The 57,671-nt window shown below is 59.1% G+C and carries 40 protein-coding genes (1 of these 40 only partly in view); 8 read left to right on the top strand and 32 right to left on the bottom strand.

Going from position 1 to position 57,671, the window contains the following annotated elements; all coding sequences use genetic code 11:
• The 7 genes from AC30D7_RS18475 to msbA all read right to left on the bottom strand — a co-directional run.
• On the bottom strand, positions 1-381 hold the 5' end (the start) of the coding sequence (locus tag AC30D7_RS18475) for a hypothetical protein (protein WP_490135022.1). Its footprint begins 426 nt before the window's first position; only the first 381 of its 807 coding nucleotides appear in the window; its start codon is at positions 379-381; its stop codon lies off the left edge, out of view.
• Between the two features lie 71 nt (positions 382-452).
• Positions 453-1,157 carry a hypothetical protein gene (locus tag AC30D7_RS18470; protein WP_490135021.1) on the bottom strand — a complete coding sequence of 235 codons (705 nt, stop codon included), beginning with the start codon at positions 1,155-1,157 and terminating at the stop codon, positions 453-455.
• A gap of 3 nt (positions 1,158-1,160) precedes the next feature.
• Entirely contained in the window at positions 1,161-2,135 is a 975-nt protein-coding gene (locus tag AC30D7_RS18465; protein WP_258613007.1) for a glycosyltransferase family protein, read from the bottom strand.
• A 122-nt stretch (positions 2,136-2,257) separates the two neighbouring features.
• Positions 2,258-3,679, bottom strand: a complete 1,422-nt coding sequence (gene hldE, locus AC30D7_RS18460) for a bifunctional D-glycero-beta-D-manno-heptose-7-phosphate kinase/D-glycero-beta-D-manno-heptose 1-phosphate adenylyltransferase HldE (RefSeq protein ID WP_490135020.1) — start codon at positions 3,677-3,679, stop codon at positions 2,258-2,260.
• A 102-nt stretch (positions 3,680-3,781) separates the two neighbouring features.
• Positions 3,782-4,387, bottom strand: a complete 606-nt coding sequence (gene cysC, locus AC30D7_RS18455) for an adenylyl-sulfate kinase (protein WP_490135019.1) — start codon at positions 4,385-4,387, stop codon at positions 3,782-3,784.
• Positions 4,380-5,084: a sulfotransferase family 2 domain-containing protein gene (locus AC30D7_RS18450; RefSeq protein ID WP_490135018.1), complete on the bottom strand. Its 705-nt coding sequence runs from the start codon at positions 5,082-5,084 to the stop codon at positions 4,380-4,382. The genes cysC and AC30D7_RS18450 overlap by 8 nt, the downstream gene beginning before the upstream one ends.
• Positions 5,085-5,269: 185 nt before the next feature.
• Positions 5,270-7,072, bottom strand: a complete 1,803-nt coding sequence (msbA, locus tag AC30D7_RS18445; RefSeq protein ID WP_490135017.1) for a lipid A export permease/ATP-binding protein MsbA — start codon at positions 7,070-7,072, stop codon at positions 5,270-5,272.
• A 155-nt stretch (positions 7,073-7,227) separates the two neighbouring features.
• On the opposite strand from msbA, the gene AC30D7_RS18440 reads away from it, so the two are divergent.
• Positions 7,228-9,093, top strand: coding sequence for an O-antigen ligase family protein (locus AC30D7_RS18440; RefSeq protein WP_490135016.1), 1,866 nt, complete (start codon positions 7,228-7,230; stop codon positions 9,091-9,093).
• A gap of 103 nt (positions 9,094-9,196) precedes the next feature.
• Here AC30D7_RS18440 and AC30D7_RS18435 read toward each other — a convergent pair whose 3' ends face one another.
• The 16 genes from AC30D7_RS18435 to glnE all read right to left on the bottom strand — a co-directional run bounded on the left by AC30D7_RS18435 (position 9,197) and on the right by glnE (position 28,145).
• Positions 9,197-10,081: a glycosyltransferase gene (locus tag AC30D7_RS18435; protein ID WP_490135015.1), complete on the bottom strand. Its 885-nt coding sequence runs from the start codon at positions 10,079-10,081 to the stop codon at positions 9,197-9,199.
• Entirely contained in the window at positions 10,078-11,232 is a 1,155-nt protein-coding gene (locus AC30D7_RS18430; protein ID WP_490135014.1) for a glycosyltransferase family 4 protein, read from the bottom strand. Before AC30D7_RS18430 ends, AC30D7_RS18435 begins: the two co-directional genes overlap by 4 nt.
• Positions 11,229-12,113, bottom strand: coding sequence for a DUF6625 family protein (locus tag AC30D7_RS18425; RefSeq protein WP_490135013.1), 885 nt, complete (start codon positions 12,111-12,113; stop codon positions 11,229-11,231). Before AC30D7_RS18425 ends, AC30D7_RS18430 begins: the two co-directional genes overlap by 4 nt.
• Before the next feature lie 52 nt (positions 12,114-12,165).
• Positions 12,166-13,599: a PIG-L deacetylase family protein gene (locus AC30D7_RS18420; RefSeq protein ID WP_490135012.1), complete on the bottom strand. Its 1,434-nt coding sequence runs from the start codon at positions 13,597-13,599 to the stop codon at positions 12,166-12,168.
• Positions 13,600-13,607: 8 nt separating this feature from the next.
• Positions 13,608-14,504 (bottom strand): antimicrobial resistance protein Mig-14, encoded by an 897-nt coding sequence (locus AC30D7_RS18415; RefSeq protein ID WP_490135011.1) that lies wholly within the window; start codon positions 14,502-14,504, stop codon positions 13,608-13,610.
• The gene (locus AC30D7_RS18410) at positions 14,504-15,634 is read right to left on the bottom strand and encodes a glycosyltransferase (protein ID WP_490135010.1); all 1,131 of its coding nucleotides are present in this window, start codon (positions 15,632-15,634) and stop codon (positions 14,504-14,506) included. The genes AC30D7_RS18415 and AC30D7_RS18410 overlap by 1 nt, the downstream gene beginning before the upstream one ends.
• Complete coding sequence (locus AC30D7_RS18405) at positions 15,618-17,375, bottom strand: carbamoyltransferase family protein (protein WP_018928552.1); 1,758 nt, start codon at positions 17,373-17,375, stop codon at positions 15,618-15,620. Before AC30D7_RS18405 ends, AC30D7_RS18410 begins: the two co-directional genes overlap by 17 nt.
• A gap of 174 nt (positions 17,376-17,549) precedes the next feature.
• Positions 17,550-17,885, bottom strand: coding sequence for a YceK/YidQ family lipoprotein (locus tag AC30D7_RS18400; protein ID WP_490135036.1), 336 nt, complete (start codon positions 17,883-17,885; stop codon positions 17,550-17,552).
• A gap of 168 nt (positions 17,886-18,053) precedes the next feature.
• The gene (locus tag AC30D7_RS18395) at positions 18,054-19,505 is read right to left on the bottom strand and encodes a lipopolysaccharide kinase InaA family protein (RefSeq protein ID WP_490135009.1); all 1,452 of its coding nucleotides are present in this window, start codon (positions 19,503-19,505) and stop codon (positions 18,054-18,056) included.
• Positions 19,505-20,257 (bottom strand): lipopolysaccharide kinase InaA family protein, encoded by a 753-nt coding sequence (locus AC30D7_RS18390; RefSeq protein ID WP_490135008.1) that lies wholly within the window; start codon positions 20,255-20,257, stop codon positions 19,505-19,507. The genes AC30D7_RS18395 and AC30D7_RS18390 overlap by 1 nt, the downstream gene beginning before the upstream one ends.
• Positions 20,254-20,988: a lipopolysaccharide kinase InaA family protein gene (locus AC30D7_RS18385; RefSeq protein WP_490135007.1), complete on the bottom strand. Its 735-nt coding sequence runs from the start codon at positions 20,986-20,988 to the stop codon at positions 20,254-20,256. The genes AC30D7_RS18390 and AC30D7_RS18385 overlap by 4 nt, the downstream gene beginning before the upstream one ends.
• Positions 20,988-21,794: a lipopolysaccharide core heptose(I) kinase RfaP gene (gene rfaP, locus AC30D7_RS18380; protein ID WP_490135006.1), complete on the bottom strand. Its 807-nt coding sequence runs from the start codon at positions 21,792-21,794 to the stop codon at positions 20,988-20,990. Before rfaP ends, AC30D7_RS18385 begins: the two co-directional genes overlap by 1 nt.
• Complete coding sequence (locus AC30D7_RS18375; RefSeq protein ID WP_490135005.1) at positions 21,794-22,915, bottom strand: glycosyltransferase family 4 protein; 1,122 nt, start codon at positions 22,913-22,915, stop codon at positions 21,794-21,796. The genes rfaP and AC30D7_RS18375 overlap by 1 nt, the downstream gene beginning before the upstream one ends.
• The gene (waaC, locus tag AC30D7_RS18370) at positions 22,915-23,976 is read right to left on the bottom strand and encodes a lipopolysaccharide heptosyltransferase I (protein ID WP_018928559.1); all 1,062 of its coding nucleotides are present in this window, start codon (positions 23,974-23,976) and stop codon (positions 22,915-22,917) included. The genes AC30D7_RS18375 and waaC overlap by 1 nt, the downstream gene beginning before the upstream one ends.
• 1 nt (position 23,977) lies before the next feature.
• Positions 23,978-25,012 carry a lipopolysaccharide heptosyltransferase II gene (gene waaF / locus AC30D7_RS18365; RefSeq protein ID WP_018928560.1) on the bottom strand — a complete coding sequence of 345 codons (1,035 nt, stop codon included), beginning with the start codon at positions 25,010-25,012 and terminating at the stop codon, positions 23,978-23,980.
• Positions 25,013-25,205: 193 nt separating this feature from the next.
• Positions 25,206-28,145: a bifunctional [glutamate--ammonia ligase]-adenylyl-L-tyrosine phosphorylase/[glutamate--ammonia-ligase] adenylyltransferase gene (glnE, locus tag AC30D7_RS18360; RefSeq protein ID WP_490135004.1), complete on the bottom strand. Its 2,940-nt coding sequence runs from the start codon at positions 28,143-28,145 to the stop codon at positions 25,206-25,208.
• A gap of 383 nt (positions 28,146-28,528) precedes the next feature.
• On the opposite strand from glnE, the gene aceE reads away from it, so the two are divergent.
• The 5 genes from aceE to msrA all read left to right on the top strand — a co-directional run bounded on the left by aceE (position 28,529) and on the right by msrA (position 38,537).
• Positions 28,529-31,174 carry a pyruvate dehydrogenase (acetyl-transferring), homodimeric type gene (aceE, locus tag AC30D7_RS18355; RefSeq protein WP_490135003.1) on the top strand — a complete coding sequence of 882 codons (2,646 nt, stop codon included), beginning with the start codon at positions 28,529-28,531 and terminating at the stop codon, positions 31,172-31,174.
• Between the two features lie 11 nt (positions 31,175-31,185).
• Positions 31,186-33,144 carry a dihydrolipoyllysine-residue acetyltransferase gene (gene aceF / locus AC30D7_RS18350; RefSeq protein WP_490135002.1) on the top strand — a complete coding sequence of 653 codons (1,959 nt, stop codon included), beginning with the start codon at positions 31,186-31,188 and terminating at the stop codon, positions 33,142-33,144.
• 281 nt (positions 33,145-33,425) lie between these two features.
• The gene (locus AC30D7_RS18345) at positions 33,426-34,820 is read left to right on the top strand and encodes an alkaline phosphatase D family protein (RefSeq protein ID WP_490135001.1); all 1,395 of its coding nucleotides are present in this window, start codon (positions 33,426-33,428) and stop codon (positions 34,818-34,820) included.
• A gap of 234 nt (positions 34,821-35,054) precedes the next feature.
• The gene (locus AC30D7_RS18340; protein WP_490135000.1) at positions 35,055-37,748 is read left to right on the top strand and encodes a putative bifunctional diguanylate cyclase/phosphodiesterase; all 2,694 of its coding nucleotides are present in this window, start codon (positions 35,055-35,057) and stop codon (positions 37,746-37,748) included.
• 141 nt (positions 37,749-37,889) lie between these two features.
• On the top strand, positions 37,890-38,537 hold the full coding sequence (gene msrA / locus AC30D7_RS18335; protein ID WP_465803070.1) for a peptide-methionine (S)-S-oxide reductase MsrA: 648 nt from the start codon (positions 37,890-37,892) through the stop codon (positions 38,535-38,537).
• Between the two features lie 141 nt (positions 38,538-38,678).
• On the opposite strand, the gene AC30D7_RS18330 is transcribed toward msrA, so the two are convergent.
• From AC30D7_RS18330 to putP, 9 genes are all read right to left on the bottom strand, one after another.
• The gene (locus tag AC30D7_RS18330) at positions 38,679-39,518 is read right to left on the bottom strand and encodes a 23S rRNA (adenine(2030)-N(6))-methyltransferase RlmJ (RefSeq protein WP_490134999.1); all 840 of its coding nucleotides are present in this window, start codon (positions 39,516-39,518) and stop codon (positions 38,679-38,681) included.
• A 323-nt stretch (positions 39,519-39,841) separates the two neighbouring features.
• Entirely contained in the window at positions 39,842-40,165 is a 324-nt protein-coding gene (locus AC30D7_RS18325; protein WP_258614406.1) for a hypothetical protein, read from the bottom strand.
• Between the two features lie 370 nt (positions 40,166-40,535).
• The gene (locus AC30D7_RS18320; RefSeq protein ID WP_490134998.1) at positions 40,536-40,952 is read right to left on the bottom strand and encodes a hypothetical protein; all 417 of its coding nucleotides are present in this window, start codon (positions 40,950-40,952) and stop codon (positions 40,536-40,538) included.
• A 68-nt stretch (positions 40,953-41,020) separates the two neighbouring features.
• Entirely contained in the window at positions 41,021-41,503 is a 483-nt protein-coding gene (locus tag AC30D7_RS18315; protein ID WP_490134997.1) for a hypothetical protein, read from the bottom strand.
• A 6-nt stretch (positions 41,504-41,509) separates the two neighbouring features.
• Complete coding sequence (locus tag AC30D7_RS18310; protein WP_490134996.1) at positions 41,510-41,926, bottom strand: hypothetical protein; 417 nt, start codon at positions 41,924-41,926, stop codon at positions 41,510-41,512.
• Positions 41,927-41,935: 9 nt separating this feature from the next.
• The gene (locus AC30D7_RS18305) at positions 41,936-46,726 is read right to left on the bottom strand and encodes an RHS repeat-associated core domain-containing protein (RefSeq protein ID WP_490134995.1); all 4,791 of its coding nucleotides are present in this window, start codon (positions 46,724-46,726) and stop codon (positions 41,936-41,938) included.
• Positions 46,726-47,463, bottom strand: coding sequence for a DUF4123 domain-containing protein (locus AC30D7_RS18300; protein WP_230174585.1), 738 nt, complete (start codon positions 47,461-47,463; stop codon positions 46,726-46,728). Before AC30D7_RS18300 ends, AC30D7_RS18305 begins: the two co-directional genes overlap by 1 nt.
• The gene (locus AC30D7_RS18295) at positions 47,453-49,471 is read right to left on the bottom strand and encodes a type VI secretion system Vgr family protein (RefSeq protein WP_490134994.1); all 2,019 of its coding nucleotides are present in this window, start codon (positions 49,469-49,471) and stop codon (positions 47,453-47,455) included. Before AC30D7_RS18295 ends, AC30D7_RS18300 begins: the two co-directional genes overlap by 11 nt.
• A gap of 255 nt (positions 49,472-49,726) precedes the next feature.
• Entirely contained in the window at positions 49,727-51,211 is a 1,485-nt protein-coding gene (putP, locus tag AC30D7_RS18290; RefSeq protein WP_019581897.1) for a sodium/proline symporter PutP, read from the bottom strand.
• A gap of 460 nt (positions 51,212-51,671) precedes the next feature.
• On the opposite strand from putP, the gene putA reads away from it, so the two are divergent.
• Both putA and AC30D7_RS18280 read left to right on the top strand, forming a co-directional pair.
• On the top strand, positions 51,672-55,625 hold the full coding sequence (putA, locus tag AC30D7_RS18285) for a trifunctional transcriptional regulator/proline dehydrogenase/L-glutamate gamma-semialdehyde dehydrogenase (RefSeq protein WP_490134993.1): 3,954 nt from the start codon (positions 51,672-51,674) through the stop codon (positions 55,623-55,625).
• Between the two features lie 143 nt (positions 55,626-55,768).
• Positions 55,769-57,571 carry an acyl-CoA dehydrogenase gene (locus AC30D7_RS18280; RefSeq protein WP_490134992.1) on the top strand — a complete coding sequence of 601 codons (1,803 nt, stop codon included), beginning with the start codon at positions 55,769-55,771 and terminating at the stop codon, positions 57,569-57,571.
• The last annotated feature ends 100 nt before the right edge of the window (positions 57,572-57,671 follow it).

The following is a 57,671-nucleotide window of genomic DNA, read 5'->3' as shown; positions in this document are numbered from 1 at the left end:
GAAATCAGGATTGAAGGACTCCATCATGGCGGTGACTGTGTGCAGCGAATTCAGCTGATAGATCAGGTTCCGAAGTGATGCGTACTCGTCAGCCCAGGTATCGCCGAGTGCCTTGACTTGTTCAAAGTTCCAACGCTCAAGAACACCTTCCGTTGAAGTGAGCTGGCCCGTCATAACCTCGAAGGCCTTATAGTTATCCGCCTTCAGCGCCCCCCTTTCGCCTGAGCGCGCGTTCTGGACTTCGTCGACTTTATACAGATGATAAAAGCATTTTACGTTGCTGTTCGGGGGCAACTGCGCAAGAACGTTTTCTTGAATGGAGGGAAAGCAGATTTCCGAATTTCTTGGGATACCAAAAAAAGCCACCGCAACATTTAACACTCGACAACACCCCTGAAAGAAAACGAGCCCGCTTTTCGGCGCCCTGCTGGTGACCGGTTACCAACAATCATTCATTTGCGACGAAGCAATGTTTGCCACCAACTACGACGCTGCAGAGGCACGACGATGACGTCCGACTTCTGCAACCAGTCTCGCTCATAGTCCCAGGCATGCCCGCCCCAGAGCTTTCCTGCCTCGTTGGAAAAACCCAATGTCATCAGTTGGTAGGTATAACCAGTGTGACTGCGCAGCCAATCGAACAACACCAGTGCATTAAAGCCGGTGGAAGGTCCAACATACCGCTTGCCTCCTGGTCGGTCGACCGGATAGTTCCACAGTGCCGGTAACGGAATGCGCTCCCAAAAAAGCGCCACTCGCGGCAAAGCGCACATTGGCTCCGTACATCCCACCAGCATTGTGAAACAACGCTCGCCAGCGTGTTCGAAAAGTCGCCGCACTTCAGATCCATAAGGAAGGCCGAAAAAGTAAGCGTCCGGCGCGTTGTAGCCATGAACGAATACATTGACGCTCTGCGGGCGAAGCAATGCTGATTTAACACAGGTGTTGAAGCTGACCACGACGTCATCAATGCCAATATTCAGTGCCTGGAAATCGGCCGACGTAATAGCCGGATTATTAGCTATAAGCACAACGCGAGCGGCCGAGCGCAGACAGTCTTTCAGCTCCTGCGGCAGTCCATCCATAACGGACTGGTGCCCACCAGGCATTGCATCCAGCGCCAATTGTTCACAGGTTTGAGGCTTCTGACATTCCATGAGCTACTCCGGAACCTTCATCCCATGACGTAACTTGACCCACAGACGAGTGAATGCCGATGGCGGTCGCCAAGGACGCATTTCACGCTGGATTTCAACAGCGAGGGTACGTCCTACGCGTGCAAAGGAATACTGGCTCTCAGCGAACGCCTGCCCGTTACTGGCGATACGAGACGCTAACGCAGGGTCACTCTCCAACAGCTTGAGTTTTTCCACTGCCTCCTCTTCGGAGCGATAGAACACGGTGTTGTGCATATCCTGAAAGCCCAACAACTCATCTTCTTCACCTTGACTCCAGGCCAGCAGTACACAGCCACAGGCCATGGCTTCAAAGTTTTTGATCATGAATTCGCCCATGCCGATATCGGCACTGACAAAGATCTTGATGCGATTGAGTGTTTCAAGATATTCGGCGCCAGACTGGGTCCGGGTTACCAACATGCCGGTACGCCGAGCCAGCGATTCAAGGACGGCCTTGCGCTGCGCATATTCGGTACTTTTCAAACTGCCCAGAAACCCGATCGGAATGTCTCGAACACCGTCCATGTTATGCAGCATCTGTTCGTCATATCCTTTTGAAACGAACACTGCATCAATATTTTCAGCTTGCATCCTACGCGCAACAACAGCACCAGACACCAGCACGCGAGAGCTTGGGAGACGGCGATACAGACGCGAATAAACCCTCCGGTACTTACTGTCGGGCATGTAGTTCTGATAGGCGTCATGTTCGAGAAAAATCAACCCGGGAATACATTTTAGAACACTGACCTGCGGCGCGAGGCGTTTGACTCTGGAGAAAATCACGACCCGGTCAAAGTTCTGATAATTGACCGAAGCGAGAAACGGGCCGAGCTTCATCTGTTGCAGTTTGCTCAGGCGATAGACAACGCAATCGGCGCAGTTCTGCTGCACGATTTCATACAGACGGTCCAATATGACACGCTGCTCGTCCATCACCAGGAGCATGACTTTCATAAAATAACTACCACAAGACAACAGCAGGTAAGCGCGGATTTGTACCGGCCAACGTCAACGGGAACGGTTATACCTCCAAGGTAAGACCGTTCACGTACATTACAAAACGAGAGACGCCCACCTCAACGGCTGCGTATCTTCTCGACGATTGCAGTGGTCGAGCTGTTTTCCACCAACCCCAGTACTTTCACCGTCCCGCCGTAAGCGTTGACGATGTCCGCGCCAACCACTTGGTCGACCCCGTAATCACCGCCCTTGACCAGTACATCCGGTTTGACCGCACGCAGCAAGTTTTCCGGGGTGCCTTCAGAGAAACTGATCACCCAATCCACGGCGCCTAAACCCGCCAGTACCGCCATGCGACGGTCGACGCTGTTGATCGGCCGACCCGGCCCTTTCAAGCGGCTCACCGACGCATCGTCATTGACCGCCACGATCAGCCGATCGCCCTGGGCCCGTGCCTGTTCAAGGTACGTCACATGGCCGGCATGCAGGATGTCGAAGCAGCCATTGGTAAACACGATCTTCTCTTTATGTGCACGCGCGTCGTCAACGGCCAGCAGCAACTGCTCCAGACCCAGCACACCGCGCTCGGAGCCCTCTTCACGCTGAATCGCGCGACGCAGTTCCGGTGCGCTGATGGCAGCAGTACCGAGCTTGCCGACCACGATGCCCGCCGCCAGGTTGGCCAGGGCCACCGCATGAGGCAGCTCTTCGCCAGCGGCGATCGCCGCCGCCAGGGTAGAAATCACCGTATCACCGGCACCGGTCACGTCGAACACTTCACGGGCACGGGCCGGCAAGTGCAGAGGTGGATGATCCGGGCGCAGCAAGGTCATGCCGTGCTCGCCACGGGTTACCAGCAACGCACCGAGGTCGAGGTCGTGCATCAGTTGCGCGCCCTTGCTCACCAGATCGTGCTCATCGGCACAACCGCCGACAATGGTTTCGAACTCGCTGAGGTTCGGGGTGATCAGGCTCGCGCCACGGTAGATCGAGAAATCCTTGCCCTTGGGATCGGCCAGTACCGGAATGCCCCGGGCACGGGCGGCCTGGATCAGCACCTGATGGTTTTTCAGCGCACCTTTGCCGTAGTCGGACAGCACCAGCACCTTGATGCCTTCGAGCAATTCGTCGACTTGCTCGCCCAGCGCCAGGGCGTCGGTTGCGAAGGACTCTTCGAAGTCGATACGCAGCAATTGCTGGTGACGACTCATGACCCGCAGCTTGACGATGGTCGGCTGGTGCGCAATGCGCTGGAACAACGCCCGCACACCGGCGCCCTTGAGGCTATTGACCAGGCTGTCGGCGGCTTCGTCGTCACCGGTCACACCGACCAGCGAGGCCGGCGCACCGAGCGCGGCAATGTTCAAGGCAACGTTGGCGGCACCGCCCGGGCGGTCCTCGATGTGATCGACCTTGACGACCGGTACCGGCGCCTCGGGGGAGATCCGTGAGGTACCACCATGCCAGTAACGGTCGAGCATGACATCGCCGACCACCAAGACAGGGGCTTGATTGAATCGCGGCATGGACAACTTCATGGAGCAACCCACATACAAAATGAACAGGGGCGCGATATTAACACAGGGTTGGCGCTGGCTTGCGGGACGGCTGCAACCTGATGAATCAGCAGGGGTTTCTGATCATTTATTGAGCAGAAACTGTGATAAACGACGGCAAGCGTCCTCAAGTTGCAGCACCTGGGTATCGATCTCGCACTCCGCCGTCAGCGGCGCCTCATAAGGGCTGTCGATACCCGTGAAGTCCTTGATCAGCCCTTGCCGGGCCGCTTGATACAAACCTTTGGGATCGCGTTGCGCGCACAACGCGAACGGCGTGCTCACATACACCTCAATGAAATCACCCTTGGCAAACAACCGACGGGCAGCGTCTCGCTCGGCGCGAAACGGCGAGATCGCCGCGACAATCACAATCAAACCCGCGTCAACCATCAGCCGCGCCACCTCGGCCATGCGTCGAATGTTTTCCCGGCGACACTTGGCACTCATCCCAAGATCACGGCACAGGCCATTGCGCAAGTTGTCACCATCAAGCAGAAACGTGTGCAGCCCATGCCGATTCAATCGCAGCTCCAGCGCATTGGCCAGGGTCGACTTGCCCGCGCCTGACAGGCCCGTCAGCCACAGGCAGCGCGGGCGCTGGGATTTGATAACCGCGCGGTCGTGGTTCGACAGCGATAAATCGTAAGGCCTGATCTCTGGAACAGGTATCGACAGGGTCTCATTCATAACCGAGCATTTCGTAATCGCGCTGGTACACCCGTCGCACCAGCCGACGGGTACGCACCGAGCAGAAATCGCGGGCAAACATCGGACGCCGCTGTTGCGAGCCATTGATATGGGGCAACACTGCCGAGTGGCCTACCTGTTCGCAGACCAGGCGAAAATCACGCTCCAGATGCTCCTGGTAGCCGATGAAATCCGGGGCCAGACGCCCCAGAGAATCGGTCAGAAAATCCGTTTGCGCGGCAAAATGCATTTGTCGGCTGATCGTCTCCGAATGCAGCCAGCGAGCGACGAAATCATCGAAGTCGCGGTACTGGCTGACCAGCTGCTGCGCCGCCTGGTCGCGCCGACCCAACTCATTGCCGCGCAAAAAGGCATAAGCCGAGTAAGCCCTTTCCAGCGGATCACGAACGAAGGCGAACTTGAAACTGGCGGCAAACTGCTCGGGAAATTGCTGCTCGTACCAATACAATGGCAAGTGCCCAGGACTCCAGCCATCGAACAGCGCTGCACACACACTGCTCCCGGCACATTTGGGGACATGAATGAATAGACAGGAATGCTGTTTGAAGGCTTGGGGAAACCCCAGATTGGCCGACATGGACTTGTTGACCACCTGACGGTCCACCACCGACAGGCGCCCCAGCAGAAAAGCCCGCTGCGGCTTGGGCAAGAGCTTCCAGAGATATCGTTGCAGCATGGCAGTACCCGCGCAAAAGGGTTGCCCCCTCGATTGAAGTCAAAGTTCGTTCAGGAACCTTAACAAGCGCGTTGCCGAGATTTATTCCGGTTTGGTCAACAAGCGTAGAAGTCTGGATACAATCCACCGGACGCGTTGCACGCCGGTGAATGCGAAGGTGAGCCAGGCCCACCTTCGCATCGAAATCAGGCGATATCTTCGGCCGGGGCGTCGAGGCCCATGGCGTTCAGGCGGGCGTAGTAGCCGTTCTGTGCCAGAAGCTCGGCATGGGTGCCGCGCTCGACAATTCGTCCCTGATCCATGACCAGGATCAGGTCAGCCTTCTCGATGGTCGACAACCGGTGAGCAATCACCAGGGTGGTCCGGCCTTTCATGACCTGATCCAGCGCGGCCTGAATATGCCGCTCGGATTCGGTATCGAGGGCCGAAGTGGCTTCGTCGAGGATCAGCAACGGTGCGTTCTTCAGCAGGGCCCGGGCAATTGCCAGGCGCTGGCGTTGACCGCCGGACAGCAACACGCCATTTTCGCCGACCTGGGTGTCCAGACCTTCGGGCAACTGCGCAATGAAGTCCATCGCGTAAGCGTCTCTTGCCGCTTTTTCAATGTCTTCGTGAGGTGCCCCAGCCAAATCGCCATACGCAATGTTGTTGGCCACAGTGTCGCTGAACAGCGTCACATGCTGGGTCACCTGGGCGATGTGCTTGCGCAGGTTCAGCAGCTTGTATTGTTCCACTTCGACGCCATCGATCAGGATCTCGCCCTTGTCGTGGTGATAGAAACGCGGAATCAGGTTGGCCAGGGTCGACTTGCCACTGCCCGAACGCCCCACCAACGCCACCATTTGCCCCGGCTCTACCGAGAAACTGATGTCATTGAGCACCTGACGCTCGGTGCCCGGGTAGGTGAAGCTCAAGTGACGCACGTCCAGCCGACCACTGACAACATCGCGCTCGATGGTACCGGTGTCGACTTCGGGTTCGACGTCCAGTTGCTCGAAGATGCTCTCGGCGCCGGCCACACCCTTCTGAATGGTCGAGCTGACTTCGGACAATTGGCGGATCGGCTTGGGCAGAAGGCCCGCCAGGGTGATGTAGGCCACCATGTCACCCGCAGACGCATCGCCGCGCAGGAACAGCACCAGGAACATCAGCACCGCCATGGCGGTGTAGATCACCAGTTGCAGCAGCGGCGTATAGATGGCGCCAGTGCGAGTCATGCGCAGTTGCTTGTCGGTGTTGCCCTGGCTGGCGTCAAGGAAGCGTTTCTCTTCATAAGCTTCGCCGCCGAAACTGCGCACCACGCGATAGCCCTGAATGGTTTCCGAAGCCACGTGAGTCACGTCGCCCATGGCGGCCTGAATTTTCTTGCTCTGTTTGCGGAATTTCTTGCTGGCGGTGCGCACCATCAACGCGATCAACGGCAGGATCGCAACCATGACCAGCGTCAGGCGCCAGTTCATGAATAACAGCGATGCGAACAGGAACACCACCGTCATGCCTTCACGGATTACGACCTTGATCGCATCTGTGGCCGCCCCCGTGACCATGGTCACGTTGAAGGTGATGCGCGAAATCAGATGACCCGAGTTATGCTTGTCGAAGTAACGGTTGGGCAAGACCAGCAGGTTGTTGAACAGCTGCACACGCAAGTCGTGGACCAGCCCGAGGGAAACCTTGGCCAGGAAGTAGTTGCCCAGATAAGATCCCAACCCCTGCCACGCCGCAATCAGGATGATCAGCAGAGGCACTGCCTGCAGCAGCTGCAGGTCACGTAGATATGGCACGGTTGGGAACAGCACCGCTTCAGGATTGGAGAGGCCATCGACGAAATACTTGAGGATGTAGCCGAGCATTGGCTGAGTCGAAGCGAAAATCAGAAAACCGACAATGCTGATCAGAAACAGACTGATGTACGGCCGGACATAGCCGAGCAGTCGGAAGTAGATTTTCAAGCTCGATGGGCTTGCGGCGGGACTTGAGTCGGTCATATCACGCGAATGTCGATAAAAAGGACGCTGACTTTAGCACAGCTTCTTCAGGGTTCTGGCAATCGCATAAAGGCTGTTATTGTTAAGCGTCACATTCAGCATCAAATAGCCATCACCTCGAATGACCGATTATTTTCAGGATTGAATTTTTCAGCATGCAACTCAGTGGTTTCAACAGCGCGTCCAATCGAGTCTTCGATTTCATTTGCCTCTGGATTCTTCCACTCGGCTACTTCCTGCTTCTGTGCGCGCTGTTCTTTCTGCCGGGCCGCAGTCTGCATCACAAGCTTTTTTATGGGCTTTTCAGCATCCCTTCGTTCATTGCCCTATGCCTGCGTCCCCGAGAACTCAAAGAATTGCTGCACGAACCGATCTTCGTCGCGGCGCTGCTGTTCGCCGCCTGGGCCCTGCTCAGTTTGAGCTGGGGACCGCCGATGGAGCGAAGCGTCGTTGGTCAGCTCAAACCCGCCTTGCATACATTGTTGCTGTTCGTCGGCTGCTACCTGTTGGTGCGCTACCGAAGCGAGATCATCCAGCCCTTATTGTTCAGTGCAGCGATGGTCGGGCTGATTGCTTCGGTCTATAACCTGTTCATGTTTTCCCGCATTTACGAGCCGGGCATGCGCCTGATCGGGGGCGGGGCATTCGACAACCCTCTGCTCAGTTCCCATATATTCGGTTTTTTTTGTACCTATTGGCTAAGCCTGAGTATGACCTGCAAGCGTCGCCAGATGCTCTGGCTGAGCATCCCGGCGATGGTGGTCATGTTCGCCGCGGTGATCGCCACCGGCTCCAGAACCCCGCTTGTTGCTTTGACACTGGCAGCGCTCTGGCTGAGTTTCATCATCTGGAGCCGCCGCTCTTTCGTACTGCTGGGTGCGCTGTTGATCGGCGGCACAGCGGTTTCCGTACTATTTTCGCAGACCATCGTCGAGCGCGGTGATTCCTATCGCTTTGAAATCTGGCAGCTGGCCCTGCAAAAAATAGCCGATCACCCGTGGATCGGTCATGGCTACAATGCCACCCTGGCCCTTGACCCCGGTGTTGGTTACACGTTGCAGGAGCCTCATAGCTTTGCCTTGGGCGTGCTCTACTACATCGGCATCTTCGGCCTGCTGCCATGGTTGTTTTTCCAGGCCTGGGGTTTGCTGAGCAGTTGGCGCAATCGCCTGCAACCGCTGTTCATCATCGCCTCGACCTGGCTGGTATTTGGCATCGGGGCAGGCCTGACAGAAGGTGGCGGGATCATCTCTCGGCCCAAGGAACACTGGTTCCTGCTATGGATTCCACTCGCGTTGATCACCGCGCTGAGCATCAACCATCGCGCCAGACGACTGTTGGCGATGCCGATTAAAACGTTGACGCCAATGGCCCGGCAACAGCTGACCGCCAATGCCCAAGTGATTGAGGAAGACGGGCTGGGGCCCAAAGTCTTGCGCCTGATCGATGGCAGCTTCCTCAAGCTGTTCCGTGGTCGTCGCTGGTACACCTCGGGCAGCTTCAACCCCTATTCCGAACGGTTTGCCGCCAACAGTCAGCAATTGCGCAACATGGGTATCCCGACCCCGCAAACTCTGGACCTGTACCGACTCGAGGACGGCAGCAGCGCCGTGCATTATTCGCCACTACCGGGCAGTACGCTGCGCCAGGTTCTTCAAGGCATTACCGCACCCGCGGTGCGTCAGGCGCTGGTTGAGCGTTTCGGCAAGTTCATGGCGCAGTTGCATGAACAAGGTGTCTATTTCCGTTCCCTGCACCTGGGCAACGTGCTGGTATTGGATGACGGTGAGTTCGGCCTGATCGATCTGGCGGATATGCGCATCTATCCGTCATCGCTGAGCCTGTCCCTGCGTCAGCGCAATCTGCGCCATATGCAGCGCTACACCGTGGATCGACGCTGGCTGTTCGAAGACCACTTTGATGCGCTTCTCCAGGGGTACGCCGTGGTGGCGTCGAAATCTGCCGTGGCTAATCTGCACAGGCAAGTGCTGGCGGGGAGTCATCCCGTCCGGGCTCATTAATGGTTGAAGTCGATCAGCTCATGCGCTGGCGGCCATCATGACCGCTAAAGCCCTTGTAGCAGCTGGTAATGCCTGCTGCTACAAGGAACGCGCCGGGGCGGGCTCAGTCTTTTTCCAGCGGCGAGAAATACAACCGCCCCAGACCGCGCCAGGTCTTCTTGTTCCAGGCCTTGAACGGTATCTGCGCCAGCAGTTCACGCGCCAGTTTGCGGTCACGATTTGAGGTTTTCAGGAACATCGAGCTGAGGAATTTGTAGCGCACCTCATCGTACAGCGGATGATCGCTGAACAGCGCGTAGGAGCGCAGGATGTTGTCGATCATGAAGCGGTTATTCTTGTAGGAGTTGGTGGCGTGCTTGCGATAACGCGCCATCAGCACATTCAGGCCATCGATGAAGTAACCGGCGCGGGTCACCTTCAACTCGATCAGCAAGTCCTCCAGGCGAATATTCGGATCGAAGCCGCCCACCTTGTCCAGCGCTTCGCGGCGGATCATCAGGGTGGGTGCCGGCGGATAGGGCTTGCGCTCCAGAAACATGTCATCGAAATCCAGACGACGGAACGGCACATCGCGGCGCTGACGTTTCTCCGGATAGAGATTGCCGTCGGCATCGATCAGTTCGATGTTGCCGGCGCAGATCCCGACCTCGGGCTTGCCGTCCATATACGCCACCTGAGTGGCGATGCGCTCCGGCAGCATGATGTCATCGGACCCGAACGGCACGATCAAACTGCCCTTTGAGCGCGCAATGGCGCCGTTTAGGGTATTGGTCAGCCCCTGGTTCTGCTGGACCCGAAAATCGAAGCCGTGCAGCGCCTGCAAGGCATTGATCCGCTCGACGCTGTCATCGCTGGAGCCATCATCGATGACCAGCAACTCGATATTTTTGTAGGTCTGATTGAGGACGCTGAGAATGCTTTCCTCGATATAACGACCGTGGTTGTACGACGCGATGATGACCGTGACGAGAGGTTGCACGTCGCTCATGGTTGTTCCTTGCGGGCTTGACTCAAGCCTGAATCGATCAGGTCCAGGTACTCCTGACGGAACACCTCGATGTCATGTTGCTCCTGGAGATAGCAGTAGGCTTGTTCGCCCTTGGCCTTGAGCTCGTCGTCCGATAGCCCCAGGTAATTGTCCAGTGCTGCGACCAGCGTCGGCACGTCCGCCGGGGTAATTGCCAGACCGCCCGCACCCTGAATCAGCGGCAACATGGCCGGCACATTCGAGGCGATCACCGGCAGGTGCCCGCTCATGCCCTCGAGCAATGCCAGTCCCAGCCCTTCGGCCAGGGATGGCATGGTCCAGATGTCGAACGCACGAACATACTGCAAGGCGTTTTCCTTGAACCCCAGCAAATGCGCACGGCCGGTCAGCCCCAGGCGTTCGATCTCGGCGGCCAGGCGCGATTCTTCACGCCCCGCGCCGATGATTGCCAGTTGGGTGTTCGGGTATTTGTCCTTGAGGGCGGCAAAGGCCTGCAGCAGATAGGTGTGGCCCTTGACCGGCACCAGTCGGCCCAATGCGCCGATCAAGCGCACCGACGGATCGATGCCCAACAACTCGCGGGCACGCTCGCGGCTGTGCTGCAAACCTTCAGCCTGTTCGATGTCGATGGCATTGGTGATCGCGTAGGTATTCTGGTCATTAAAGCCGCAGTCACAATCGAGCAGGTACTGTTTGACCGCTGGCGACACGCCGACAAAGCGCCAGTGGCGATCGATCAGGCGTTGAGTCTGCCGGCGCCGGTAAAATCGATCGTACTCGCCAAAACCGTGGGAGATACCGATGCATAGCGGTACCTTCAACCAGCGGTTGAGCGCCAGCATCATGTTCACCGGTTTGAAGCGGTTGCAAATCACCACATCGAATTTTTCTGCGCGGCAGAACTTGTATAGCTGCCACATGGCGCGCAGGCGCATGCCCTTGAGCGACTTGTCGGAAAACTCGAAATACACCGAACGGTCGGCGCGACTCACCGCCTCGCCAGGCCCGGGCTTGCCACGCAGGAACGCCGCGGTCACTTCATAGCGATCGCTCGGCAGCGCCTTGACGATCTGCTCCGCAAGGTCGGCAAAATCATGGGCTTTGACGTTGTAGTCGGGCTGCAACTGCAGAACCTTTGACCGTTGACTCATAACTCTCCCCGGTGAAAACCAGTCGCATCGATGACCCAGGCCGGCTCGGCGGCAAGGCGCCTGATCTCGGCCGGATCGGGTGGGGACAACCGTGACCACTCGTTGCGTTTCCAGCAGACAAAGTGGAAGTACGGAAACCGACGATCGCCATCACGATCGTTACTCAAACAGCCATTGCGCCAATACCATTGGTGTGGAAAATCATCCGTGCCGTCGTGCCACTTGATGCAACCGCCCGGGGTGCTGAAAGCCTCGGTGAATTCGCTGCGGCGACGCCACGGATTGAGCTTGCCCACCAGGGAGAACAGTGGCTCGGGGAAATTCTTGCGCCAGAGGAAGATCCGACTGAATGCGCCTTCGTCCAGGGCGTGATGCGCCTGATCGGTAAAACGCGTTTGCCAGTCTTTGATCTGCATGAACAACTCACGCTTGCGGGCGGTGTTGCGCATCAGACAGAGATGGCCTGCTACCCGCCGTTCGTGGGTGGAGAACAGGTCATAACTGGCCAACCGATCAGCGGTGAAATAACTTCGCAGGTCACCAAATACCAGATCAATATCGCCAAAAGCCCAGAAATCATAGCCTTGCAGGCGGTCGACATGGATATGCCCCAGGGCTGGCTTGATGTCGCAGAGCTTGTAAGGCGCATCCGGCACAAAGTTGATGTTCAACCGCCGAGACACTAACGCGCAGTACTCGCTGAAACTCATGGCTTCAACAGTCACGTTGGGCGGCAGGTTCTCGGGAGTGCCGCAATCACTGAACAGCAGCCAGTCGATATCGGCGTTGCGTCGGCAACTCTCGAGGAAAAACGGCATCCAGAACGGCCAATGACCGAAATACGGAATCAGGAACAGAATACGCGGGCATGGATTGATCACAGAAATACTCACTACTGCTTGGATACGCCGCCATGCTAGGGGCCGCGATACTTCATTTCTGCCTCACAGATGTTTCACCATGCTTCAGAACCCAGAACAACTCATGCCGCCTGACCGCCTTGCGAAAGAACTCGTTCTCGCCATAGACGGGTGGCACTCTACTGGCCAGCAGCCACTGTATCAACCGCCGCAAACGTCGCTTGAACGGCATGGGCGGTTGCAGGTCGTGCATCATGCCCAACGCCATCGCTTTATCACGCTGACGCGCCAAAGGCATCGGCAGGCAACAGGGCTGCATCGCCGTTGCCGAATCGAACGTCGGCGGCAGGGCGATGCCATGACCGGCATCACCCATCGGCCAACGATCATTGTCATGCAGATGGTTGGCATAGCCAAGCACGGTGGTCGGCTGCCACTCCAGCCCGCTCAACGCTTCGAGAACCGCCGCCTGGGCACAGATGTGATCCGGGTGCGGGTCGAGGGTCGGGTGCGGCAATACGATCACTTGCGGACGCGCCCTCAGCAACAGTTCACGCAGATCGGCCAGCAAATTGTTCCAGGTCGGCGCGCCGTCGACATCGCCCGGCAGGGCAAATGGATTCAACTGACGAAACAACCGGGTGTCACTCAAATCCGCTTCGCGCGAACCCACCGGCGTGGCCGGCGCCGCCTGCATCGCCGCCAGTTGCAGGCAAAAATACCCCAACTGCATGCAATGGGCTTCAGGCACCCCGGCCCAGCGCGGTACGGCGATGCTATCCCAGGCCCGCAAACGGCCTTTGAGGCGAGCCGCCTCGACCGTGTTCAGGCCCATCTGTTGATAATGTTCGGCTTCGATTTCACCGGCAGTCAGGGTGACGATCCAGGCTTCGTCGGCCTGACTGTACAAACCGTAGGCGGCCAGTTCGGCGTCGTCGGCGTGGGGCGCAATGACCATCACTCGCTGATGACGGTAGTCCGGTTGCTCGAACGCCCAGAGCACAGGCTCGCCGAGCAATCGACAGAAACGCCCGCGTAGACGTAACTCACCTTGCGACAACACGTGCGCCTGATCACTGAGATTGAGGTAACGCAAGCCGTTTACGCCGCGTTCGAAGGTTTGCCGGTCGGGGTTATCGCCCCCCAGCAACTCGACCACCGGATCGATAAAGCGCCCCAGCCAAGTACTTTTCACCCGCAGAGCCAGTATCAGCGTCGCGTCATCGACCAGCATGACGCCCTCATCCAGCCGTAGCCGTTCACCGTCCAGGTGAATCTTGGGTTGCGGGGTATACGGCGGGAAGCTGTATTGGTAATCGTCTTGGGGGGAGTAAAACAGATGGTCCGCAAACCACGCCTCGTGGGCGATCCAGCCCAGCACCGCAAGCACCAGCGGCAGCCACCAGGCTACCAGCACGCCGATCGCGATCAGCAACATCAATGCAACCAACAGGCCGATGCGCTTGTTGCGTCGATGGCGCTTGAGCAGTTGTTGCTTGCGGCTCATGGGTTGGCTCATACAGTGAAAACCGGCACAGAATTGCACCAGCGGTCCTTGTACTCACGGTCGGTCCGACCAAAGGAAAACCGCAGGGGTTTATCCAACGCGCGTGCATGTTCCCAGGCGCTTTGGGTGTTGAGGAAACTCAGCACGCTGCCAGGGCTGAATTCGCGAGTCTCGGGATCGACACCGCCGTTGACGTATTCGACGCTGATCCATTGCGGCGCTTCGACGCGGTACACCAGTTGAGTCGCAATCGGTGCGTCATTGAGGAAAATCACCGAGCCGATCAGCAACTCGCGCAACAACTCGACCACCTCGCCCATGCGCTCGGCACCGGTGGCCGGAAAGCCCCAGCGACGCTGGAACAGGTCGCAATAGATCGCCGCCAGTTCACCGCTGGAAAACTCGGCAACCGGCCGCACCACGCCGCCCGCCTCTTCCAGCAAACGCAACTCGCGGCGCTGGTTGTAGCGAAACTTCTTCGACAGCTCTTCAGGTGTGCGGGCCAGCGCCAGTTGTTCGGTCTGCAGCTTGATACCGGTAAAACGACCTTCACTCAGTGCCGACAGGTAACGCCCGCGATGGCGCAGCGGTGCCTGGGCATCGGCGGCGGCCGGCAGGATCACTTCGGCATTGCCAAGGTCGAACAGACCCTTTTTACCCGTACGCTTGAGCACGTCCTTGGACAATGCCAGATCGCGTCCCCAGGTCGGGATGGCGGCTTTCACTTCGCCGCCCTGCTCCCAGGCAAGATAACGCACCGGGATATCGGCCAGTTGTGCCAGACGCTCGATCACCAAGGGATGAGTTGCGACGCTGCCGCCAAAACGTTGCCAGGCCTGTGCATAAGTCGAGGCATCGACTTGCGCCCAGCCACGTTCGCGCCAGCCTTGAAATCGGTTGAGCATCAGCCCCTCGGTGCCAGTTCGGTAACGTTCGGTAAATGCCAGAAAGCATCACGCACCGCGCGATCGGAGAAGCGCTCACGCAAGCGGTCGAACATTAGCTCGGCGCACTGGCGGCGTTGCTGCTCATCCATCGCGGCCAGATGTTGCAGCCCCTGAGCCAGGTGTCCGGCATCCCCCAGCGGAAACAGAATGCCCACGCCTTCGACCACTTCCCGGGCACCGCCGCTCGCGGTGGCGAGCAGCGGCACACCGGCGGCCATGGCCTCCAGCAATACCATGCCGAACGGTTCGTGATCGGAACTCAAGGCAAACACATCGAAAGCGCGGAAGTAGCGACGCGCCTCGGGCACCTGGCCGAGGAACAGCACGCGATCGCCGATACCCAGTTCACGCGCCAGCGCCTTGAGGTCCTGCTCCAGCCGACCGCTGCCCAGAATCACCAGCTGACTGTTGGCCGGCAACCCCGGCAATGCGGTGGCAAAACCATGCAACAACGTAGTCTGATCCTTGTCCGGATGCAGGCGCCCGACGTTGCCGACAATCCAGGCATCCATCGACAGACCGAGGGTTTCCCGAGCTTCGCGAACCGATACCTGGCTGGCTTGCAACGCCTGCACATCAATACGGTTATAGAGCGTCTGAATCCGCTCGACCGGCCATTTCGGCAAGCAACGGCGCATGTCGTCACGCACCGCATCGGAGACGCCGAGCAGGCTCAGACGTTTGCGGAAAATATGCGCGAACAGTTTGCGGGTACGACGCTGGTAATCACCAAACGCGTGATGCACGCCAATGACCGGCAACGAAGTACCAAGCAGGGCGATGTAGATCGGTTTGAAACGGTGAGCGATGCAGAAACTGAAGTTGCGCGATGCGGCGATCTTGCGCAGATCGCCGATGGCGCCCAGCTTCAGGCCACGAATGGCCTTGGAGCTGTACTCCATGAACAACACTTCGTCAGACACACAATTAGCGGCGACTTCAGCATCGGCAGCCCCGGTCAGAAACACCGTGGTCACGCGATAACCGGTCCCCGCGAACAAGCTGGCGTATTGCCGGGCGCAGTCCAGAAACGGCCCGTCATAGCCGTGACAGAACTGCAGCACATGGCGTTCAGCCGAGCGAGTCATAAGCGTCCGCGCCTTCTTTGACCACCAGAATGTCTTCCATGATCAGGTACTGCAGGTCGGAACCGAAGAACATGTTCAAGGCGTCAGTCGGCGAGCAGATCATCGGCTCGCCACGACGGTTGAGCGAAGTGTTCAGCGACACACCGTTGCCGGTCAGTACTTCCAACGCCTTCATCATGTCGTAGTAGCGCGGGTTGTATTCGCGCTTGAGCACCTGGGCCCGGGACGTGCCGTCTTCATGGACGACTTCCGGCACGCGGGTTTTCCACTCTTCAGCCACTTCGAAGGTGAAGGTCATGAACGGTGCCGGGTGATCGATCTTGATCATTTGCGGCGCAACGGTGTCGAGCATCGACGGGCAGAAAGGCCTCCAGCGCTCGCGGAACTTGATCTGATGGTTGATACGGTCCGCCACGCCGGCCACGCTCGGGCAGCCAATGATCGAACGACCGCCCAAGGCACGCGGACCGAACTCCATGCGGCCCTGGAACCAGGCCACCGGGTTGCCATCGACCATGATTTTGGCGATCTGCTCCGGCATGTTGTCGAGCTTGCGCCACTTTGGCTTGTCGGCGTGACGGGCGCAGGCCGCGATCACGTCTTCATTGCTGTAGGACGGGCCGAGGTAGACGTGCTCCATCTTCTCGACCGGTACACCACGAGCATGAGACACGTAAGCGGCCGCACCCACCGCGGTACCGGCATCGCCGGACGCAGGCTGGACGAACAATTCTTTGATGTCGTCGCGGGCGATGATTTTCTGGTTCAGCTTGACGTTCAACGCACAACCACCGGCGAAGGCCAGCTTGCCGGTTTCCTTGAGCACATCGCCCAGGTAATGGTCGATCATCTGCAACGCCAGTTTCTCGAACAGCGCTTGCATGCTGGCGGCGTAGTGAATGTACGGCTCGTCGGCGATGTCGCCTTCACGTTTCGGACCCAGCCACTCGATCAGCTTCGGCGAGAAGTAGAAACCCTTGCCCTTCTCTTTATAACGACGCAGGCCGATGACGTTGGCGTAGTCGGTGTTGATCACCAGCTCGCCGTTCTCGAACGAGGCCAGACGGGAAAAATCGTATTTGCTGGCGTCGCCGTACGGCGCCATGCCCATGACCTTGAACTCACCGTCGAGCATTTCGAAGCCGAGGAACTCGGTGATCGCGCCGTACAGGCCGCCGAGGGAGTCCGGATCGAAGAATTCCTTGATCTTGTGGATCTTGCCGTTTTCGCCATAACCGAAGAAAGTCGTGGCGTACTCGCCCTTGCCGTCGATCCCCAGGATCGCGGTTTTCTCTTTGAAACCGGAGCAGTGGTAGGCGCTGGAGGCGTGGGCCAAGTGGTGCTCGACCGGCTCGATCTTGATCTTTTTCGGATCGAAACCCAATTGCTCGAGGCACCAGACAATCTTGTTGCGATAGCGCTTGTAGCGACGGTTACCCATCAGGATCGCATCGAGGGCGCGGTCCGGGGCGTACCAGTAGCGCTTGGCGTAGTGCCAGCGAGCCTTGCCGAACAGGCTGATCGGTGCGAATGGAATCGCCACCACGTCAACGTCGGATGGCTTGATGCCAGCCTGCTCGAGGCAGAATTTCGCCGACTCGTAAGGCATGCGGTTCTTTGCATGTTTATCACGCACGAAACGCTCTTCTTCAGCCGCCGCGACCAGCTTGCCGTCGATGTACAAGGCTGCGGAAGGATCATGGCTAAGGGCGCCGGACAGGCCAAGAATCGTCAATGCCACAGGGGTCTAGCCTCTTTAGTCTGCATGCAGGCGCAACGCGCCTCAAAAATTAATGTGCCCTCGCAAGGGGCGAGAGACAGCTAAAGGGCGGGATTATAGCGTAAACGTGGCGGGAATGACCCTGCCCTTATCGGTGCCGTGAAGATGACGTCGAGCCCAAGCGTTCGCCTTTGCTCATCCGCGACCCGGCCGCCAGTAAATCCTGATATTTCCGTCGGCAGCCTGCCGGTAAATCGTATAGGGCAAGAAAACCGTGTCGAATACACCCGAAAGGGTCAAATCCAGCAATACGAACGGCACCAGAATACCCGTGGGATCGGGCGGCGCGTGCAAGAGGCAGAAGTCGTGAGCCAGACCGCTGTAGATGCGAGGAATGGACTGACAGTAGGTCTTTTGCTTTCTGAGGCCACGGGCGACCTCTTCGTCATCCTGCAGCACCGTGACAGCGGTCCCGCAGCCAGACAGCGCCAGTGAAAAAGAGCTCAACATCACAGCCATTTTTATCGTCAAAATCTGCCCTCCGAGAACGTCAGGCAAACTAGCATCGTGGCTATTCAGGGCACAGTTCATGGGCTCTGCAGATCATGTAGGACGATTCACAAGAACTTGTCCGCCAGTTCTCGGGAGACTGATCTGGCGCCATCGCGGGCAAGCCCGCGATGGGGTCGAAGACCCGCTTCAAGCAGCGCCAGAAATATCTTTGGGCAGACGCTGGTCAATCACTTGGTACAGCGCACTGCTCTCGGGCCAGTTGCGCATGAATCGCGCCCGATCCCGCGCATACGCTGGAGCAAAGCTGCTGAGCGAAGCATGCTGACACATCGAATCCAGATCGATCAGTGCCCAGCGATCCTGCTGCCAGAACAGGTTATGGCCCTTGAAATCGCCATGGCTGATCCGCTCGCCAATCAGCTCGGCGAACAGGTGATCCAGAGCCCGCAGCTCAGCCTCTGGCGCATCCCCGCTCTCAACGTACGGCGCGAAGCGCTCGATGATGTCCGGCCCCGGCAAATACTCGGTCACCAGGTACGCCCGGCTGCGCAGCCAGAGAAAACGCTTCTCCAGCAACGCCAATGGTTTGGGCGTGGCAATGCCGAGGAACGCCAGGCGATTGCCTTCGCGCCATGAGTGCCAGGCGCGGCTCGGGCGCCAGAAGCGCTTGAGCCAGTGGGCAAAGCCTTTGATGTTGTAACGCTTGACCACCAACGTGCGCCCGGCCACCTCGACCTTGCCGACGCTCGCCGCGCCGCCGGTCTTATACAGATGACCCTGATCGAGCAAGGCATCGGCCTGCGCCAGCACCGGCAGCATCGCGGCCTCTTCCTCACGGCGAATCGCCCGCAAGCCAAACGCTCCGCGCTGGACGCTGAACAGCGTGCACTCGCGGCCGACCTTGATCAGGAAGTCCTTCAAACGCCAGCGACGGACCTTGTCGATCTGTTTTTGCAACGCCTCCATCGGCAACGCGTGTTCGCCGTTACTCAGCAGGTAATACACCAGCAACTCTTCGGTGAAGGGTTCCAACGCTTTGGGCAACTGGGCGAAAAACACCCCGAGGTTTTCCAGGACTTTCTGTTGCGACAGCGGCTTGCCCGCCGTTTCGACGCAGATCCCGGCGCCATCGATCAAATACAACTGACCGCCATGGCGCAGCAGGTTGTCCAGGTGCAGGTCCTCCTGCCACAGGCCTTTGCTGTGCAGTTGGCCGATGGCGCCCAACGCCTCAGCCAGCACCGCGGATTGTTCATCCGCCAATGCGGGCAAGTGTTCGACCTGCTTCCAGGCATCCCCCAGGCTCTCGGCACCCTCAAGGAAATCGAACAATAGCCAACCGCCCTCGCCGTCCTTGAGGCCATCGGCCAATAACAACGGCGTGGTCAGCCCCTGAGCGGCCAGCAAACGCACACCGTCCAGTTCGCGTTGAAAATGCCGCGCCGCTTTGCCACCGACCAACAACTTGGCCAGCACCGGCCGGCCGCGCCAGACGCCAGCCCCAACATAACGCTGTCCCGGCAACACCCGCAGCAGACTCAGCAACTGCAAATCGGCAGGCCCCGCGGCATCGGCCAGTGGAATGCTCAGCGGCAGGCTCGGGCTGCGGCCGGCGTTTTTCAGTTCGGACAAACGCATCAACGCGTCTCCTTGTTACTGCGCCGCGCACTCAGGCGCGATACCCAGCGGTCCACCCGCGAACTGTTCAGCGACTGATCCAGATAAACCGCCAACAATTCGCGCAGCTGGCTGTCGCTCCATTCCGGCGCCCGACGCAGCAACGGCTCCAGATCCTTGATCCGATCACGCCGGCCGAAAAACAGCGGCCGGGTTTTTTCCAGGTCGATCAGTTGCGCCTGATAGCCGTCGCCGGTGGCCTGAAGAAAAATGTGTTTGGGGTAGAAGCAACCGTGGATCTGGCGCCTGCCGTGCAGGCGTCGCGCCAGTTGCCCACAGGCCTTGAGAATGGCCGAGTGCTGTATCGCGCTCAGCTCCGACCAGCGCTGCAACAGCGAATCCAGATCATCCCAACCGTCCAGTGCGTGAGTCAGCAGAATCGCCCGAACTTCGCCGTCAACCTTGCGCTCACCAAAAAACGCCGCCCGCAGCGCCGGAATACCCAGTGTCCGATAACGACTGATGTTGCGAAATTCACGGGCAAAACTCGGCTCGCCAAAGGGCGAATGCCGGGAGCGCGTCAGGTAGTTGCTCTGGCGCTTGAGGTAGTAGCCATGACCGTCCAGATCCAGCCGAAACACACTGCTCCAGCCACCCCGGCCGGTGTTGGGCTCATCCACCGCGTCGAGCTGTTTGGCCCAAAGTGCGTCGAAGGTGCCGAGACCATGACGCTCGAACAGCGCACGGTCTTCAGCAGCCAGAAAGTCAGTCATTCGCGTCCCTCAAAAAATCTCACCACGTGCCGAATGCGTTTCTTGTCCGCGGCATCGAGCCGGGCGCATTGGCGGTATTGCAGGTAAAAGCGCAGGCGCTGGGTGGCCGACAGGTGATACTTGGCGACCTTGTCGAGGCAGGCCAGGTCTTTGGTGATGCGGTATTTGAGCCAGAAGCCGCGCCAGAAATCGCCATTGGGGCAATCGATCAGGAACAGCCGGGCTTGATCGTCGACCAACAGGTTGCGCCACTTCAAATCGTTATGAGTAAAACGGTTGTCGTGCATGGTCCGGGTGTAGCCGGCCAATTGACGACTGATGGTATCGACCCAGGCGCGATCCGCCAGTTTCGGATCATGCCGATTAGCCAGGACCGACAAGTCTTCGGTATGCGGCAGTTCGCGGGTGATCATCGCCCCACGGGCGTACGTCACGCCGTGCCTCTCCAGCCCCCAGGCCACAACCTCTGCGGTGGGAATGCCCCACTTGGCGAAACGCTTGAGGTTCTGCCATTCGGCCTTGACCCGAGGCTTGCCCAAGTAGCGACGCAGGCCTTTGCCGGCACTGACGTAGCGCTTGACGTAATAGTTGACGCCGTTGCGCTGGACCCGAATAACTTCGGACAGCGGATCATGGGTCAACCGCTCGCCCTGGAGGGCAAACACCGCATCAAGACTGCCGAAATCTTCTGCCAGATCGCTATAAGCCGGCTCCAGTGTCCAACCCGACATTAGAGCGCATCCCCGTATCGCTGTTTACGCTCGTAGAGTTTATTGGCCTTGCCTTCGAGCCACGCCAGCAACCCGGCTTCTTCAGCCAGAATCTGACGCAGAGGTTGCTGGAAATAACCCTTGAGGAAACGCAGCTTGTCGCGACGGGTCAGGCCGATCTCCAGCGCCGAAAAATACAGCGCCGCCAGATCCTTGTTGCGCCAGCGCCGGGTAATCGTCGGTCGGGTCTGGGCGCGGTGCAGGTCGATCACCGACAACTTGAAATCATCGCAGGTCACCGGTTTATCGGTGTGCAGCAGGAAGTGGCAGATGTAGCAGTCGCGATGGTTGACCCCGGCGCGGTGCATCATGCCGGTCATGCGTGCGACTTCGGCGATCAGGGCGCGTTTGAGCTTGGGCTCCGGCGGGTGTTTGACCCAGTCGATACTGAAATCTTCAAGACTGACGGTGGGTGCCAGCTCTTCAGTGACGATGAACGAATGCTGATCCGCCGGGTTGCTGCCCTTTTCGCCATAAGCGACAGCAGTCATGGTCGGCACGCCGACTTCTTGCAGGCGCTGAATGGCCTTCCACTCCTGGCCCGCGCCCAGCACCGGCAGCTTGGCGGTCAGCAGGTTCTTGAAAATCTCGCCCCAGCCGATGCCCCGGTGAATCTTCACGAAGAACCCGTGGCCGTCCACTTCGGTTCGCAGTGTCCGGCGCGCTTCGAGCTCGCGGTACACCTCACCCTTGAGGCCCTCGACTTCGGCGAACGGGTCGCGTCCGGTCCAGAGGCTCTTGAACGGTTCAGCCAGCATCAACTTCATTAAGCGTGCTCCGCCAGAATCACATCGGCCGCGTGCTGCGGCATGCTGTAGAGGTCGGCCGTCTCGGCGAAGGCCAGACCGTTGCGGCTCCAGGCCGCCCGTGCATCTGTGTCGTTCAACATGCCGGTCAGGTATTGAGTCAGTTGCGCCTGATCGAAGGGCTCGTCCAGCACCAGACCCGCATCGGCCTCGGCGATGTAATGGGCGTAACCACACACCGCGCTCACCAGCACCGGCAAACCGGCTACCAGGGCCTCAAGCAATACCGTCCCGGTGTTTTCGTTGTACGCCGGGTGGATCAGCAGATCGGCACCGAGCAGGAAACGCGGGATATCGCTGCGGCCCTTGAGGAACTGCACGTTGTCGCCGAGCCCCAATGTGGCGCTCTGCAATTGGAATACTTTGGGGTCGTCCTGGCCAATTACAAACAGCCGGGTGCGTTTTTTCAGCTCGGCGGGCAGCGCAGCCAGTGCCTTGAGGCTGCGGTCCACGCCTTTGGTCTTGAACCCGGAACCGATCTGCACCAACAACAGATCATCGTCCTTCAGGTTGAATTCGGCGCGGAAACCGGCACGAATTTCGTCCGCATTCGCGGGGCGACGACGGTCTTGGGCAATGCCCGGTGGCAGCAAATGGAAGCGCGCCAGCGGTGTGTCGTAGTGCTTGATGAACAGCGGCTGCTGGACTTCGGAAATCATCAGCACTTCGGTCTTGGCATCTTTGGCGAACACCGCGCGCTCGTACTCGGCGAAGTGCCGATAGCGGCCCCAGCGACGGTACAGCGAATTGCGCAGGTTTTGCGCCTTGTCTTCGAAGCAGCCGTCGGCGGCGTAGTAAACGTCCAGGCCCGGCATTTTGTTGAAACCGATCAAGCGATCCACCGGACGCTTGGCCAGATCGGCTTCCATCCATTCGGTGAGTTTCTCGTTGCGCCGATGATTGAAGAACGCCTTGACCGGCGCCACCAACACTTCGAAACCCGGCGGGATCTCGCCTTCCCAGATCAACGTGTAGACACGAATCTGATGGCCGCGCTGCTGGCATTCAAGGGCGATACGCATGAAGTCGCGCTGCAAGCCGCCAAAGGGAAAGTACTTGTACAGGACAAATGCCAATTGCATCAGCGCAGCTCCTCAGCCAGTAACAACGTGCTCAGTCGGCTCGCGACACGCTCGGGATTCAGGCGCGTGAAGCACAGGGGCCACTCGCGTTTCAGATCGAACCGACGGGCATCATCGGCCGTCGGTTGATAGGTGCATTTCTTTTGCAGGCATGGCGCGCAAGGGAAGTCGCTGGCCATATGGATCTGCGATTTGCCGTAGGCGCCGGTCAGGCCCGGATTAGTCGGACCGAACAGCGACAGGGTCGGCACGTCCAGCGCCGCGGCCAGGTGACCGAGGCCGGTGTCCACCGCCACGCAGGCTTGCGCACCGGCCAGGACTTTGCCGACACCCGCCAGGTTCAGCCTGGGCAGTACTTCGACGTGTTTCATGTCTTTGGCAATGCGCTCGGCGCGGGCCTTTTCCACCGGATTGCCCCACGGCAGCTTCACCGCCACGCCGAGATACCCCACCCGCTCGGCCAGCTCGCGCCAATAGGCTTCGGGCCAGTGCTTGGTGTCCCAGGTGGTGCCGTGGAGAAACACCACGTACGGATTCTTGCGTGGCAATTCCACCAACCGCTCGACGTTCAGGCCGTAGTCGCCCAGGCCTTTAGGCAGGTCGTAACCCAGGGCCAACGCGAACAGCTGACGCACTCGTTCAACCGCGTGCTGCCCACGGGCCACGGCCAGACGTCGAGAATAGAAGCGCGCGGCGATCGGTTCACGGGCCGAGTTCTTGTCCAGCCCGGCCACCGGTGCTTTGGCATAGCGCGTCAACAATGCACTTTTCAGCAGGCCTTGGGCATCGATCACCAAGTCGTATTTCGTCGCGCGGACGCTTTGCTTGAAGCGCTTCCACTCGCCACTCTTGATGGTCTGCCAGATGTTTTTGCGCCAGCGACGGATCGCCACCGGAATCACCTTGCCCACGGCCGGGTGCCAGGTCGGAATCTCGGCGAAACCTTCTTCCACCACCCAGTCGAACTTGATGCCGGGGATCGCCCGCGCCGCATCGGTCAACGCTGGCAACGCGTGAATCACATCGCCCAGCGAAGAAGTCTTGATCAACAGTACCCGCAAACTATTTGACCTCGACCACAGTGCCCAGCAAACGCTGCAAGGCTTCGTTCACCGCTTTGGGCATGAGCTGGCGCAAGCAGTTGTAATGACCGAAACGGCAGGTGCGATCGAAGCACGGACTGCATTCGATGCCCAGGCGCACGATCTCGACATGCTCGGCCAGCGGTGGCGTGAAGCCCGGCGACGTCGAGCCGTATACCGCCACCAACGGGCGGTTCAGCGCGGCAGCCACGTGCATCAGGCCGGAGTCGTTGGAGACCACCGCGTCGGCGCAGGACAGCAAATCGATGGCCTCGGCCAGGGAAGTGCCGCCACTGAGGTTCACCGACTCTTCACGCAGCCCCGGAATCAACCGCCCACGTATGTCTTCGCCCACCGCGTGATCGTTTTTCGAGCCGAACAGCCAGACTTGCCAGCCTTCACGAATCTTCGCCTCGGCGACCTTGGCATAGTGCTCGGACGGCCAGCGCTTGGACTCGCCGAACTCGGCGCCGGGGCACAGCGCCAACACCGGACGGTCAAGGGCCAGGCCGAACTTGGCCAGCGCGCCGTCACGAGTCACCGGATCGATCTGCAAACTCGGCCGTGGATAAGGTTTCGGCAGCTCGATGCCAGGCTCAAAGGCCAGGGCCATGAAGCGCTCGATCATCAATGGATAACGTTCTTTGTCGAGCGTGCGCACGTCATTGAGCAGGCCGTAGCGGAACTCGCCACGCCAGCCGGTGCGTTTCGGGATACCGGCAAAAAACGGCACCAGGGCCGATTTCAGCGAATTGGGCAGCAGAATGGCCTGGTCGTACTGACCGGCCAGGGATTTACCGATGCGCCGACGCGTCGCCAGTTCCAGCACGCCGTGGCCGAGCGGGAAGCTCAAGGCCTGGCGTACTTCAGGCATGCGCTCGAGGATCGGCCGGCTCCACTCGGGGGCCAGCACGTCGATTTCGCACTGAGGGTGGCGTTGTTTGAGACACTGAAAAAGTGTCTGCGCCATCACCATGTCACCGACCCAACTGGGCCCAACGATCAGAATTTTCATGTGGTTTCCAAAAACGAACCGGGGAGGCATACGCCTCCCCGCCTCGAGAATTCTACAGAACACTGCAGTTCTACTGTGGGAGCGAGCCTGCTCGCGATGGCGGCCTGACACTCATCATAAATGGTGAATGTAACGGCCTCATCGCGAGCAGGCTCGCTCCCACAATGGGTATTGGGTGTTGCAAATTCCCTTTTCAGCTTAACCCCAGCTCACGCCAGATCCGCATGACCTGCCGTCGTTCATCCACGAACTGGTCGCCCGGTATTACCCCGGAGTCCTTCTGCAAGGCCTCCCGGTGAGCGGCGGAGCGGTAGGCTTTATAGACCTCACGCAACAGGCTGGCGTCTTCGGCGGGTATCAACCCTTCCTCCTCCAGCCCTTCCAGAATGCGGATATTGTCGGTATAGCGCAGCAATGACGGGTGCGTTCCAGACCACGCCAGAGCCGCGTATTGCACCATAAATTCAATATCGACGATACCTCCAGCGTCCTGCTTGAGATCGAATGGCGCCGTGGCCTCAAAGGCATTTGCCGCCATACCCGCCGCGGTGGTCTTGCTGCCAAGATTATCGCGCATCTTGGCGCGCATCTCGCTAACCTCCTGGCGCAAGGTCGACAGATCCCGGGATTTGGCCAATACCGTTGCGCGAACCTTCTCGAACGCCTGGCCGACATCCTGACTGCCCACCAGCACACGCGCCCGCACCAGCGCCTGGTGCTCCCAGGTCCAGGCCTCGTTCTCCTGATACCGGGCAAACGCGCCTAATGAACTCACCAGCAAACCGGAAGCACCGGACGGCCGCAGGCGCATATCCACTTCATACAGCTGACCGGAGTTGGTCTGAGCCGTCAGCAAGTGAATGATCCGCTGCCCGAGCCGGGTAAAAAACTGCGCGCCGTCGATGGGTTTCGGGCCGTCGGTTTCCGCCTGCGCATCCGCGTCATGGATGAACACCAGGTCCAGGTCCGAACTATGCCCCAGTTCCAGACCGCCGACTTTCCCGTAACCGACAATGATGAATCCAGGGTCGCACACGCTGCCATCAGTGCGCAGCGGCGTACCGTACTTGGCCACCGTCTGTCGCCAGGCCAGGGCCAGCACTTGTTCGAGGATCGCTTCGGCAAGCCAGGTCAGGTAATCGCTGACTTTCATCAATGGCAGGCTACCGGCGATTTCCGAAGCGGCGACGCGCAAGCGGTGCGCCAGTTTGAAATGCCGCAGGGCTTCCATTTGTTGTTCGAGGTCGTCTTCAGGAATCCGCGTCAGACGCTCGCGCAACTCGGCCGCCAGCTCCGGCGCCAGCGGCGGCTTGAACAACCGGCCTTCGTTGAGCAATTCGTCGAGCAGCAACGGGAAGCGCGTGATCTGCTCGGCAATCCACGGACTGGCCGCGCACAGTGTCAGCAGACGGCGCAGCGCGCCGGGGTTTTCGGTCAGCAGCACCAGATAGGCAGAACGCCGCGCCACCGCCTCAACCAGTGGTAGCACGCGCTCCAGCACCAGATCGGGATTGGCATGTTCCACAGCCTGGGCCAGCAAGCGCGGTATAAAAGCATCGAGGCGTTCGCGCCCCAGGCGTTGCATGGCACGCAATTGCGGACTGCTGCGCAGACTGGCCAATGCTTTCAGCGCCTTGGCGGCATCGGCGAAACCGCCCTCTTCGAGCTGGCGGCACGCGGCTTCTTCGTCCTGGGCTTCTTCCCACAGCGGCAGCCATTCCCCGCCGACCACCACTTCGCTTTCGGTGCCTTGCTCTTCGTCGGGATCGGCAATCACCTGACCGAAGTGCCAGGCCACCCGGCCACGCCAGTACATCAGTTGTTCGTGGAATGCCGTCCAGTTGGCAAACCCGAGCATAAAGGCAATGCGCGCCTGATCCTGCGCGCCGTCCGGCAACATCTGGGTCTGGCGGTCGGCAATCGCCTGAATCGCGTGCTCGGTGTAACGCAGGAATTCGTAGCCTTCGCGCAGTTCGCTGACCACCGCCGGCGGCAGATAGCCCTGCCCCTCCAGGGTGCTCAGTACTTTTAATAGAGGACGCTGCTGCAGGCTCAGGTCGCGACCACCGTGAATCAGCTGGAAGGCCTGGGCGATAAACTCGACTTCACGGATGCCGCCGGAGCCAAGCTTGATGTTGTCGGCCATACCCTTGCGCCGGACTTCCTGCTGAATCAACTGCTTCATGGTGCGCAGCGCTTCGATGGCCGAGAAGTCCAGGTAACGCCGGTAAACGAACGGCCGCAGCATCTCGAGCAACTGGGCGCCAGCCACCTGATCGCCAGCCACCACCCGCGCCTTGATCATCGCGTAGCGTTCCCAGTCGCGGCCCTGATCCTGGTAATACTGTTCCAGCGCATTGAAGCTCAGCACCAGAGCGCCGGACGAACCGTAAGGCCGCAAGCGCATGTCGACGCGAAATACGAAACCGTCGACGGTCATCGGGTCCAGCGCCTTGATCAGACGCTGGCCGAGACGAATGAAAAACTCCTGGTTATCCAGCGAGCGTTTCACGCCGACGGTTTCGCCGCCCTCGGGGTAGGCAAAGATCAGATCGATGTCCGACGACAGGTTCAGCTCCACCGCGCCGAGTTTGCCCATGCCGAGGATGACCATCTGCTGCGGCTCGCCGCTGCGCCGCCCGGTGGGCACGCCGAACTGCTGGCAATGCCGCGAGTACAACCACTGATAGGCCTGATCGATGCTGGCATCGGCCATGTCCGAGAGGTCGCGACAGGTCTGGACCAGATCGGCCTGGCGAGTCAGGTCGCGCCAGATGATCCGCACCTGATGACGATTACGCTGGCGGCGCAGAACACGGCCAAGCTGGTCGTCGGTTTCGGCGGCGCTCACCGCCGTCGCAATCTGTGCGCACAACTCGCCCGGCGCCAAGGCGCGGTCCAGTTCGCCGGACTGCACCAGTTCCAGCAACATCAAAGGGTCACGCAGACTCTGTTCAATCACAAAGTCGCTGGCAGCGGTGACGCGGGCAAATTGCGCCCAGCGTTCTGGCGTCCAGGCAGACAGGCCATGGTCGTCGGGAAGAACCCCGACAGTCGTACGGAACGACTGCTCGGCGCGGGTGACAAACGGCAGGAGCCCATCGGGCAGTTCGGCAAGCGAAGGGAGGCTCATGGTCTATCCTTGATCGGCGTGTGAAGGGCTGCATGTAGTGATTCGTGAAAACACGCTACGTGACTGACTGTCGAACAAAGGTTAGAAATAGCTGAAATTTCTTTATTTTTGGCAGCGATCATCAAGCTTCCACCTTTTTCGATTGGCAAAAGACCAACCTTAACGATTATTCTCACAACGCAGCCGGAGGCCACAAGCCAATCATCTGTAGTTTTACTACTCGTCTATACATTCGAAAGGCTGAAATGCCCGAAGATTTGTAGTAAAACTACACGCCGCCGGAACAACCTATCGGCAATCCAAGAATTTATATCGTCTGCCCACAAGGCCAGTCGCAAACTCAGGCAACCGATTCTGGAAGCCTTTCCGCCCTGGAGCAAGCCATGCAAGACCTCGATCCCGTCGAAACCCAGGAATGGCTGGACGCCCTGGAATCGGTTCTCGACAAAGAAGGCGAAGACCGTGCTCACTATCTGATGACCCGTATGGGCGAACTCGCAACCCGTAGCGGTTCGCAATTGCCTTACGCCATCACCACGCCATACCGCAATACCATTCCCGTTACCCACGAAGCACGCATGCCTGGCGACCTGTTCATGGAACGCCGCATTCGCTCGCTGGTACGCTGGAACGCGATGGCCATGGTGATGCGCACGAACCTGAAAGATTCTGACCTGGGCGGTCACATCTCCAGCTTCGCTTCCAGCGCAACCCTGTACGACATCGGCTTCAACTATTTCTTCCAGGCCCCGACCGACGAACACGGCGGCGACCTGATCTACTTCCAGGGTCACACCTCGCCAGGCGTTTACGCCCGTGCGTTCATGGAAGGCCGCATCACCGAAGACCAGATGAACAACTTCCGCCAGGAAGTCGACGGTCAGGGCCTGTCGTCCTACCCGCACCCATGGCTGATGCCTGACTTCTGGCAGTTCCCGACCGTATCCATGGGTCTGGGCCCGATCCAGGCGATCTACCAGGCACGCTTCATGAAGTACCTGGAACACCGTGGCTTCATCCAGCCAGGCAAACAGAAAGTCTGGTGCTTCCTGGGCGACGGCGAGTGCGACGAGCCGGAATCCCTCGGCGCGATCTCCCTGGCCGGCCGCGAGAAGCTGGACAACCTGATCTTCGTCATCAACTGCAACCTGCAGCGCCTCGACGGCCCGGTTCGCGGCAACGGCAAGATCATCCAGGAACTCGAAGGCGTGTTCCGCGGTGCTCAGTGGAACGTGACCAAAGTCATCTGGGGCCGTTTCTGGGACCCACTGCTGGCCAAGGACGTCGACGGCATCCTGCAACGCCGCATGGACGAAGTCATCGACGGCGAGTACCAGAACTACAAAGCCAAAGACGGCGCGTTCGTGCGTGAACACTTCTTCAACACGCCAGAACTCAAGGCGATGGTCGAAGATCTGTCCGACGACGAGATCTGGAAACTCAACCGTGGCGGCCACGACCCGTACAAGGTCTACGCGGCGTACCACGAAGCGGTCAACCACAAGGAACAACCGACTGTCATCCTGGCCAAGACCATCAAAGGTTATGGCACCGGTGCCGGCGAAGCGAAAAACACTGCGCACAACACCAAGAAAGTCGATGTCGACAGCCTGAAGTTGTTCCGCGATCGTTTCGACATCCCGGTCAAGGACGAAGAGCTGGAGAACCTGCCGTTCTTCAAACCGGAAGAAGGCAGCGCCGAAGCCCGTTACCTGGCCGAGCGCCGTACCGCACTGGGCGGTTTCGTACCTCAGCGTCGCGCCAAGAGCTTCAACATCCCGACCCCTCCACTGGACACCCTCAAGGCGATCCTGGACGGCTCGGGCGACCGTGAAATCTCCACCACCATGGCCTTCGTGCGTATCCTCGCGCAACTGGTCAAGGACAAGGAAATCGGCCCGCGCATCGTACCGATCATCCCGGACGAAGCCCGTACCTTTGGTATGGAAGGCATGTTCCGTCAGTTGGGCATCTACTCCTCCGTCGGCCAGCTCTACGAGCCAGTCGATAAAGACCAGGTGATGTTCTACAAGGAAGACCAGAAGGGCCAGATCCTCGAAGAAGGCATCAACGAAGCGGGCGCCATGAGCTCCTTCATCGCTGCCGGCACTTCGTACTCCAGCCACAACCAGCCGATGCTGCCGTTCTACATCTTCTACTCGATGTTCGGCTTCCAGCGTATCGGCGACCTGGCCTGGGCCGCTGGCGACAGCCGTACCCGTGGCTTCCTGATCGGCGGCACCGCCGGCCGTACCACCCTGAACGGTGAAGGCCTGCAACACGAAGACGGTCACAGCCACCTGCTGGCTGCCACCATCCCGAACTGCCGCACCTACGATCCAACCTACGGCTACGAGCTGGCGGTGATCATTCAGGACGGCATGAAGAAGATGACCGAAGAGCAACAGGACGTCTTCTACTACATCACCGTAATGAACGAGTCCTACCAGCAGCCAGCCATGCCGGCCGGTGCCGAAGAAGGCATCAAGAAAGGCATGTACCTGCTTGAGGAAGACACCCGCGAAGCGGCGCACCACGTTCAGCTGATGGGCTCCGGCACCATCCTGCGTGAAGTCCGTGAAGCGGCGAAGATCCTGCGTGAAGAGTTCAACGTCGGCGCTGACGTGTGGAGCGTTACCAGCTTCAACGAACTGCGTCGCGATGGCCTGGCCGTTGAGCGTACCAACCGTCTGCACCCTGGCCAGAAGCCTAAGCTGAGCTATGTCGAAGAGTGCCTGAACGGCCGTAAAGGTCCGGTCATTGCCTCTACCGACTACATGAAGCTGTTCGCTGAACAAATTCGTCAGTGGGTCCCGTCCAAGGAATTCAAAGTCCTGGGCACCGATGGTTTCGGCCGCAGTGACAGCCGCAAGAAGCTGCGTCACTTCTTCGAAGTAGACCGTCATTTCGTGGTGTTGGCAGCCCTGGAAGCCTTGGCTGACCGTGGTGACATCGAACCTAAAGTGGTGGCTGAAGCCATCGCCAAGTTCGGCATCAACCCGGAAAAACGCAACCCACTGGACTGCTGAGGAGACACTCTGTGAGCGAACTCATTCGCGTACCTGACATCGGCAGCGGTGAAGGTGAAGTAATTGAACTGTTTGTGAAGGTCGGCGACCGTATCGAAGCCGATCAGAGCATCCTGACGCTGGAATCGGACAAGGCGAGCATGGAAGTGCCTGCGCCTAAGGCCGGCATCATCAAGAGCCTGAAAGTGAAGCTGGGCGATCGCCTGAAAGAAGGCGACGAACTGCTGGAACTGGAAGTCGAAGGTGCCGCTGCGCCAGCCCCTGCGGCTGCCGCGCCTGCTGCCAAGGCTGAAGCCAAACCGGCTGCTGCACCTGCGCCGGCGGCTCCTGCTGCCGCACCGGCTGCTGCCAGCATTCAGCAAGTGCACGTGCCGGACATCGGTTCGTCGGGCAAGGCCCAGATCATCGAGATCCAGGTCAAGGTCGGCGACACCGTCGAGGCTGATCAGTCGCTGATCACCCTGGAATCCGACAAGGCCAGCATGGAAATCCCTTCGCCCGCCGCTGGCGTGGTCAAGGCCATCAGCGTCAAGCTCAACGACGAAGTCGGCACGGGCGACCTGATCCTGGCTCTGGAAGTGGCGGGTGCTGCGGCCCCTGCTGCTGCCGCGCCAGCCCAGGCTGCTGCGCCTGCTGCCGCTGCTCCGGCGCCAGCCGCCGCGGCGCCGGCTGCACCGGTTGCCGACAGCGTGCAGGACATTCACGTCCCGGACATCGGTTCGGCGGGCAAAGCCAAGATCATCGAAGTACTGGTCAAGGCTGGCGACACCGTTGCCGCCGACCAGTCGCTGATCACCCTGGAATCCGACAAGGCGAGCATGGAAATTCCATCGCCTGCCGCTGGCGTGGTGGAAAGCGTTTCCATCAAGCTGGATGACGAAGTCGGTACGGGCGACCTGATCCTGAAGCTGAAAGTCAAAGGCGCGGCACCTGCTGCAGCCCCGGCTCCGGCTGCCGCTGCTGCGCCGAGTGCTCCAGCGCCTGCTGCTGCTGCTCCGGCTGCCGCCGCTCCTGCTGCTGCCCCGGCTGCTGCTCCTGCCAAGCCTGGCGCGAAAGTTCACGCCGGCCCTGCCGTGCGTCAACTGGCCCGCGAGTTTGGCGTCGAGCTGAGCGCTGTCGGCGCCAGCGGTCCGCACGGTCGCATCCTGAAGGAAGACGTTCAGGTTTACGTCAAGGCCATGATGCAGAAGGCCAAGGAAGCTCCGGCCGCTGCAGCTGGTGCAACCGGCGGCGCGGGCATCCCGCCGATTCCGGTCGTGGACTTCAGCCGCTTCGGCGAAATCGAAGAAGTGCCGATGACACGCCTGATGCAGGTCGGCGCTGCCAACCTGCACCGCAGCTGGCTGAACGTGCCGCACGTGACGCAATTCGACTCGGCGGATATCACCGAGCTGGAAGCGTTCCGTAACGCCCAGAAAGCCGTTGCAGAGAAGGCCGGCGTCAAGCTGACCATCCTGCCGCTGCTGCTCAAGTCCTGCGCGCACCTGCTCAAGGAACTGCCGGACTTCAACAGTTCACTGGCTCCAAGCGGCAAAGCGATCATCCGCAAGAAATACGTGAACATCGGCTTTGCCGTCGACACCCCGGATGGCCTGCTGGTACCGGTCATCAAGAACGTCGACCAGAAGAGCCTCCTGCAACTGGCCGCCGAAGCTGCTTCCCTGGCTGAAAAAGCCCGGACCAAGAAGCTTTCCTCGGACGAGATGCAAGGCGCCTGCTTCACCATTTCCAGCCTCGGCCACATTGGCGGCACCGGTTTCACGCCGATCGTCAACGCGCCGGAAGTGGCGATCCTCGGTGTTTCCAAGGCAACCATCCAGCCAGTCTGGGACGGCAAAGCCTTCCAGCCGAAACTGATGCTGCCGCTGTCGCTGTCCTACGATCACCGCGTGATCAACGGCGCCGCTGCTGCACGCTTCACCAAGCGTCTGAGCGATCTGCTGGCAGACATCCGCACCATCTTGCTGTAACACCGACTGGCCCTCCCCTGGCGGAGGGCCAATCGCGTTCCACGTTTTCCGAGCGCCACGCTCGTACCTCAACCCCGTCGATTTGGCGGGGCTTTTTTTACCTGAAAAAAACCATCACCCGCACTTTATTCCTACACTCACGGCTTACGCCACCTACAACCCCAGTCCACTTCCGCCCGATATTTTTTTTCAGTCAATAACTAGGCTTAGTTTGGAGATTTCTCACAGAAACCTCGACAACTTAATCTGCTTAGTTAGCATTACTTCGAATGGATTCGAACATGTTCAAACCAACTGTCGGCCCAATTATCGGCCACACCACAACTAACCATGCCCGTATTTTCTTGCGAGGTGAATCACAGAAAGATACCTTGGTATTTGCGGGCATCCGTTATCGACGCACCGGTGAGCAATACTGGTCCAAAGGCGTATTTGCAAAACTGTCCGTCTTGCGTGACATGTCCGATGTGATTGCACTCAACGACCTGGCCACCGACACCGACTATGAATACCAGGCAGGCTGGTTCAGCCCCATGAGCCCGGTGCATACCGTGGAGACAATTCAGGAACTGCCGCTGCAATGGCCACGGGAAAGTTACCGCTTTCGCACGCAGTCAAGCAAATCCAGCCAGCCACGGGCCTATATCGTCGGCTCATGTCGTTACCTGCGAATGACCGCCGGCATTGCATTGGCCCCACAGGGGGGCGACCGGATTTTTGCCTCGATCAACAGCCTGGCGGACAGCGCCGAACCGCCCATCAGCGCCATGCTGATGACTGGCGATCAGATTTACGTCGACGACTTGAACCTCGTGGCCCCCGACCGGGAATACAAGGACATTCTCAAAAAATACCGCACAGCCTTTTCGCAGCCTCATATTTCCAAGTTAATGTCAGGCATGCCGACTTACATGATCCTCGACGACCATGAAATAGAAGACAACTGGCCCGCCAACAAAAGTAATGCCGATGATTACTTATACAAAAACGCCATTGCAGCGTATGAGTTATATCAAGCCAGTCACAGCCCCGCGCATGAACTGCTGGCCAATGGGCAAGTAAACAGAAGACTGGAGCAATATTGGTATCAATTCACCGAGGGTGATATCGAGTGGTTTGTCACCGATAGCCGGACCCGGCGCAATCTGTCGGCCGGCGACCGGCGCATCCTTGACGAAGAGCAGGAACAGGCGCTGCTCAACTGGCTGATCAACAGCCCGGCCCGGGTCAAATTCGTGGTCACCAGCGTCATGTTCTATCCCGACCGTAAACTAAACGGCGATGACGCCTGGAGGGCCTTCCCCGAGCAACGGCTACGGCTGCTGGAGACGATTCGTACACGCGGCATCAAAAACGTCTTGTTCATTTCCGGTGATGTCCATGGCTCCCTGACCAGCCGTCTGACCCACAGTGAGGACCCGGATTTTGAAGTCCATACCATCGTGTCTTCACCGCTGTGCAACAGCAAACTGCTGCCGTACGCCAAGGCGTCAACCTTCATTCTCGATCAAGCCCTGGCCCGAACAGCTGCGGGGGACTATTGGCATGAACTGACCAGCGAGGTGATCAGCCAGGACAATTTTGCCCATCTGGTCGTCGAGACCGAACAGGTTCTAGTCAACTATCACGATCGGGATGGCACGCACTTGCAGTCGATAAGCATCAAATTGCGTTGAATCTGGAAAAGATCGCAGCCTTCAGCAGTTCATACAGGCTGCGATCTTTTCGACCCACACCACTACTTTCACCCATGAACTGGAGAATTCTTTGCGCCTGCCGACATATTCTTATAGCACTTGGCCTTCATGTCTCTTGTCAGTCGGTGTCGCAATGATGCAACCTTGCCGCAGGCAACAGTAAAGAGGGCGAGAGCCCGGCGCGATCAGCATATTCGAAGCGAGTTTCCCTCAATGAAAAGCCAACCCGATGCCGCCAGCCGTATGGTGGCCGAGGTAGTGACGCAGTTGCCTGTGCCCTCGCGGCTCGGCATGCTGCGTTTCGAACGGCTGAATGAACCAAGCTGGGCGTTGCTGTTTCTCGATCCCAACTGCGAACGGCAGTTCGGCCTGCCGGCGGTGGAGCTTTGTGCTCTGGTCGGCTCGCCCTACGCCAGCCTGATGGAACCCGAAGCGCGCTATCAACTGCACGACACGATCCAGCAGCAACTCACCGAAAGCCCGCATTACCTGATCCGCTACACCTTGCACACCGCCGCCGGCGTTCTGAGCCTGCTGGAACTGGGCGAAGCCTACAAACAACACAATCGGCACCTGCTGCGCGGCTACCTGATGGTGGTGGACGGCCTGTTCGACGGCGAACCGTTGCTGCCGGCGCTGGATCTGGAAACCCAGAACTCACGCCTGCAAATCGCCCTGGAACTCAATCAACGTGCCCAGCAGGAACAACTGCAGCACCTGGACCGGGTGCGCGCCCAGCAAGACCTGATCCTGCTGCTGACCCGCCAGCGCTATAGCACCAACAATTCCCTGCAAGAAGCCGCCGAACTGATCACCCGCAGCGCCTGCGACATCTATCAAATCGACTGCGCCAGCCTGTGGAATCTCGATGGCTCGCTGCTGACACCAATCTCGGCCTATCACCGCGCCACCCGGGTTCACCAACTGCCGGAGCCGATCGACGCCAGTGGTTTTCCCGATTACCTCGACGCCTTGCACACCGGTCGCGCCATCGACGCCCACAACGCCATGCGTGACCCGCGCACCCGGGAAATCGCCGAGCACCTGCGCCCGCGCAACGTCAACGCCATGCTCGACGCCAGCATTCGCGTCGATGGCCAGGTGGTCGGTGTGCTCTGCCTGGAACAGATCGGTGCGACCCGCGCCTGGCAGTCGGACGAAATCGCTTTCGCCGGCGAACTGGCGGATCAATTCGCCCAAGTCATCAACAACCACAACCGCCGCACCGCCACCAGCGCCCTGCACTTGTTCCAGCGTGCGGTGGAGCAAAGCGCCAACGCCTTTCTGCTGGTCAATTGCGACGGCGTGGTGGAGTACGTCAACCCGAGTTTCACCGCGATCACCCAGTACACCACCGAGGAAGTCCACGGCCATCGGCTGTCGGAACTGCCGGCGCTGGAGAACCTCAGCGAATTACTGTTCGACGCCCCGTCGGCGCTGGCCAAGAGCAACAGCTGGCAGGGCGAGTTCAAGAGTCGACGTAAAAACCTCGAACCCTACTGGGGCCAGTTGTCGATTTCCAAGGTCTACGGCGACAACCGTGAGCTGACGCACTACATCGGCATCTACGAAGACATCACCCAGACCAAACTCGCCCAGCAACGAATCGAGCGCCTGGCTTACACCGATAACCTGACCAACCTCGGCAACCGCCCGGCGTTCATCCGCAACCTCGATGAGCGCTTCGCCCGAGACAGCGATACACCCATCAGCCTGCTGCTGGTGGACATCGACAACTTCAAGCGGATCAACGACAGCCTCGGCCACCAGACCGGCGACAAACTGCTGATCAGCCTGGCGCGGCGCCTGCGCAACAGCCTGAGCTCGAGCGGCAGTCTGGCGCGTTTTGCCAGTAACGAATTCGCGGTGCTGCTGGACGACACTGACCTCTCGGCGGGCCAGCAGGTTGCCAATCAATTGCTGGCAACCCTCGACAAACCGATGTTCGTCGACAACCAGTTGATCAGCGTCACCGGCTCCGTGGGCCTGGCCTGCGCGCCGCTGCACGGTCGCGACCCACAGACGCTGATGCGCAACGCCGGCCTGGCGCTGCACAAGGCCAAGGCCAATGGTAAACACCAGGTGCAGGTGTTCACCGAAGCGCTGAACGCCGAGGCCAGCTACAAACTGTTCGTCGAAAACAACCTGCGCCGCGCCCTGACCCAGAACGAGCTGGACGTGTTCTACCAGCCCAAGCTGTGCTTGCGCAGCGGTCGCTTGCTGGGCATGGAAGCGCTGTTGCGCTGGAACCATCCGGAAAAAGGCATGATCCGCCCGGACCAGTTCATCAGCGTGGCCGAAGAAACCGGACTGATCATCCCGATCGGCAAATGGATCGCCCGCCAGGCCTGCCGCATGAGCAAAGACCTGACCGCCGCCGGCCTGGGCAACCTGCAAGTGGCGATCAACCTGTCGCCCAAGCAGTTCTCCGACCCGGACCTGGTGGCGTCCATCGCCAACATCCTCAAGGAAGAAGCGCTGCCGGCGAACCTGCTGGAGTTGGAACTGACCGAAGGCCTGCTGCTGGAAGCCACCGAAGACACTCACTTGCAGCTCGATCAGCTCAAGCGTCTGGGCCTGACCCTGGCGATGGACGACTTCGGCACCGGTTACTCGTCGCTCAGCTACTTGAAAAAATTCCCGATCGACATCATCAAGATCGATCGAAGCTTCATCCACGAAATCCCGGACAACCAGGACGACATGGAAATCACCTCCGCCGTGATCGCCATGGCCCACAACCTGAAACTCAAGGTCGTGGCTGAAGGCATCGAGACTGCCGAGCAACTGGCCTTCCTGCGCCGCCACCGCTGCGACGTCGGCCAGGGCTACCTGTTCGACCGACCGATCCCGGGCTCCGAGCTGATCGAAAAGCTCAAACGCTACCCGCGCGGCCCGCTCGTCTGAGCACACCGCAATCCCTGTGGGACACCGAACCCCTGTGGGAGCGAGCCTGCTCGCTCCCACAGGGGTAGTGCGTAACTGACCGGCATTAGGCACACTGGCAGTCTGTTTATTTACATCTCAACCTGACTGAGAGGACTGATCATGGTTCTGCGCTCGGAAATTCTGGTGAACAAAAACGTGCTCCCGACTAAAGAACAAGCTCTGCCTGGCCGCGAAACCCCAATGACCGTGCCGGAAAAACACTTCGTCCACGACGCGCCACTGCTGGGCCCGTTTGCGATGGACGTGGATTTCGCGATCTTCGGCCTGGGCTGCTTCTGGGGCGCGGAGCGCAAGTTCTGGCAGCGCGAAGGTGTGGTCAGTACGGCGGTGGGTTACGCCGGCGGCTTTACGCCGAACCCTACGTATGAAGAAGTCTGCTCGGGCCTGACCGGCCACAGCGAAGTGGTACTGGTGGTCTACGAGCCGGCAAAAGTCAGCTATGAAGCGCTGCTGAAGATGTTCTGGGAACTGCACAACCCGACCCAGGGCATGCGCCAGGGCAATGACATCGGCACCCAGTACCGCTCGGTGATCTACGCCACCAACCCGACGCAACTGGCAGCGGCCAAGCACAGCGAGCAAGTATTCCAGGCCGAGTTGACCAAGGCGGGCAAAGGCACCATCACCACCGAAATCGAAGAAGCCCCGACGTTCTACTTCGCCGAGGCGTATCACCAGCAGTACCTGGCCAAGAACCCTGAAGGGTATTGCGGAATTGGCGGTACAGGCGTGACTTGCCCAATCTGATTTTCGGGCCCTGAAAGCATCGCGGGCAAGCCCGCTCCCACAAGGTGATGTGTCTGACCACTGTGTTGTGATCGACATAAATCCCTGTGGGAGCGGGCTTGCCCGCGATGGCGTCGGATCAGACGCCACTAATGCAATGTATCAACTCTCGGCAATCAACCAATCCATCTGCCAGCCACCCTGGGTCTGCCCCAACTTCTTGGACAACCACGGCAGCAACTCACGCAATTCCTCTTCCAGCCCCCACGGCGGATTGGCAATCGCCAACCCCGAGCCATTCAGGCTGTTCGGCGTATCCAACGGATGCACCAACAACTCCACCCGCAACAACTTCGGCGCACCCGTGCCGGCCAAGTCCTGATAAAACCGCCGCAACGCCCGCTGATCCTTCACCGGATACCAGATCGCCGCCACCGTCTGGCGCATCCGGCCAATCGTCTCTTTCAGCGATGCCGCACACCGCTGCATCTCATCAAGCTGCTCGAACGGCGGATCAATCAACATCACCGCCCGCTTCTCCGGCACCGGCAGCAACGCACGCGGCACGTGCCAGCCTTCGCCAAGGTGAACCTTTACCCGACGATCGCCCTTCATGTTGTCCTTGAGCAACACACCGTCTTCCGGATGCTTCTCGTTCAGCAACACGCGATCCTGCGGCCGGGTCAAACGCCGCGCCAACTCCGGCGACCCCGGGTAATAGCGCAACTGGCCATCCGGGTTCATCTCGTGCAACAACTTCATGTAATCGGCGGTCAGCGCCGGCAAATCCGGCTGATCCCACAACCGCGCGATGCCTTCCAGGTACTCACCGGTACGACTGGCCTGATCGCCCTGCAGGTCATACAGACCGATGCCGGCGTGAGTGTCGAGATAGGCAAACGGCTGCTCCTTGCGCGACATCAAGGCGATGAGGCGGGTCAAAGTCAGGTGTTTGAACACATCGGCGTGATTGCCGGCATGGAAGGCGTGACGATAATTCATGGCTGCTCCTGCGAAGGCCGGGAAGTTTACCTTGTACGGGGCAGAACGTCAGGGGTTCGCGGCTGAGCGGGCAAGTACAACCCCAATACCGCGCCAATCCATAAACCCTGTGGCGAGGGGGCTTGCCCCCGTTGGGCTGCAAAGCAGCCCCAAAATATCCAGACCACCCCATAACCTGTGGCGAGGGAGCTTGCTCCCGCTCGACTGCGAAGCAGTCGCCAAACCAAGCCACTCGGTACAGCTGACAAAACGGGATTGCAGGTTTTGGGGCTGCTACGCAGCCCAACGGGAGCAAGCTCCCTCGCCACAAAAGCCACTCGACGTTATTCCGAAGGCCGAGCCCGCAACCGCCGCCCCACCACATCCAGCACATCGCAGCCATCGCGCAATGAAATGGCACAGAGCAAAGCAAAATCACTAAGGATGAAGGATTCACACTCGACCGAACCGCGCATGGACATGTTTTCCAGCACCTGAGTGACCGCGCGAATTCGATAGCTGGCAGTGTCGGTCAAGATATCCAACGGCGCGTGGGTATCGACGAATAGCGTGGGCATGTCGGTGCAGTTGCCGGTTAGGGCCATGAAGCGGCTTTTGGGGTGGGGAATTGGTTTTTCGTAGGGTGGGTCGGGGTGAAGATTTTTCATTTTCAAGTTCCAGAGGCAGTAAACAGGAACTGCCATCAGCCTTCCTACAGGCTGGGGTGGCAGCTATGCGCGGGGTAGGAATATCGAGGCCTTTGGAAAACTCGACCACGCCGAAGCGTGCCCGCGCACAACCGCCGCAACTGATATTACGGACGCACGTTAACGGCCGCAAACCAAGCTTCAACGCTAATACATTTCCAACGACTTTGAAGGGTTCCTACACCCCGCCACTGAGTTTTCAGTGGCTGCCAAAGGCTATCGATGGAAAACATTTCGCACCAGTTCATGGAAACCGATACGAATTGAAGGAAACTTCCGACGACCTTGCCCAGAAATTTCGCTATATCGGCCTATCGGGATGCTTCGTCACTCACCACGCGGCTCTATCTTCCTGACTCGCTTTGAGCAAATCTTCTTCCCAAACCTCTAGCGCCAGCGTGTAGACATGCTGAAAAAATCCCCTAGGGCTCTCCAATTTGTACCACTCCTCACGAGGCCAGCATGATGCTTCGTCCTCATCTATTTCGAACAAACTTTGGAAGTCATAGTTTCGATCATGCAGTTTATTCGCCAGAGACTCCACCAACACGAACTTATGCCTATAAGACAGGCACCCGAGATCCAGCGCGTACTTTTTAATCAGGCCTACCCTATCATTCTTATTATTAGGATCATAAACCTCAAGCTCTATGCCGAGTGTTTCCTCCCGATCATAAACACTAAATCGACCAACGAACCACATTAACCCTGCATCAAACTCCTCATCCACAAATGGACATCGCAACATTCCTTACCTTCCAACGAAATTCGACACACCTATGTAAACGCTACAAGCGGCACAAAAAAATACCGTTACTACTCAAACTGCTTCAACGTCAATCTGGCATAGCACTCATAATAAAACTTCGAACAACTGTCACTTCGATCATTCCTAAAATCAAGAATCTGCTTATACAGCGACTGGATCGCAGGATCATTAATCGTTCGCATACTGTCTAAAACCAAGCAAAGCTTGTAAAACTCATCCTCTCGTTTCAAATTTTCCTGTCGATACTCATCTCTCGACATAATCCCGCGAAACCGAGAGCTATGAAACGGCAGTTTTGCACTTTGGCGAAACATCCACAAAAAACATTTAGAAAGCAAACCTGCAAAATACAATCTACTCGGGCAAGCTGGATCAGCCGCCAACTCCAACAACCCTTTTGCACCAAAAATATCCATTACTGCGCTTTGGAAAATTGCAGCATCACCATCATCGCCACTTTCATACATATCAATAACGACGTCGTTATACGCCCATTCCAGTATCAATTTTCGCGTTATACTCTCAGACATCAAAATTCACCAACTAGATTGATCTTCGAGACTAGCTTTTTGAAGATCACTCTTCCACTCCTCACCAGCCAACTTATAAATATCCTCAAAAAAACCTCGATGATCGTCTATTTCCGTTTCGTCCCATGCCATAGACGTATTTGTCTCGTAATCGCTTTCAAACTGTGTAGAAAAATCAAAATTCGACTGCACTAAAGCATCCTCAAGGATTTTAAACATCAAAAAACGATGCCTATATGGCAAATGCTCGAAACGACCCAATATGAACTTCCTAATAATTCTTTCTCTATCACCACTATCATTTGGGTTATAGACCCACAATGCCTCACCTAGTGTTTCCTCACGATCAAAAATAGAGATACCTCCCAGCCAGTACAAAAGCGTCGGTTCAAAAGGAAGGTCATACATAGGCCACTTCAACATTTTATTATCCTAATCTGGGAATGCAGTATAGGGCTTGACAAGACCACCCTGACGAAACCTGACCTCTGAGTAATTCAACTCATCTATATAATAAGGATTATTTAGATCTTTTTTATTTGGTTTATAACCTCTACCACCACCCGGCATTTCCTTCCTTACAACGGGATCCCCTGTTGGGGTAAAACCCGTGGGAGCAGGTGGGTTTCGCCTCATCCTAGAAACCGCATCATTTATCGCATTCATCTGGAGTAACCAGCTTTTGAACTGTGAACTGGGATTAATTCTCTCCTTTTTTCCTTTTTTTGTTGGATGACTCCCATTAATTGATCTCTGCTTTAGCGGTGCATGTGGAATTTCGGGATTATGCTTCGCGACAGTATGCATGTCGTAATCGTCCTCCCATTCCAAAACCCGCCGCTTCGCATTCGCCTCAGCCAACTCATCAATCCGCGCCCTACGCTGATCACCCGTCAGCTTCGGCAGCGGCGGTTCACCCTCATCCACCCTAGCGCCAGACATATCATCCGGCGCCCCACACCCAGGCTTATTCGGCGGCGGACAATTCCCGCTCAACCCCAACGGATCAACCCACCCCGTCGGATTCGGCGTGTACTGGTACTGGTTCAGCCCACCCGCCAACTTGATCGGATCCGGTGTCAGATACCGACCAACCTCTGGATCATAGTATCGATGCCGGTTGTAGTGCAGACCGCTCTCGGCGTCGAAGTATTGGCCCTGAAACCGTAACGGTTGTTCAAGTTGCTCGCCCCCGCCGAACGTCTGGTGAGTGACTTTGCCGTAGGCGTTGTACTTCGCCGACCAGACAATCTCGCCGCCAAAATCCGTCAGTTCCTGCGGTGTGCCCAGGTGATCGAGCTGGTAGTAGAACGGGCAGGCCTTTTTCGGACCTTTGCCGTCGAGCATGGCCAACGGGCGGAAGTTGCCCGGCTCGTAGACGTAGCTGCGGTAGTGCTCTTTGCTGCTTTCAGCGACGACTTGGTCGCCCTGCCAGAAGAACTCGGTAGTTTGGCCGTCGACGGTTTTGGCGATGCGGCGACCGAAGGCATCGTAGCGATAGCTCGCGCAACTTCCATCCGGCAACGTGACGCCGACCAGCCGATGCTGGCAGTCGTAGCGGTATTCGGTGACGAGTTTTTGCGCGGTGCCACGGCGTTCGCGGATCAGGTTGCCGAAGGCGTCGTAGTCGTAATGGCGGTCGCCTTGCATCAGCAGGCGATTGCCTTTGACGGTCGTCGGGCCGGGGCGGTCCTGCATCAGCAGGTTGCCGGCTGGGTCGTGGGCGTAGCTTTCCGGCTGTTGGTCGCGGGAGTGGCGGACGCGGGTCAGGCGATTGAGCGGGTCGTACTGGTAACTGCGCTGGCCGTGGCGGGTGTCGGCGATGTGGTCGAGATTGCCGTTGAGGCTGTAGGCATAGTCGCGGCGGTACAGGCTTTTTTGCTGTTGACTGACGGCGTGGGCCTTTAGCCGGCCCTGTTCGTCGTAGGCATATTCGCTGAGCAGCAGGCCTTGCTGGCGCTGTAGTTCTCGACCGGATTTGCACGTGTGGTTTGTAAGACGTGTGCCATTAAGGTCGATAGCCGTCAGCGCGCCACCCTTGGCGTGGTGGTAGTCGAGCTTGCTGCCGTCCGGCAGGCGCAGGCGGTTGAGCTGGCCGCAGGCGTCGTAGCCATAGCGCAGCGTTCCCCAGCCCTGATGCTCGGTGATCAGCCGGTCCTGTTGGTCGTACTCGAACTCCTGCGGATGATCGTGACCGTCGTCGACGCTGACCAATCGGCCGAGGCTGTCGTAGCGGTATTCGACCTTGATGCCGTCGGGCAAGGTTTTGACTAACAGCCGTCCTTCCGCATCCCGCTCGTACCCGGTAACCAGCTGCGAGCCGTCATCGCCGAATTCGGTTTTCTCCAGCAGATGGCCGTTGAGGTCGTAGACGTAGGCGGTGCGGCGGCCGTCGAAACCGGTTTCCTGTCGGATCAAGCCGTTGGGTGTGTAGTCCAGCCGATAGTGTTCGCCGGATTCGTTTTCGATTTCCGTGAGCAGCAGCTGCGCATTGTCATAGCGGTACTGGAGCTGGGTGCCGTCGGGATTGATCCGGCGGCTGACCAGGTGCAAATCGTCGACGTATTCGTAGCGGGTGATGCGGCCCAGTTCGTCGCGTTCGGCGGTGATCTTGCCGTAGGCGTTGTAGCTGAACCCACGGGTGGCGCCGGTCGGCAATGTCGCCTGGACCAGTCGGCCGACGGCATCCCATTGATACTGGGTGAGCGCACCGTGTTCGTCCTGACGAGTCGTCTGCCGTCCCAGCGCATCGTAGGAAAACGTTCGCTGCCCACCATCTGGCAGTGTTTCCTCAAGCAACTGACCCAAGGCATTCCAGACAAAGACATGCCGACTGGTGTCCGGGTAGCGGACCGACAGCAACCGGCCCTGAGGGTCGTAGTGGTAATGGGTGACCTGACCGTCGGGATCGGTCGCCTCGGTGACATCACCCTGGGCATTGCGCTGGTATTTCCACACCGCCTGACCGCGATAGCGCGCATGCAGGAAACCGTTGCGATACTCGTAGGCCGTCGGTTCGTCTTGCGGTGGAATCAGCGCCACCAAGCGTCCGACGTCGTCGTAACGGTATTCGGTGACAGCGCCGAGCGGATCCTGCTCGGCAATCAATCGACCCTGCTCGTCGTAGGCCTTGAGCTGTTCGCCGCCATCCAGCCCAACCCGGCGCACCAGCCGCGCCCGGTCGTCATGGACGTAAACCTCTTCGCTGCCGTCGATGTTCCGGACGGTGACGCTGCCCTGGTCGTCCCAGACATAACGCGTGTCCATCTGCGCAAACGACGCCCAATGCCGCACGCAGCGCGCCGACTTGCCAGACCGTTCCCACTCCCAGAAGAAACTCGCGCCACCGGCCAGTTGCCGCTGCAGGATCACATGTTGATCGTCGTAGTCGTAACGCTCGCTTTCGCCGGCGGCGTTGCTCGCTTCGATCAGTTGATCGCGTTCGTCGTAGTGGTAACTGACCAAGGTTTGTTCGGTGTACCAGGCCTCGGCAAGGGTCTGGGCCGGGCGAAAACTTTGGTAGTCGACAGCGATCAGGTGGGCGCGGTCGTAGCGCAACAGCAAGGCACGACCGGCTCCGTTGTCGAGGCGCTGGATGCGTTCCTGACGGTCGCGGGTGATGCGCAGGCGGTTATCGTAGGCGTCGCTGATCGCCGTCAGCCGACCGTGGTGAAAGTGGTAGAACCGTGTGTCGTCGCCGGCCTGGGCGAGGATCAGTTCTTCGGGGTCATTGCCGAGGTAAATCGCCGCGCGCGACAGGCTGTTGTGGATGGCCGGGCGTTCGTGATTCGGCAGCGGGAACGTGGTGCGGCGGTTTTCGTGGTCGATCCAGATGACCTGGTCGCCGTCGATCTCCAGTCGATGGGCGAGCGAATGGCTCCAGCCAAAGCCGAGGCCGCAGTCGATCTCGGCGGCGCTGGTGCGATAGAGCCGGGTGAAGTCGAATGGCAGGATGCCGTTCAGCGTACCGTCGGTGAGGGTCAGCAGTTCTTCGCCAGTGACCATCGACACCGGGCATTGGTTGGTCGCGGTTTTGTCGACTGAGTCGGCGCTGTCGCCGTTGGGGTTTTTCGCCTGATCCGGGGAGTCGTCGTGGTGTTCGTTTTGCTTGAGCGTGGTGTTGCGTTTGGCATCCCAGCGCAGTTGCATCCGGCCTTTTTTCAGGCCCGCCGCAACACCGCGCGCGGCGACCTTTTTGTAGCGATCAACGTACTCCATGAAGTTGTTGATGATCGCAACCATCGACTTCACGAAGCCCATGGCGGCCTGAAAAATCTGTGCGCTGTACTTGGCCAGGCGCACGGTCAGCCAGGCAATGCCAACCCCGACCACACTCAGTACCAAACCAATCAACAGGTCGATGACCAACCCAACCACGACCTTGGAAATCGCTTCAGCCGAAGACCCGGCCAGTTGCGAAGGTGGCAATGCTTCCAGCCACAAGGTCGCAGTGCGCATCAGCAAGCACAGCGCCGCCTCGTCGCTGGCCAGCAACATGGCCTTTTCCATCTTGTCTGGAGCGGTTACGGCCAGATCGGCAAGTCTGCCGGCGCTTTCACCCAGCTTCTCGGCATAGGCGTTGGGGTCTTTCAGGATGTCGGCGAGTTCACCCATGCCATCCCAAACCGCCTGAATCGCCGCCCAACCTCCCGCGAGCACTCCGTTGCCCACCGCCGCCAACGAAGCGGATGCCGATTGCTGCGACCACTGTGGCTTGAACCCTTCCCATTCCTTGCGCAGCCAGCTTTCCAGCTCCTGGGTCAGGCCGTCGTAGGAGGAGAAAAGATCATCGATTTGAGTCGGGGTGACTTCAGTGTGGACATGAACGCGGTAGAACTTGCCGGGCGTGCCTTTGAACTGCCCCTGACCGTTTTCATCGAGTGTGACAGGTGTACTTTCGCCGCCATCATTGGCAATCACATCGACCTGAATGCTCCCCAACGGAATGTCGTAGACCGATTCGAACTTGCTCTCGATCTGCAGAATTCCACTAGCCGGACACTGCGCAAGACCCGAGATAAAATCATCGTCGCCACTGCTCACCGCAGTCGTGGTATCGCCGAGTTTTATCACCCGCTCCATGTCCAACAGCGAAGGCATGTCCATCGCCCGGCTGACCCTGTCCGCATTCCGGCTCAAGAAGTTGCCAAGCTGTTGGCGATACAAAACCAGTGTGTCTTTGAAACCGTCGAGCTCCTGCTCGATCCGTACGATCTGATCCATCAGTCCAGCTCCGTCATCAGGTAATCCACCAACGCTGATTTCGGCGCTTGAGGCAGGTCTGGCGTCTCAAGAAAACTCGCGACTTTGTGCCGCAACACGCTTTCGGAGAACGCCTCATAAAGATCAGGACGGTCCTCGCTCAACCACTTCAGCAGGTTGTTGATATGCGTTGTCGCAGACTCGGTGGCGAGGTGGTTGAGCAGCGATTCAGATACTTCCCACCAGGGGAAAACCCTGGCGCTCTTCAGCGCGCTGCCACCGATATCCAGCGGTTGGCCATTGATCAGGCAGCGCCCGATCACCGGCATCAGTTGCGCAGCGTTAACCTCGGCAGACTGCAGAATCGGCAGCACATAGCGCCCATCCCAATAGCGGAAAAACACTGCGTTGCCGTTGGGCATCAGAACGTGTGTGAGGCTGCGCAAATGCTCGACCAATGCCTCTTGAGTGGCGCAAGACACCGCCAGCCACCCCCAATCGCGAGACTCAGTGGTGGCGACCCAATCCAGAAACTCACTGTCAGCAGCGACGATTCCGACATAGGGCATCACCGCTTCCCACTCGGCGTAGGCAGTACCAGCCCAGATCGGGCTCGGCGCTTGAGACGTGATCGAGCATTGCCAGGCTTTGAACGGTTCAGCTGCACTGGCGCTGCTGAAAATCGCGAATAGTTGCTCCGACGGTTGCAGTGGCTGGCGCTCCAACCAGGCGCGAGGCGACAAAACATCAGGCGGCACAGACACCGTCCTTGCAGCGCTCACACTCTTCGCAGAACGGCGCATCGCTTTGCAGGCTGAGAATCTGCGCGGCACTGAGCAGCGCCGCCGGGGCTGCTGCAAGTTTCAACGGCACATCCGGCAAGCTCGGCGCAGAAGCCATGGCCGCCATCAGAGCACCACCGACCTGAATCGGCACGCTGCTGAAAATCCCGCCGGGGCCGATGTTGATCCACTGCCCGCCCGCCTGAATGGTCGCGCTGGCGCCGCCGTCGATGACCACTTGCTGGCCGGCGCTGACGTGGAATTGCTGACTGGCATTGAGGGCTTGATTGCTCACGCGAATGTGCCGGTCGCCGACCACCACCAGGTGATCGTCCAACCGCACTTCGGTCTGGCGCTGGCCGTGGGTGATGCGTTTTTCGTCGGCCTTCAGCTCATGGCGGGCGGTGCCGGTGACGACGATGCTGCGCTGATTATCGACCTGCACCTGTTGATCGTTGAGGACGTGCTGAGTCCAGTTGCGCTGGGCGCGCAGGTAGATTTCCTCGGCGCCTTTGCGATCCTCGATGCGCAATTCGTTGTAACCGCCGCCACCGGGACTGCTATGGCTGCGGAAAATACTGCGGGTCTTGTCCGCCGGCAGATCGAGGGGCACAGGCGTCGCGGCGTTGGGCAGGCAACCCATTACCAGCGGTTTGTCGGCATCGGCATCGATAAACCCCACCAGCACTTCCATGCCGACGCGCGGAATCATCACGCTGCCGTAACGGTCGTGAGCCCAGCCAGTGGCTACGCGCAACCAACAACTGGAGTGCTCGTTGAGCTGACCGTCACGGTCCCAGGCGAGCTGAACCTTGACCCGACCGTACTCGTCGCAATGGATTTCGCTGTCCGTCGGACCGGTGACCACTGCGGGTTGATAGCCGAGCATCCGTGGCTTTTCAGGCCCCAGCGGTGGGCGAAAAGAAACGTCCCACGGCGTCGCCAGAAAGGTATTGCGATAACCCTGGAAATCATCTGGGCTGTCGCTGGTGGCTGACTCCTCCAGCACCTGCGGTTGACGGCCGCGGTGTTCAATTTCGGTGATCAACCACAGGTCATTCCACGCCTGACGCGGGTGTTCGGCCAGGTATAGGAAATGCCCGCTGACCAATGCGGATTCGTCGCCACGACCTTCGGCCTGACGGTAATCCGCGTTGTGCCGTTCCAGCGCTCGTTGAGTCAGATGCTTGCCATGTTCCCGATCAGTAAATTGGCCGGGGAAGTGGTAGTCCTCCAGCACCGGTCGCTGCTCGCTGTCGAGGCGGCTCTCGAGTTGCAATCGCGGCTTCTGGAAGTCGTAGTCACGACGGGTGACGGCGGTGGTGCGGGTTTCCAGCCGTACATTGAAACGCTTGATGGCCGGTGCATCCGCTGCCATCCCGCTGCCCGGCAGGTACAGCGTCGGTTCGGGCAAGCGAGGGAAAACTGTCTGATCGTCGCCGAACACCAGCAGATGGCCGTCGGGGCTGTGCTGGAAGTGGTAGTGAATACCGACCTCGGCACACAGGCGCTGGATGAACGCCAGATCGCTTTCAGCGTATTGCACGCAGTACTCGCGCTGGGGGTAATCACTGCCGAGCCGGAACTCGAAGGCGTCGCGCTGGATGCCGTGGTCTTTGAGGATTTGCGCGACGATCGTCGGCACACTTTTGTGCTGGAAGATCCGCTGATTGATACGCCGGTCGAGATACGCCAGACGCGGTACGAGACTGATCTGGTACCCCGTCAGACGGTGCCCGGAATCGCTTTGGCCGACGCGAAGAATCTGACCATGAATACCGGAACCTTGCGTATCGAAACTCAGAAACGCCTGACGATGCAGCAGGCTTTCGAGCTCTATGTCGGGTCGCTCGCTGACCAGTTCCAGGTCAAAACGGTAGGGTTGGCTGATGGCTTCCTTGCCCGTGAACTCAAGCACCTTGAGCTCATTCTGGACGCCGTCGAGGGTCAACGTGAAACGCGGTTGATTGGCAGGCGCGAACATCCGATGTGTCTCTGCAGAATGAAGGCGGGCGATTCTGCATGAGCGACAAGGGGTGTTGATGGAGGGACAAGGAAATCAGATTTACCCTGCTTTTTTAGGGATTTTTCCTTCAAAAAACTGGATAAGGCACTACAGACATTCCTGTCAGAAGCACCGCCGAACAAATGTGGGAGCACAAAAAAAAACGGCCCGCCTCCAAAAGGAAGCGGGCCGTTTTCATGTTCGGCGAAAGGTCAGAGCATCAGCTCATCCCCCTCACTGGTTCAGGCGGAAATCCTTTTCGGCCGCGGCGAAGCGCGAAAGCATGCCGCTGGTCGGCGCGCCCATTTTGCTGACGATGTAGATCGCCAGGCTGGCGAAGATGAAACCAGGGATGATTTCGTACAGGCCCAGCAGTTCGAAGTGTTTCCAGACGATCACAGTGATCGCGCCGACCAGGATGCCGGCCAGTGCGCCGTTGCGGGTCATGTTTTTCCAGATCACGGAGATCAGGACAACTGGACCGAACGCAGCACCGAAACCTGCCCAAGCGTAGCTGACCAGGCCCAGTACACGGTTTTGCGGGTTAGCCGCCAGAGCGATAGCGATCAGCGCAACCAGCAGCACCATGGCACGGCCGACCCAGACCAGCTCAACCTGGGAAGCACTTTTACGCAGGAAAGTTTTGTAGAAGTCTTCGGTCAGGGCGCTCGAGCACACCAGCAGTTGGCAGCTCAGCGTACTCATCACCGCCGCCAGAATGGCCGACAGCAACACACCGGCAACCCACGGGTTGAACAGGATTTTCGCCAGTTCGATGAACACACGTTCGTGGTTTTCGCTCACCGGCAAGGCCAGGGCAGGGTTGGCCGAGAAGTAAGCGATGCCGAAGAAACCTACCGCGACGGTGCCGCCCAGGCACAGGATCATCCAGGTCATGGAGATGCGACGGGCGTTAGCGATCGACTTGACCGAGTCCGCCGCCATGAAACGCGCCAGGATGTGCGGCTGGCCGAAGTAGCCCAGGCCCCAGCCCATCAGCGAAATCACGCCGATGAAGGTGGTGTTTTTCAGCATGTCGAAGTTGCTTGGATCTTGCGCTTCAATGGCCAGGAACGTGGTGTCGATGCCGCCAGTGGCCAGCAGCACGATGATCGGCGTCAGCAACAGGGCGAAGATCATCAACGTGGCTTGTACGGTGTCGGTCCAGCTCACTGCCAGGAAACCACCAACGAAGGTGTAGGCAATCGTCGCCGCAGCACCGGCCCACAGCGCGGTCTCGTAGGACATGCCGAAGGTGCTTTCGAACAGACGGGCACCGGCCACGATGCCGGAAGCGCAGTAGATGGTGAAGAACACCAGGATCACGACCGCGGAGATGATCCGCAGCAGGCCGCTTTTATCTTCGAAACGGCTGGAGAAGTAGTCCGGCAGGGTCAGCGCATCGCCGTTGTGCTCGGTCTGCACACGCAGACGGCCGGCGACGAACAGCCAGTTCAGGTAAGCACCGACGATCAGGCCGATGGCGATCCAGCTTTCGGAAAGACCGGACATGTAGATAGCGCCCGGCAGGCCCATCAACAACCAGCCGCTCATGTCGGAAGCACCGGCAGAGAGTGCGGTCACGACGCTGCCCAGGCTACGGCCGCCCAGAATGTAGTCAGAAAGGTTGTTGGTGGAGCGATAGGCCATGAAGCCGATCAGCACCATTGCTGCGATGTAGATCACGAACGTGATCAGGGTTGGATTGCTTACGCTCATTGAGTTACGCCCTGGCATTGTTTTTATGTAGCGGCGGCTGGTGAACCGCTCGCAAACGATGACGTTTGACAGACGATTCGGGGGCCCGCGCATTTATGACTGATGTTTCCCCAGGAAAGCCATCAGCCGGTGCACCGATCTTTTTGACCGGTTGCACCTTGGCCGCGAATGCTATTCAACAAAGCAAATAAGGTGCAACCAGTTTCGTTCGAATAAGTTGCACCTAGTCGGATTTTCTTGAGAAGGGTCGGTTTTTGCTCCCTTTTAGGGCGTTTTTCAGGTTGCACTAGAAGTAAAAGCACCAAGCAGGCACAGGACTTGTGTACCAGAATTTATTTCCTGACGAGCTGCTTATTATTCCGACAAAAAAGGGTTGCACCCGGTTGCACCTCGACCAGAGCAGGGCTAATCTTGCCGCCAGCTGATGCCACGCGGTCGTGGCAAACATGAGGATAAAAATATGGCTACCACCACCCTTGGGGTCAAACTTGACGACCCGACCCGCGAACGTCTCAAGGCCGCCGCGACCTCGATTGATCGCACGCCGCACTGGCTGATCAAGCAGGCAATTTTCAATTACCTGGAAAAACTCGAGGGTGGTGCAACCCTGTCCGAGCTGAACGGTTTGAATGGCAAGGAAGTCGATGAAGCCGGCGAGGTCCACGTCGATCACGCGCACCAGTGCTTCCTGGAATTCGCCGAAAGCATCCTGCCGCAATCGGTGCTGCGCGCCTCGATCACTGCCGCTTACCGTCGCCCGGAACCTGAAGTGGTGCCGATGCTGATCGAACAGGCTCGCTTGCCGGCACCGATGGCCGACGCCACCAACAAGCTCGCCGCCTCGATTGCCGAGAAACTGCGCAATCAGAAGAGCGCCGGCGGCCGTGCCGGAATTGTTCAGGGCCTGTTGCAGGAATTTTCCCTATCCTCCCAGGAAGGCGTGGCGCTGATGTGCCTGGCCGAAGCGCTGCTGCGCATCCCGGACAAAGGCACCCGCGACGCGCTGATCCGCGACAAGATCAGCACCGGCAACTGGCAACCGCACCTGGGCAATAGCCCGTCGCTGTTCGTCAACGCCGCCACTTGGGGCTTGCTGCTGACCGGCAAACTGGTCGCCACCCATAACGAAGCCGGCCTGACCTCGTCCCTGAGCCGCATCATCGGCAAGAGCGGCGAGCCGATGATCCGCAAGGGCGTCGACATGGCCATGCGCCTGATGGGCGAGCAGTTCGTCACCGGCGAAACCATCGCCGAAGCCCTGGCCAACGCCAGCAAGTTCGAAGCCAAAGGCTTCCGCTATTCCTACGACATGCTGGGCGAAGCAGCCCTCACCGAACATGACGCCCAGAAGTACCTGGCCTCGTACGAACAAGCCATCCATGCGATCGGCAAAGCCTCTCACGGCCGTGGGATTTACGAAGGCCCGGGCATTTCGATCAAGCTGTCCGCCTTGCACCCGCGCTACAGCCGCGCCCAGTACGAGCGCGTGATGGACGAGCTGTACCCGCGCCTGCTATCGCTGACCCTGTTGGCCAAGCAATACGATATCGGCCTGAACATCGACGCCGAAGAAGCCGACCGCCTCGAGTTGTCGCTGGATCTGCTGGAGCGCCTGTGCTTCGAGCCGCAACTGACCGGCTGGAACGGTATCGGTTTCGTGATCCAGGCTTACCAGAAGCGCTGCCCTTACGTGATCGACTACGTGATCGATCTGGCTCGCCGCAGCCGTCATCGCCTGATGATCCGCCTGGTGAAAGGCGCTTACTGGGACAGCGAAATCAAACGCGCCCAGGTCGAAGGCCTGGAGGGCTATCCGGTCTACACCCGCAAGGTGTACACCGACGTTTCCTACATCGCCTGCGCGCGCAAACTGCTGTCGGTACCGGAAGTCATCTACCCGCAATTCGCCACGCACAACGCCCATACGCTGTCGGCCATTTACCACATCGCTGGTCAGAACTATTACCCCGGTCAGTACGAGTTCCAGTGCCTGCACGGCATGGGTGAACCACTGTACGAACAGGTTGTAGGCAAAGTCTCCGAAGGCAAGCTGAACCGTCCGTGCCGCGTGTACGCTCCGGTCGGCACCCACGAAACATTGCTGGCGTACCTGGTGCGTCGTCTGCTGGAAAACGGCGCGAACACCTCATTCGTTAACCGCATTGCCGACCAGTCGATCTCGATTCAGGAACTGGTGGCCGATCCAGTGGCCAGCATCGAGCAGATGGCCACGCTGGAAGGCGGTTTCGGCCTGCCGCACCCACGCATCCCGCTGCCACGTGACCTGTACGGTGCCGAGCGCGCCAACTCCAGCGGCATCGACATGGCCAACGAACATCGTTTGGCATCCCTGTCGTGCGCCCTGCTCGCCACCGCTCACAACAACTGGAAAGCCGCGCCGATGCTCGGTTGCGCCTCCAGCACTGAAAGCCCTGCGCCAGTCCTGAACCCTTCCGATCTGCGTGACGTGGTGGGCCATGTGCAGGAAGCCACCGTCGAAGACGTCGACAACGCGATCCAATGCGCCTTGAATGCTGCGCCGATCTGGCAGGCCACGCCGCCGGCCGAACGCGCCGCGATCCTGGAACGTGCCGCCGATTTGATGGAAGGCGAGATCCAGCCGCTGATGGGCCTGTTGGCTCGCGAAGCCGGCAAGACATTCGCCAACGCCATCGCCGAAGTGCGTGAAGCGGTGGACTTCCTGCGTTATTACGCGGTGCAGGCGCGCAACGATTTCACCAACGACGCCCACCGCCCGTTGGGCCCAGTGGTGTGCATCAGCCCGTGGAACTTCCCGCTGGCAATCTTCAGCGGCCAAGTGGCTGCTGCTTTGGCCGCCGGTAACCCGGTGCTGGCCAAGCCTGCCGAACAAACCCCACTGGTCGCTGCTCAAGCCGTGCGCCTGCTGCTCGAAGCCGGGATTCCGGAAGGCGTGCTGCAACTGCTGCCGGGCCGCGGCGAAACCGTCGGTGCCCGCCTGGTCGGTGACGATCGGGTCAAAGGCGTGATGTTCACCGGCTCCACCGAAGTCGCGCGCCTGCTGCAACGCAACATCGCCGGTCGTCTGGATGCCCAGGGCCGTCCGATTCCGCTGATCGCCGAAACCGGCGGCCAGAACGCGATGATCGTCGACTCCTCGGCACTGACCGAACAAGTCGTCATCGATGTGGTGTCGTCAGCCTTCGACAGTGCAGGTCAACGCTGCTCGGCGCTGCGGGTGCTGTGCTTGCAGGAAGATTCCGCTGATCGTGTCATCGAAATGCTCAAGGGCGCCATGGCGGAATGCCGTCTTGGCAATCCAGAGCGCCTGTCCGTGGACATCGGCCCGGTGATCGACGCCGAAGCCAAGGCCGGCATCGAGAAGCACATCCAGGCCATGCGCGACAAAGGTCGCAACGTGTACCAAGTGGCGATCGCCAACAGCGAAGAAGTCAAACGCGGCACCTTCGTGATGCCGACCCTGATCGAGCTGGAAAGCTTCGACGAACTGCAGCGGGAGATCTTTGGCCCGGTGCTGCACGTGGTGCGCTACAAGCGCAAAGACATCGACCAACTGATCGGCCAGATCAACGCGTCCGGTTACGGCCTGACCCTGGGTGTACACACGCGCATCGACGAGACCATCGCCAAGGTGATCGACAACGTCAACGCCGGTAACGTCTACGTCAACCGCAACATCGTTGGTGCCGTGGTCGGCGTGCAACCGTTCGGCGGCGAAGGCCTGTCGGGGACCGGTCCGAAAGCCGGTGGTCCGCTGTACCTGTACCGTTTGCTGTCGACGCGTCCTACCGATGCGATCGAACAATCCTTCGCTCGCGGCGACGCCATCGCCGCGCCGGACGTGCGTCTGCGTGACGCCATGAGCAAACCGCTGACCGCGCTGCAAGCCTGGGCCGACAGCAACAAGCTCACGGACCTGAGCGCCCTGTGCGTGCAGTTCGCGGCGCAATCGCAAAGCGGGATCACCCGCGTGCTGGCCGGCCCGACCGGCGAACGCAACAGCTACGCCATCCTGCCGCGCGAACACGTACTGTGCCTGGCGGACGTCGAAGGCGATCTGCTGACTCAACTGGCCGCAGTATTGGCCGTCGGCGGCTCGGCGGTGTGGCCGGACGCGGAACCGGGCAAGGCCTTGTTCGCACGTCTGCCGAAAGAAGTGCAGGCACGGATCAAGCGGGTAGCCGACTGGACCAAGGACGAAGTGGTGATTGATGCCGTTCTGCATCATGGCCATTCCGATCAGCTGCGTGCGGTGTGCCAGCAAGTGGCCAAGCGGGCGGGGGCGATTGTCGGGGTTCATGGTTTGTCCCAGGGTGAAACCAACATTGCGCTGGAGCGTCTGGTAATCGAGCGGGCGTTGAGCGTAAACACCGCTGCGGCGGGTGGTAATGCCAGCTTGATGACTATCGGTTAAACCGTAATAAAGCCGGGCGCCTGCAATGGGCGTCCGGTTTTTCAAGCAAGATCTTTTGCTTCTCCATCACCAAGATCAATCATCCTGTTCAGCCTCTATTCCCACGCCTAGACTCGGACCATCCCAAATAAAGGTAGGCCGCCATGTCCGAGACGTTGCTCAGTTCCCGCAATCTGGCTTTCGAGCTGTATGAAGTCCTTGATGCCGAGGGCCTGACCCAACGTGAGCGTTTCGCCGAGCACAATCGCGAGACCTTCGATGCCGCCATCGGCACCGCCCGCAACATCGCCGAGAAGTTCTTCGCCCCGCACAACCGCAAGGGCGATGAGAACGAGCCGCGCTATGAGGACGGTCAGGCGATTCTGATTCCAGAAGTGAAACCGGCAGTGGATGCCTTCCTCGAAGCCGGTTTCCTCAACGCCGCGCGCAGTTTCGATGCCGGCGGCATGCAACTTCCTACGCTGCTTTCCCAGGCTTGCTTCGCGCACTTTCAATCGGCCAACGCGGCGTCGACCTCCTACCCGTTCTTGACTATGGGCGCGGCCAACCTGATTGAAAGCTTCGGCACCGATGAGCAGAAGCAGCGTTTTCTGCAACCGATGATCGACGGTCGCTTCTTCGGCACCATGGCACTGACCGAGCCCCACGCTGGCTCATCACTGTCGGATATTCGTACCCGCGCCGAGCCGGCGTCCGACGGTACCTATCGACTCAAGGGCAACAAGATCTTCATCTCCGGCGGTGACCACCCGCTGTCGGAAAACATCGTGCACATGGTGTTGGCCAAGTTGCCGGACGCACCGGCTGGGGTGAAGGGGATCTCGCTGTTTATCGTGCCCAAGTTTTTGGTCAACGATGACGGCAGTCTCGGCAAGCGCAACGATGTGCTGCTGGCCGGTTTGTTCCACAAGATGGGCTGGCGCGGCACCACCTCCACCGCGCTGAACTTCGGCGACAACGGTGAGTGTGTCGGCTATCTGGTGGGCAAGCCGCACCATGGCTTGAGCTACATGTTCCAGATGATGAACGAGGCGCGGATCGGTGTCGGCATGGGCGCGGTGATGCTGGGCTACGCCGGGTATCTGTATTCCCTGGAATACGCCCGCGAGCGTCCGCAAGGTCGGGTGCCGGACAGCAAGGATCCGACCACCGCACCGGTGGCAATCATTCAGCACGCCGACGTCAAACGCATGCTGCTGACCCAGAAAGCCTACGTCGAAGGCGCGTTCGACCTCGGGTTGTACGCGGCGCGGCTGTTCGACGACACCACGACGCTTGAAGGCGAAGCCGAGCGCAAACAGGCCCACGAGCTATTGGATCTGCTGACGCCGATCGTCAAATCCTGGCCGTCGGAGTTTTGCCTGAAGGCCAACGAACTGGCGATCCAGATTCTCGGCGGTCACGGCTACACCCGCGAATATCCGGTGGAGCAGTATTACCGCGACAACCGCCTGAACCCGATCCATGAAGGCACCCACGGCATTCAGTCGCTGGACTTGCTGGGGCGCAAACTGGCGCAAAACGGTGGCGCGGGGCTCAAGCAATTGATCCGTCTGATCGCCGACACCGCCGAGCGGGCACAAGCCCATGAATCGTTGACCGCGTTGCGTGAGCCTCTGGAGAAACTGGTGGCACGCCTGCAAACCGTGACCATCGGTCTGTTGACCGATCTGGCTCAGGGCAAGGTCAACAGCAGCCTGGCGAACTCGGCGCTGTACCTGAAAGTGTTCGGTCATACGGTGATCGGCTGGCGCTGGCTGGAACAGGCGATTCGTGCCGAGGAAGGGTTGGCCAAGGCTAATGCGGCGGATGTGAGCTTCTATAAAGGCAAGTTACAGGCGGCGCGGTATTTCCTGACGTGGGAAGTGCCGGGTTGCCACCATGAACTGGCGATTCTTGAGGCGCGGGATAATGTGTGCCTGAACATGCAGGATGAGTGGTTCTGACCCCCTCACACTGATCGTTCCCACGCTCCGCGTGGGAATGCCTCAGGGGACGCTCCGCGTTCCAATGGGACGCGGAGCGTCCCGGGCTGCATTCCCACGC

Source organism: Pseudomonas sp. DF5 (assembly GCF_058148225.1).
Note: the sequence above shows the minus strand (reverse complement) of the source record. Positions and strands in the feature narration are given on the sequence as shown.

Bases quoted from the DNA above. Each gene is read 5' to 3' on its own strand.
- rfaP (WP_490135006.1), bottom strand. From the start codon at position 21,794: ATGAAGTTGATGCTGGCTGAACCGTTCAAGAGCCTCTGGACCGGACGC.
- AC30D7_RS18385 (WP_490135007.1), bottom strand. From the start codon at position 20,988: ATGTCGGGTTGGACACTGGAGCCGGCTTATAGCGATCTGGCAGAAGAT.
- AC30D7_RS18330 (WP_490134999.1), bottom strand. From the start codon at position 39,518: ATGAATTATCGTCACGCCTTCCATGCCGGCAATCACGCCGATGTGTTC.
- msrA (WP_465803070.1), top strand. From the start codon at position 37,890: ATGGTTCTGCGCTCGGAAATTCTGGTGAACAAAAACGTGCTCCCGACT.
- AC30D7_RS18420 (WP_490135012.1), bottom strand. From the start codon at position 13,599: ATGAGCCGCAAGCAACAACTGCTCAAGCGCCATCGACGCAACAAGCGC.
- AC30D7_RS18470 (WP_490135021.1), bottom strand. From the start codon at position 1,157: ATGGAATGTCAGAAGCCTCAAACCTGTGAACAATTGGCGCTGGATGCA.
- AC30D7_RS18325 (WP_258614406.1), bottom strand. From the start codon at position 40,165: ATGAAAAATCTTCACCCCGACCCACCCTACGAAAAACCAATTCCCCAC.
- AC30D7_RS18345 (WP_490135001.1), top strand. From the start codon at position 33,426: ATGTTCAAACCAACTGTCGGCCCAATTATCGGCCACACCACAACTAAC.
- AC30D7_RS18465 (WP_258613007.1), bottom strand. From the start codon at position 2,135: ATGAAAGTCATGCTCCTGGTGATGGACGAGCAGCGTGTCATATTGGAC.
- AC30D7_RS18390 (WP_490135008.1), bottom strand. From the start codon at position 20,257: ATGACTGACTTTCTGGCTGCTGAAGACCGTGCGCTGTTCGAGCGTCAT.
- AC30D7_RS18415 (WP_490135011.1), bottom strand. From the start codon at position 14,504: ATGCTCAACCGATTTCAAGGCTGGCGCGAACGTGGCTGGGCGCAAGTC.
- AC30D7_RS18310 (WP_490134996.1), bottom strand. From the start codon at position 41,926: ATGTTGAAGTGGCCTATGTATGACCTTCCTTTTGAACCGACGCTTTTG.
- AC30D7_RS18440 (WP_490135016.1), top strand. From the start codon at position 7,228: ATGCAACTCAGTGGTTTCAACAGCGCGTCCAATCGAGTCTTCGATTTC.
- hldE (WP_490135020.1), bottom strand. From the start codon at position 3,679: ATGAAGTTGTCCATGCCGCGATTCAATCAAGCCCCTGTCTTGGTGGTC.
- AC30D7_RS18280 (WP_490134992.1), top strand. From the start codon at position 55,769: ATGTCCGAGACGTTGCTCAGTTCCCGCAATCTGGCTTTCGAGCTGTAT.
- waaF (WP_018928560.1), bottom strand. From the start codon at position 25,012: ATGAAAATTCTGATCGTTGGGCCCAGTTGGGTCGGTGACATGGTGATG.
- AC30D7_RS18305 (WP_490134995.1), bottom strand. From the start codon at position 46,726: ATGGATCAGATCGTACGGATCGAGCAGGAGCTCGACGGTTTCAAAGAC.
- AC30D7_RS18430 (WP_490135014.1), bottom strand. From the start codon at position 11,232: ATGAGTCAACGGTCAAAGGTTCTGCAGTTGCAGCCCGACTACAACGTC.
- AC30D7_RS18395 (WP_490135009.1), bottom strand. From the start codon at position 19,505: ATGCGTTTGTCCGAACTGAAAAACGCCGGCCGCAGCCCGAGCCTGCCG.
- AC30D7_RS18315 (WP_490134997.1), bottom strand. From the start codon at position 41,503: ATGTCTGAGAGTATAACGCGAAAATTGATACTGGAATGGGCGTATAAC.
- AC30D7_RS18435 (WP_490135015.1), bottom strand. From the start codon at position 10,081: ATGAGCGACGTGCAACCTCTCGTCACGGTCATCATCGCGTCGTACAAC.
- AC30D7_RS18295 (WP_490134994.1), bottom strand. From the start codon at position 49,471: ATGTTCGCGCCTGCCAATCAACCGCGTTTCACGTTGACCCTCGACGGC.
- glnE (WP_490135004.1), bottom strand. From the start codon at position 28,145: ATGAGCCTCCCTTCGCTTGCCGAACTGCCCGATGGGCTCCTGCCGTTT.
- cysC (WP_490135019.1), bottom strand. From the start codon at position 4,387: ATGAATGAGACCCTGTCGATACCTGTTCCAGAGATCAGGCCTTACGAT.
- putA (WP_490134993.1), top strand. From the start codon at position 51,672: ATGGCTACCACCACCCTTGGGGTCAAACTTGACGACCCGACCCGCGAA.
- AC30D7_RS18340 (WP_490135000.1), top strand. From the start codon at position 35,055: ATGAAAAGCCAACCCGATGCCGCCAGCCGTATGGTGGCCGAGGTAGTG.
- AC30D7_RS18320 (WP_490134998.1), bottom strand. From the start codon at position 40,952: ATGTTGCGATGTCCATTTGTGGATGAGGAGTTTGATGCAGGGTTAATG.
- AC30D7_RS18375 (WP_490135005.1), bottom strand. From the start codon at position 22,915: ATGCAATTGGCATTTGTCCTGTACAAGTACTTTCCCTTTGGCGGCTTG.
- msbA (WP_490135017.1), bottom strand. From the start codon at position 7,072: ATGACCGACTCAAGTCCCGCCGCAAGCCCATCGAGCTTGAAAATCTAC.
- AC30D7_RS18450 (WP_490135018.1), bottom strand. From the start codon at position 5,084: ATGCTGCAACGATATCTCTGGAAGCTCTTGCCCAAGCCGCAGCGGGCT.
- AC30D7_RS18410 (WP_490135010.1), bottom strand. From the start codon at position 15,634: ATGACTCGCTCGGCTGAACGCCATGTGCTGCAGTTCTGTCACGGCTAT.
- putP (WP_019581897.1), bottom strand. From the start codon at position 51,211: ATGAGCGTAAGCAATCCAACCCTGATCACGTTCGTGATCTACATCGCA.
- aceE (WP_490135003.1), top strand. From the start codon at position 28,529: ATGCAAGACCTCGATCCCGTCGAAACCCAGGAATGGCTGGACGCCCTG.